Source organism: Bombilactobacillus sp. ESL1202 (genome assembly GCF_058107125.1).
Genome location: NZ_CM176590.1, coordinates 1499461 through 1557131, shown reverse-complemented (window position 1 = coordinate 1557131; position 57671 = coordinate 1499461). Strand labels below are relative to the sequence as shown.

The following is a 57671-nucleotide window of genomic DNA, read 5'->3' as shown; positions in this document are numbered from 1 at the left end:
AAACTTTGTAAATAAGCTGCTAATTGTTGACTGTTATCATATAGCTCTTGATAAGAGTGCTGACCACTTTCATCTTGATAACAAGTGGCTGTATTACCTTGAGCAATTTGATCAATGGTCGTCAAAAGATTAGTTATTGTTTTACTCAAAATACTTCCCCCTAAAATTCATTATAGATAAATTTACTATTATTAATTCCGGAATAACTATACAAGTAAACTAAAGCCATAATGATGAGAAAATACAGTAAAGTCAATAGAATAAATCGCACAGTCGGATGATGCCAAATTTTTTTGAACATAAAATTTCTCCAGACTTAAAAAATTAAACACACATATTATAACGCATTATTTTTAAAAATAAATTTTAAACTAAAAGTTAAAAAAAGAGACTGGGGGACAATTAAGATTAATAAACGTACCGGCAAAAAATCATACGAATATTAATTCATTATTGCTTCTTAAAAGTCGATAATTATTTTTAAAACTTAACGACTTTTATCCCAGCCTCTTTCAATTGGATTATTAAAATTTAAAATTACGAATGCTTAGCAATAATTTGCTTTAATTGATCTTCACTTTGATAACCAACTAAAGTTTCTACTACTTGCCCATCTTTTTTCAAAATCAAAGTTGGAATTGCCCGAATTCCAAATTGTTCTGGCACTTTAGGATTAGCATCTACATCCATTTTAGTAAACTTAACATCATCATATTGGTCAGACAATTTTTCTACAACTGGTGATTGCATCCGACAAGGACCACACCAGGTTGCCCAAAAGTCAGTTAAGACTAAACCGTCTTTAGTTTCGTTCTCAAAGTCTTGATCTGTTAAACTATCAACCATGAGCTCATCTCCTTTAATAATTCCATAAATGATTATAACAATTCTAGCATAATACACAAATTAAGTGCTTAAAGTCAAGCTGCGACAAGAAACGGTTAAAAGTTGAGTACTTAACCTAAACTGACGATTAAGCCCGAATTTGGCTTGATTGTCAGTTGTAGTTAGACGCAAACTTTTGTTTCTTGGAGCGCAATTATTAAGCTGCGAACAAAAGCGGTTAGCGACTGAGTATAACCTAGAATAATCTTTTGAGTTGGTCTTTAACTTGAAAAATTATTCGTAGTTAGACGCAAGTTGCTGCTTTTGTGAGCACAATTTTTAAACTGCTACTAAAGTCCTCAACAAAGTTTTTACCCAAACTTAACAATAGTTGCTCCTTGACCACCTGAACTGGCCGGCGCATAAGCAAATGATTTAACACGCGGATTTTGCCGCAGTTTCTTTTGCACGCCCTTACGAATCACGCCAGTACCAAAACCGTGAACAATTGTTACTTGCCCATAGCCCGCTACTAAAGCAGCATCTAAATATTGCTCTAAATCATGCATCGCTTCTTCATAACGTTCCCCTCGCAAATCTAATTTCAAGGCAACATGACTATGGGCGCGTTTCTGTGAAAAATGAGCTTGGGTCTGTGGCTTCGATGATTTAACTTTCGTTAACTGTTCTGGTTTGAGTGTCATTTTGATAATGCCTAACTGCACTTCAAAGTTGCCTTTTTTATCTTGACCAACAACTACTCCGTCTTGCCCATATTCATCTACATGAACATCATCACCAACTTTAATTTGTTGCTTTCTTTTTTCGCGTTGCAAAACTTTATTTTTCCGCAAGATCGGATCTTGATGTAAATTCTTCAAATCAGTTTTAGCCGAAATAATTTGATCCTCTTTAATTACTTGTGGTGCTTGCTGTTGTAATTGATGTAAATGATGAATGATTTTATCGGCCTGTTGTTGTGAATGTTCGACCAATTGGTTGGCTTTTTGCTTAGCTTGGTTCAAAATCTGGTCTTGTTGTTGCTCTAAGCGTTCTTGGGCTTGTTGCAAGGATTGCTCTTTTGTTTGCACTTCAACAAACTTGGCTTGGTATTGGTCATATTGCTGTTCAAATTTTTTGCGTTGCTGCTCTAAATCCGCAATCATTTCATTTAAATCCTGATCCGCACCACTTTGTAACTGGCGTGCTCGCTGGACAATATTGGTCTGCATACCTAAGCGCTGGGCAATATCAAACGCATTACTGCTTCCTGGAATTCCAATTAGCAAACGGTAGGTGGGTTTTAAAGTCTGAACATCAAATTCCATGGAAGCATTAATTGTTTGCGGATAATTGTAGGCAAATAATTTCAATTCGGGATAATGCGTCGTCACCATTAACGAACAGTGGCTCTGGCTCATCGCTTCCACAAGGGCAATTGCTAAAGCCGCTCCTTGTTTAGGATCCGTCCCTGCCCCTAATTCATCCAATAAAACCAAACTGGATTTTGTTAACTGTGGAATAATTTGAATAATATTATCCATATGTGAGGAAAAAGTACTCAAATTTTGCTCAATAGACTGCTCATCACCAATATCCGCAAAAATTTCTGTCATGACTGCCACTTTACTACCATCATCGGCTGGAATAAACAAGCCTGACTGAGCCATTAATTGTAATAACCCCACGGTTTTCAACGTGATGGTTTTACCACCAGTATTCGGACCAGTAATAATTAAATTGCGATAATCTTGGCCTAAACTAATTGTATTAGCAACCACTTGTTGTGGATCAATTAAAGGATGACGCGCTTGTTTTAAATCAATCACGTAATCAGTTGTTACTTCCGGTTGAGTAGCTTTTAATTGATTGGACAACTGAGCTTTAGCTTGAATTAAATCTAAATTACCAATAATTGCCGCATTGTTTTTAATTTCCGTCAAGTACGGCCGTAATGAATCACTTAATTGACGATAAATTCGCTGAATAATCTGTTTTTCTAAAGCTTGCTGTTCTTGAATTGTGTTATTGAGGCTAATCACGCTTTGCGGCTCAACATAGACGGTTTGGCCACTCGCACTTTGATCATGAATTACCCCACCAAAATGATTGCGCGACTCTTGGCGGACTGGTAAGACTAAACGACCGTCACGGATTGTAATCAACGTTTCACTTAAATATTTTTGATTATTTCCCTGTAAATAATGATCCATTTGCTCCCGAACTTTTTGTTGGGAATGATTAATCGTGCGTCGGATTCGTTTTAACTCAGGATCGGCTTCATCTAATAAATTTCCCTGTTCATCAACCGAGCGTTGCAAACGTTCATTAACACTGGCCAAAGTTAGTAATTGCTCAGCATAAGTGTACAGTTGCTGAAGAGCAACCCCATCCACCCGCAGTTGATCAAAAAAAGACTTTAATTGATTAGTCACTTGTAAAACGGCACTAACTTGATATAATTCACTACCATTTAAAATGGCACCGATCTTTAAGCGTTTCAATTCTGCGTGCAAATCATTAATCGGTTCAATCGGTAAAGCTTGAGCTAAGCGATCTAATTTGACCACATCGGCTGTTTGTTCTAATAAGCGTTGAACTGCTTTCAATGCGGTTTGGGGAACTAGTTGTTGTAATTGAACTTTTCCGGGTTCGGTAATTAAAAAGTTGGACAACATTTTTAAAACTTTATCGTACTCTAAAGTTGTTAAAATTCGGTGATTCATTTATCTCTTCCTTCTTTGAATACATTATCATCAATACCAAATAGCACTGTGCGGTTGAGCAAAGTCAGGAACTTGGAGCACTAACTATAAAATTTTCGTCTAAATTTACGAAAAATTCTTTTTATCCCCGCCTGATTTTTAGAAATTAATTTTAACTACAACAAATGCCGAAAGTATCAATTATACTTCCGGCTTTTATTTTAATCATAGTAAACGTTTGAGACTGCAATTTTATAAAACGCCAATTAATAAATTAGTAAACAAACGTGTTAAACCCGTCGAATAACGAATCATTGTTGCAGCAATAGCCGAATTATTCAAAGAATTCTGTAATCCAGCCACCGGAACTAAGGCCAAAACATATAAAATCATAAAGATTCCTACGTAATTACAAACTAAAGCCAATATTCCACTTAACGGGCGGTTAAATTCACCGCCAAAAGAAATATAGGTTAAATCATTAAAATATGCGCCGACAATTCTGGTTACACACCAACCACCAAAGACAATCACTAAGAAAGCAAATCCTAAATAAAAGGAATTATCTAAACTTAACCGAACCCGTTGACTAAAAAAAGCAAAATAACTTTGGGGAGAAGCTGAAGGATATGGAACAATTAAATCCAATTTAGGTCCTAACCACCGATAAGTGCTAAAAGCCAGCAACATACTAATTAAATAACCAATTGTATAAACACTTTGTAGTGCTAAACCTCTTCTAATTCCAGCATAAATTCCATAAGCTAAAGTTAGAATTATTAATCCACTTAACATTCTGACACCTGATCGTTATAAAATTTATTGTGGCGCGTTATTGTCATCATTAGAAAAAGTATTCAAAACTTCCTGAACCATTTCCCATTCGTCGTCATCATCAATTGGCATCAAATCACCAGAAGTTACATTACCATTTTCATCTGGAATAAAGCTAAACGCTTGAATTTCAATTTCATCGTCATCTTCTTGTGCTGCACGATACATTAGAACATAGGATTTACCATAGTCGTCAGAATCAAAGGTAAATAAAATTTTATAAACTTCTTGGTTGCCTTGATCATCACTTAAAACAAGTTCTTGATCAATATTTTCGGGATTGCCGTTCATTAGTTAACCTCTCTATTGTGGATTAGCCTTTTGGTAGGCCAAGCGATCTAAATAATTTTGTAAAATCATCATTGCTGCAACTTCATCAATAACTTTATGACGCTTATTACGTGAAATATCAGCTTCTTCAATTAGCATGCGTTGGGCTTGTACTGTCGTTAAGCGTTCATCAATATAGTCTACTGGTAAATTAAATTTTGTAGCAATCATTTTACCATACTCTTGAGATTTTTGAACGCGTTCGCCTTCAGAGTTATCCATATTCTTAGGTAAACCAACTACAAATTTTTCAACTTGATACTGCTCAACTAATTGTGCTAAACGCTCTAGGCCAAATTCTTCTTTGTCTTCATCAATTCGAATAATTTCTACGCCTTGAGCCGTCCAGCCTAACAAATCACTTACAGCTACACCAACAGTTTTGGAGCCAACATCTAAGCCCATAATTCTCAAAGCTGATCACCATTTTCTAAATAATAACGAACCAATTCTTCAATAATTTCATCACGCTCATGCTTTAGAATCAAATTACGTGCATCATTATAGCGTGGAATATAAGCTGGATCACCTGATAACAGATAACCAACAATTTGGTTAATTGGATTATATCCTTTATCTTCTAGTGCTTTATAAACTTTCCGTAAAGTATCGCGAACGTCTTGTCTTCGACTTTCATTAAAATCAAAGCTCATTGTATTATCTAAAGAACTCACAAGCTTACACCTCTTTTTATAATCCTTATCATACCCGTGAACTACATCGGAACTAATGTGCCGAGCTTCTGGAAACAGATTTAACTTGCTAAAATCTGACTTATAATTTAGTAGCGGTTTATCCTAATTAACCAAGGCTTGTTCCAAACCCATATTTTTATCATTTTTTAGAACTCTCAGTTTTTGAGCTCTAACTTAAATGTTAACACATTTAAGCTTAGAAGCAATTCATCATGACAGCAAAAGAAAGTGACTCCTTGCTTACTTTCAAAAATAAATCTAATTACAAATCTATTTTTAAATTATTATTATATCATAGTTTGTAACTACATCAGCATCAAAGGTCGAGCTTCTGAAAATAGACTTAACTTGCCTGATTTAAAATCAATGAAGGCTAAGTACATTGGGGGAAGACAAATTCTGGTATTTTCAATCATTCACAATTCATCTATCAATGTTTTAAATATCTAATTAATATCAGAATACTTAATTGGCGGAAATTGCTAACCTTTAAGGGTACAAAAAAAGCTCAACACTATCAGTATTAAGCTTTGAAAAAATAACCTTAACCGCCAATCATAACTCTAACGTCCTCAACTTCAGTAATAAAATCTACACGATTAACTGGAGTAAAAGATATCAATCCAGAAAATGCAATTTTAAGAAGAAGACGATTAATAGCAATTAGTTTTGTGAAATGGTCTTTTTGGCTAACGTTAGTGCTGCTTCTAAGCCCGTTGCATCCTTGCCACCAGCTTGAGCTAATTGATCACGGCCGCCACCGCCACCGTTAATTTTCGGCGCAATTTGTTTAATCAATTGGTTAGCCGTTAAACCTTTCTCAATTGCCGTTTGCTTAGCAGCCACTAGCAAATTGGCTTTTTGACCATTTTTAGTCCCCAAAACTAATAGATCTGATTTAGGATCTTGTTTCCAAGTATCTGCCATTTGGCGTAATTCATTCATTCCGGTATCCGGAACTTGGGCAATAATCGCTGTTAAATCACCTAATTGTTCCACCTGATCCAACAAACTACCTGCTTCTTGTTGAGCCAATTTAGCTTTCAAATCCCGTAATTGTTGCTTAGTTTGTTTTAATTCGGCAGTCAATTGCCCAACTTTTTCTGGCAGTGCCTTTAATTGATTAACCTTTAATTCTTGTTGCATTTGTTGTAAATAACTTTGTTGCTCTTGGCTAGCTTCATAAGCTTCTTGACTAGTAACTGCTGTAATCCGGCGCACACCTGAACCAATGGCCGTTTCGGAAATAATCTTAAACATGCCAATTTCTGCTGTATTTTGCACATGTGTGCCCCCACAGAATTCCATAGAAAAATCAGCCACTTTAACCACACGTACTTGATCGCCATACTTATCTTCAAATAAGGAAATAGCGCCTAATTTTTTAGCTGACTCTAAATCAGTTTCAATCGTCTTAACAGGAATTTCCTGCCAAATTTGTTCATTGACAATCCGTTCAATTTGTTGCAATTGTGCAGTAGTTAAGCGATCTAGACTTGTAAAATCAAACCGCAAATAATCGGGTTCAACCAAAGAACCAGCTTGATGTGTTTTATCACCCAAAACATTGCGCAAAGCTTGATCCAGTAAATGCGTGGCTGTATGGTTACGCCGAACTTTTTTACGGAACGTTTGGTCAATTGCTAAACGATATTTTTGCCCCTTAGTTAAGGGAGCTTTAACGTCAACAAAATGCAAATTTTGTCCATTGGGGGCGTGTTGAACATCAGTTACTTGCGCTACGGTATTCCCGTTAGCATCTTGAATCACACCAATATCGGCTACTTGTCCGCCCATTTCTGCATAAAAAGGCGTACGATCAAAAATTAATTGTGCTTGACCAGAAGCTACTTCATCAACCATTTTGTCCGCTACCACAATTGCTTCCAAGCAACCATCGTCAATACTCATCTGGTCATAACCAACAAATTCACTGGAAACTTTCAAGCTCATTAGTAATTGATCTTGATTGCCCATGGATTGTTGATGACCACGGGCTTTTCGTGCGCGTTCTTTTTGTTGTTCCATTTGTTCATCAAATCCGGCGCGATCGACACTTAGGCCTTGTTCCTGGGCCGATTCAACTGTTAATTCATACGGAAAACCATAGGTATCAAATAATTTAAAAGCAGCTGCCCCACTAATTTGATCACTACCCTGAGATTTAACTTGGGCAATCGTTTCATTTAATAAAGCTAAACCATCATTTAAAGTTTCCGCAAACCGCGTTTCCTCACTCGCAATGATTTTTTGAATATAGTCCAATTGTTCTAAAATTTCTGGATAATAGTCATTCATAATCTGCCCAACAACTGGTACTAATTCACTTAAAAATGAACCTTTAATGCCCAGTTTATGACCATTCAAAACTGCTCGCCGAATTAAGCGCCGTAAAACATAGCCCCGACCTTCATTGGAAGGTAAAGCACCGTCACCAATCGCAAAACTGACAGTTCGCACATGATCAGCAATAATTTTAAAGGAAATATCATCCACTGGATTTTGACCGTATTTTTTAGCGGCCGCTACTTTTTCCGTCGCATGAATAATTGGAAGAAATAAATCTGTTTCAAAATTAGTTGGTGCATCTTGAATGACCGACACAATCCGCTCTAACCCCATGCCAGTATCAATATTTTTATGCGGTTGATCCACATATTCACCATTCGGTAAATGATTTAATTCAGAAAAGACAATGTTCCAAATTTCTAAATACCGGGCATTTTCACCACCAGGATAATTTTCCGGGTCATTTTCTGCAACATCATTATTGGCTTGACCACGATCATAAAAAATCTCGGAATCGGGTCCGCACGGACCCACACCAATATCCCAAAAATTATCTTCTACTTTATAAATATGTTCTGGGCTAACACCTTGTTTAATCCAACAATCATAAGCTGCCTGATCTTTCGGATAAACCGTTACATATAATTTTTCTTTATCAAAATCAAACCATTCGGGACTCGTTAATAACTCCCAAGCCCAAGCCACAGCTTGATCTTTAAAATAGTCACCGACTGAAAAATTACCCAACATCTCAAAAAATGTTTGGTGGCGCGCAGTATGACCAACATTTTCAATATCATTAGTCCGAATACTTTTTTGAGCCGAAACTAAACGGGGATTTTTCGGAATTACTTCACCATCAAAATATTTTTTCATGGTAGCAACACCTGAATTAATCCATAGTAAAGTCGGATCATCCTTTGGTACTAGTGAGGCACTGGGTTCAACTGTGTGGCCTTTTTGTTCAAAAAAGTCCAAAAACATTTGGCGCACTTGCGCACTCGTCATTTGCTTCATAATTTAACTACTCCATTCTTTTTTAAAATAAAAAAACAAAATCATTGCTTCCAAAGGACGCCACAGAGCGCGGTACCACCTTGATTGCAACGATTTTGTCGTTTGCCACTTCATTATTAATATTAAAATTTAAACGTTGGGAGCATTAAACTAGCTTGTCAGGTAAGTTCCACCAACCTTACCCTCGCTGATGACAGTTTTAATTTAACATATCCAATTAAGTTTAATGATAATTTCAAATTAAAAGAAAGTCAATTTTTTATCTAATAATTTCTTTGAAAATTCAATTATTTATTAACATTTTGCTGTCTACGCATTTTTTTACGTTGATTACGCTGTGAACGTTGTTCTAATTTTCGCTTTTGACGCCGATCTTGATCAACTGCTTGTTTAATCTTTTTTCGATAACCAGGTTTTTTCTTTTTCTTTTCTTTTTTAACTAAACCGACCAAAGTCGGATCCAATTGGTGTTGCGAAGCATTTCTTTGTTGGCGCCGATCATGTTGATGAGTGGCCACTAATTGACCATTTTTAATTTCTTTAGCTGCAAATTTAATTCCTAAGGTTTCTAAATGCTCTAGACGTTCTTCTTCATCAGGATCATAAAGTGTGATCGCCGTTCCCGCTAATTGGTTCCGGCCAGTTCGTCCCACACGATGAACAAAGAAATCATCATCAGCGGGGATTTCATAGTTAATTACATGGGAAACTCCAGGAATATCAATGCCACGCGCCGCTAAATCTGAGGCTACAACAAATTGGTACTCCATTTGCTCAATAGCTTTCATCGTACGTTTACGTTCCCGAGGCGTCAAATCGCCATGAATTCGGGTAACATTTAAACCCTTAGCTTTCAAAAAATTAAAAATTGTTTCGACTGTTTTTTTCGTATTTGCAAAAATTAAGGCTAAATATGGCTGCCCCAAAGTTAGAACTTGATACAAAACTTCTTGCCGATTCCGTCCTCTAGTAAAGATTGCTAAATTAGTAATATTGGGCGCAATTACGGTCGGAACTGCTAGTTTAATAAATTCCGGTTCATACAAATATTTTTTCAAAAATGGTTGTAATTTATCCGGAATCGTAGCCGAAAAAACTAATGTTTGTAATTTTTTAGGTAAACTGCTAGCAATTTGATCAACGTCTTTTAAAAAGCCCATATCTAGCGTCATATCAGCTTCATCCAGCACAAAATATTTAGCTTGATAAACTAACAATGCCTGATTACGAATCAAATCCCAAATTCGTCCGGGCGTCCCGATCACAATTTGGGGCTGGTGCTGTTTTAAGTGCTGAACTTGTTTTAATTTATCCGTCCCCCCAACATATAAACCAATATGCAAATCTAGTGGACTATTTGCAATCAATTGTTGGGTATCTTCCCGAATTTGGTAAGCTAATTCTCGGCTAGGCGCAGTGATTAAAAGCTGCACCTGGCGCTCGGAAGTCAATTGATTGATTAATGGTAAAAGATAAGCATGCGTTTTGCCACTGCCAGTTTGGGCTTGAACAATGACATCACGACCCTTTTGTACCACTGGAATTACTGCCTGTTGAACTTTAGTTGGCTGTTGAAAATGAATCTCATCAAGCGCTTGATTAAGAAACTCTGCCAAATGATAATCCGTAAAATTAGCCATAATTTTAACCTCAAATTTTCTTTAATTATTATTGATCCATCTTAGCTTGCAATTGTTGATAAATAGTTTCAACTTCAGCTAAATCCTGCGCATTAGCACCGCTAGCTAAGGGATGACCACCACCATCATGCTGAGCAGCAATATCATTAATAATAACCGCTTTGGAACGCAAATGAATTCGATAAGTTCCATCGGTCTTAGCAACGGCCACTACCCAAGCTTGAACATTTTTTAACCGACCGGGAGTTGTTACTACAACGTGCGCATCAGCTTGTTGTAAACCTAGTTGTTGTAATAACTCGGCTGGTAGAATCACTTTAGCTACACCATTCTTAGAAATCTCCAGATGTTCAAAGACATAGCCCTGTAATTTGGCTTGTTCTAACGTTATTTGCCCCATATTCCGGTTCAAAGCCGCAGCATCAAATTGATAACCAATCAATTGTGCAGCCAACATTAAAGTATGAGAAGTCGTTCCTTGATACATGAAACGACCTGTATCACCAACAATCCCTGCGTATAATGCCCGCGCCGTTTGATCTGTAAAAAGTAAATCAGAACCCGCACTATTGATTAAGTCCCCGATAATTTCCGAACAACTAGAAGCACTCGTATTAACATAACGTAAATCACCGTACGCATCAACATTCGGATGATGATCAATCTTAATCAAACAATTGCCTTGATTAAACCGCTGATCACTAATTCGCGGTTGATTAGCTGTATCAACTACAATCACTAATGCATTTTGATATTGTTGATCACTAACTTGATCCATGGTACTGATCCAATCTAAATCACCGACCGATCCCCCCGCTAGTAAGACCGTTTTATCAGGATAAGCAGCTTGAATACTAGTTGCTAGACCTAATTGTGATCCTAATGCGTCAGGATCAGGATTTTCATGGCGGTGAATAATAATTCGATCATACTGCTTAATTTTGGTAATAATTTCTCCAAATGTATTCATATACTCCTCCTAAATTATAAGCTGTGAACAAGACCGTTTAGAAGCAATAAGCTAACTTAAACTCAGAATTTAAGTCGGTCTTTGCCTTGAATGATGAGTTGTAGTTAGATGCTTGCTTCTGGTCTTGTGAACGCAATTTTCAAGCTGTGAACAAAGTTGCTTAGAAGTTGAGGCTTAACCTAGGTAAAAGGCTTAAGTTTGCACTTTAACTTGAGACTTTGACCGTAGTTAAACACAAACTTCTGACTTTGTGAACGCAATTTTTAAGCTGTGAACAAAGTCGCTTAGAAGTTGAGGCTTAACCTAGGTAAAAGGCTTAAGTTTGCACTTTAACTTGAGACTTTGACCGTAGTTAAACACAAACTTCTGACTTTGTGAACGCAATTTTTAAGCTGTGAACAAAGTCGCTTAGCAACTGAAAATTAAAATAATTCAATTTCTTCAAAGTCTTGCGGCATCAAATTTGTCATGGTAATACCCAGCAACCGCAAAGGTTGATTACGCAAAGCTAAACTCGCCAAAAGTTCTTGACTAGTTTGATAAATCACTTGTTCATCATTAGTTAGACTTGATAATGTTTTGCGGCGTGTATATGTGACAAACTCCATCGTTCTAACCTTTAGCACTACTGTTTGTCCATGTAATTGCCGTTGTTTTAAAAGTTGAGCTACTTGTTCAGCTTGTTTTTCTAACACTTGGGCAATTTCTTGTTCACTAAAGATAGGTCGATCAAATGAACGCTCATTGCCAATGGATTTATGTTGTCGCTGTGAACTAACAAGGCGATCGTCAATTCCATGCAACCTTTGATACAAAATAAAGCCCGTCTTTCCCAATAGCTGCGTCAAAAATTGCAATGATACTTGCTGTAATTGTTTTCCAGTAGTCAAATTAACTTTTTCTAGTTTAGCTTGGGTTGCTTTGCCAATACCGTGAAATTTAGCTAACGGCAATGTCGCCAAAAAATTAGTTGCTTGATCACTACTAATGACCGTTCGCCCAAAAGGCTTAGCATAATCTGAAGCCATCTTCGCCAAAAACTTATTATAAGAAATACCCACTGAACAAGTTAAATGTAACGAATCTTTAATCGTTCGTTGAATAATTGTTGCCACGGCAATAGGGTCCGGATTATGCAAATTATTTTCGGTAATATCAAGATAAGCTTCGTCAAAGGCTACCGGTTCCCACTTAGATGTAATTTTAGCAAAAATTTGATGAATTTGGTCTGAAACATGACGATATAACTGAAAATTAGGATCTGTAAATTGTAACTGCGTTGCCGGAATCAATTCAACAGCCTTAATTGCTGGCATGGCCGAATGAACTCCGTAACGTCTAGCACGATAATTAGCAGTAGTAATCACCCCATGTCCGTTATGTTTGCGCGGATCACGAGCAATAATGAGGGCTTTTTGCTTAAATTCTGGATGTTCTCTTTCTTCAACTGAAGCATAAAAAGCGTCCATATCAACATGAAGAATTTGCCGCTGATCGTTAATAACCAAAGGCAATTCTAAAAAATCAGAACTCAAAACTATCTAAACTCCAGATCCATTCATTGCCATCCTTGGTCAAAAGTTCAACACTCGACTGCGGTCCAAAACTATTACTATAATAATTAGGAAATTTCGGCTTAACTTGATCGAAACGCTGACGAATTCGGTCAATAAAACGCCAAGTATAGTACTGTTCCTGCCAATTAGTAAAGTTTGTTTGGTTGCCTAATAAAATATCAAGTAGCAATTTTTCATAAGCTTCTTGAGAATTAACCATAGTTTCATTAGATTCTTGGAAAGCTAATGTTTTCAAAGAATTGCGTAATCCTTCACCCGGTGTGGTCGCATTTAAGCTTAATTGTAGACCTTGAGTCGGTTCAACTAGGATTGTTAATACCGGACGACAAGGACGAATTTGCTCGGGTAAAACTTTGGCAAAGATGTTATCTGCTTGCGCGTTAAAAACAATATCAATACGCGTCGCTTTTTGCCGTAATCTTTTACCTGAACGAACATAAAAAGGAACACCACGCCAATTATCATTATCAATTTGAACTTTACCAGCAATAAAAGTCTCAATTTCAGAATTATCTGCTACACCATCAGCCGAGCGATATGGGCGATGATAACCTTTTTTATCAGTGTCATATTGACCACGAACAAAGTTTTCATCAACTTCTTGGGCTGAGTACAGCTTTAATTGAGAAAATAATTCACCTTTCTTTTGGTGCACTGCATCAGATGTGAATTCTTGCGGTTTTTCCATTGCCAATAATCCCAAAATTTGTAATGCATGGTTTTGAATCATATCGCGCAAAGCACCGGCCGTTTCATAATAACCGGCCCGATCGCCAACCCCTAAAGTTTCCGATAAAGTAATCTGAAAATTATTAATATACTTTTTATTCCAAACGGCTTCTAACATCGGATTGGTAAAGCGAATAATTGGTAAGGCTTGGATCATTTCTTTGCCCAAATAATGATCAATTCGATAGATCTGATTTTCCTGAAAAGTGGCTGCAATACTATCATTTAATTCCTGGGCACTCTTTAAATCGCGGCCAAAAGGCTTTTCAATTACTAAACGATTAAAACCGTTTGGGGTCAATAGATGTTCAGACTCAATGTGTTTGGCCACCAAACCAAAAAATTTAGGCGCAATTGCCATATAAAAAATTTGATTAGCTTCCGCTTCATATTGATCATTTAGTTTTTGCGCTAATTGTTTTAAAGCAATGTAATGTTCAGCATCGTTAACATCATGCGATTGATAATAGAAGTGCTGCAAAAATTGATCAACTTGATCCCGGTCAACTGTTTCATCAGCAATTGATTGTAAAATAGTTTGCCGAAAATAATCATGACTCCAAGGACGTCTAGCCGTTCCAATAACTGCAAAATGGTTTCGTAAATATCCTTTTAAATAAAGTTTAAACAAAGCAGGATACAATTTACGGTGCGCCAAATCGCCTGAACCACCAAAAATAATAAAAATCACACGTTTTTCCTGCATTATTAATACCTCATTTTTTTATCTTATTTTATTGTACACTAGCTTGAAAGAGAATGATTACTAATCTCGATAATGTCTTGTTCAATCTTAAGCTTGTTTGACACACAAGTAAATCTTTCTAAATTTATTATCCAAAAATAAATGAAACATTCAAGTTAAGTACAAACACTTCTGTAAATTATACGAGATATTGTAAAACAAGTCAGAAGTTGCGCACTAACTTCTGACTTGTTAAGCACCATAAACAAGAGAAATTTCATCTAAATCTACGAAAAAAACTTTTTGTCCTAGCTCCTTTTACACAAATAAGAGGCTGGGACAATAAAATTAACGCTCACCTTCGGTGTAGAATTACTTGAACATTAATCATTTATTGTGTTCCAAAAGCCAACAGTTTGTTGTCCAACAAAATTAAACCTTCAATTTTAAAAATTTAATCTAGTCAGTATGCAACTGCTAAATAACTTTTTTCCCAGCCTCTTATTCTCATTTTATCTCTACTCTTACGCACAACTTTGTCTAATTCAAAACAAAGACTGTCCTAATTTTTCCAGTTAAAAACTTAGTCTTAATCAGCCCAGCTAACAACCTTATTTAGTCACAGTCTCATTTGACAAAATTACTTATCTTGTTCGTCTACTTGCTTGGTTGTTTCATTATCTGAAGCTTCAACTTGTTCAGTCGAAGTCTGGGAAACTTCTTTGGTCGCGTCTGAATTAGTTGTTTGTGTTTTAGCTACTGATTTTGCAGACCCTTGAGTAGTTTTATTAATACTTCTAATTGCTGAACGATTAAACGTTAAATAGATCCCATCACAATCTAAAACAATTGTTTTTTCTGCTTCATTAATGGTATCAATGGTTCCGTACAAACCACCAATTGTAATTACTGGATCACCAACTTTTAATTGACCCAACATTTTTTGACGTTGTTCTTGTTGTTTTTTCTGAGGACGCCACATTGTAAAGTACATCAAAACGATTAAAACTACAAAGAACAATAACAACATCATGTTACCATTACCACTAGCTTTTGCTGCTAATAAATTCAATTACTCCACCTCTGACTTATTTTTAATTATTATTTTAACAAACAATGACCCTTAGTGAACACTAAAGTCTCAAATTTCTACAAAAGAAACCTCTTAAAATTAGCCACTTTTTAATACCGAGCCTAACTTTATCCAAAATTAGCTACTACATACCCACTCTTAACTAAGAATTTAGCACTAGCTGTCCATAATTTTGGCGCTCCCAAGCTCGGCAGTTAGCCACAGATTTAACTAAAAATTCTTTGCATTTTTTTGATTAAAACCATACTGTTCAAAAACTTGTTCTTTCAAATCTAACAAACTATCATCACGAATGGCCTGGCGCACTTGAGCCATCAAATGTACTAAATAATATAAATTATGATAGCTGGTTAAATGAATGCCAAATGTTTCGTCAACTTGCAACAAATGGCGAATATAAGCTCTAGTATAATTTTTGCAAGCATAACAATCACAGTTTGGATCTAATGGTCCAAAATCGTGGGCATATTTAGCGTTTTTCACTACTAAGCGCCCATTGGAAGTCATACAAGTTCCATTCCGAGCAATTCTGGTAGGCAATACACAATCAAACATATCAATGCCGCGAATAACACCATCAATTAAAGAATCAGCAGTTCCTACCCCCATTAAATAACGCGGTTTATTTTCCGGTAATAAAGGCGTCGTGTAATCCAGCACCTGATTCATTTCTTTTTTCGATTCACCAACAGATAAACCACCGATAGAATAACCAGCAAAATCTAAAGACACTAAATCTTTAGCACTCTGCTGGCGCAAATCTTTAAAACCCGCCCCTTGCACAATACCAAAAATCCCTTGACTTTGTGGATTACGATGAGCTTTTAGACCACGTTCAGCCCAACGAGTCGTGCGCGCAATTGATTTAGCTAAATAATCATGCGATTCAAAAAAAGGTGGACATTCATCTAAGCTCATCATAATATCTGGACCTAAATCATTTTCAATGTGAATGGCTTTTTCGGGAGATAAAAACATTTTGCGACCGTCGAGATGACTCTTGAAAGTTATGCCTTCTTCACTAATTCCACGCCGTTTAGCTAAGGAAAAGACTTGAAAGCCACCCGAATCAGTTAAAATTCCCCGATCCCAGTTCATAAATTGGTGTAAACCGCCAGCTTCACGAACCAGCTTAGAACCCGGACGTAACCAAAGATGATACGTATTAGCTAAAATCACGGAAGCGCCAATTGTTTTTAATTCTTCGGGAGCCATTGTCTTAACACTAGCTTGCGTTCCTACAGGCATAAAAATTGGCGTTTCAAAGGTTCCATGCGGTGTGATTAACTCACCTAAGCGCGCACCTGTATGCTTTTCTTTTTTAATTAAACGATACTTAATTGGTTGTTCCATATAAACTCCAAATTTCTTTTAGGATTATTACAAACCTTATTACTAACTAACTTTGTTTTAAACTTGACAACGCTTCTAGTCACCGTCTTATTTGATAAACATGGCATCGCCGAAACTAAAGAAACGATATTTTTCTTCCACAGCATGTTGATAAGCATTTAAAATATTTTCCCGACCAGTAAATGAAGCTACTAACATCACTAAAGTTGATTTTGGTAAATGAAAATTAGTAATAAATTCATCAACAATCCGCCAACGGTAACCTGGCTTAATGAAAATATCGGTCCAACCACTATCAGCTTTGATTTGACCATCAAACTTCGTCCCAATCGTTTCTAGCGTGCGAATCGAAGTCGTTCCGGTGGCGACAATTTTACCGCCCTGAGCTTTAACCTCATTCAAAGTAGCAGCTGCCTCTTTGCTTAAGCGATAAAATTCGCTGTGCATCTGGTGATCATCAATATTTTCTTCGGAAACTGGACGAAATGTTCCAAGTCCTACATGTAAAGTTAGATAAACTAATTTAACACCCTTGGCACTAACTTGATCTAATAACTCTTTAGTCCAATGTAAACCCGCTGTTGGTGCCGCCGCAGAGCCTTCTTCTTTGGCATACACGGTTTGATAGCGGTTAGGATCAGCCAGTTTTTCTTTAATGTAGGGTGGCAGTGGCATTTCACCTAATTGTTCTAAAATTTCCATAAAAATGCCCGCATAGTCAAAATGAACCATCCGACCACCATGCTCTAATTCTTTGGTGACGGTACACTTTAAACGACCATCACCAAATTCCACAACTGTGCCTACCGGTGCTCGCCGAGCGGGCTTCATCAAAACTTCCCAGTCATCACCTTCTGTATTGTTCAACAATAAAACTTCCAAATGAGCCTGTGTATCAGCCTTAATACCATACAAACGTGCTGGTAAAACTTTGGTATTGTTCATTACCAAAGCATCGCCTGGCTTTAGATAATCTAAAATATTATAAAAATGTCGGTCTTGATATTCGCCGGTTTGATGATCTAAAACGAGCATCCGCGATTGATCCCGATTTTTAATTGGTGTTTGCGCTATTAATTCGTGTGGTAAATGATAGTCAAAATCTTCTAGTGTTAACAAATTATTGTTCTCCTTTAGTTAATGGAATTCCTAAGTGTTCGTACGCTTTAGGCGTCACAACCCGCCCCCGCGGTGTCCGCTTTAAAAATCCTTGTTGCAATAAATAAGGTTCATTGACTGTCTCAATCGTTTCCTGTTCTTCACCGAGGTTAACTGCCATCGTCTTAATTCCTAATGGACCACCTTGATATAAATTAATCATCATCAATAAAAGTTTACGATCAGTTTGATCCAAACCCTGATCATCAACTTGCAATTGATCCAGTGCACAAGCCGCTAATTCTTGGTCAATTTGTGGTTTAGCAGCGACTTGCATAAAATCACGCACGCGTTTTAACAAACGATTAGCCACACGCGGAGTACCACGAGAGCGCCGTGCTAATTCATGAGCACCAGCAGTTGTAATTTTGACTGCCAAGACTTGGGCTGAACGCTGCACAATTTGTGTTAATTCTGTTTCATTATAGAAAGCCATATGCTCAACAATTCCAAAGCGACTTCTTAACGGCGATGATAATTGACCCGCTCTTGTCGTAGCACCAATTAAAGTAAACGGTGGCAAAGGATAATGAATAGCGTGAGCCTCAGCTCCTTGACCAACAACAATGTCGATATAGAAATCTTCCATTGCCGAATATAAAATTTCTTCAATATTTTTGGGTAAACGATGAATCTCATCAATAAATAAGACATCCCCCGCTTGCAACTCGCTTAAAATAGCGACTAAGTCACCAGGCTTTTCAATTGATGGTCCTGTCGTCGAACGCAAATTTACTTGTAATTCATGGGCAATCACCAAAGCCAAAGTTGTCTTACCTAAGCCGGGAGGACCATAAAGTAAGACGTGATCTAGTGCTTCTTGCCGCTCTAAGGCTGCTTGGATATAAATACTTAATTCTTGCTTAACTTTCACTTGTCCCAAATACTGTTTTAACGTCTGTGGCCGTAATGATTGTTCAACGACCGCTTCTTGCTCATTTAAAACTTGATCACCAGTTAAATGTTCATCTGCCGTCATTTAGTCACCTCACTTAATGTAATAATTTCAAACCTGCGCGGACGTAATCTCCCGCACTGTCCGCTTCAATTTTTCGTAACTCTGCTTCAATTTTTTGTAGTTCTTTAGTTGAATATCCTAAAGCCAGTAGTGCTGCCCAGCCATCACTAAAAGCAACGTCATCAATCGTGGGCGTTGCATGATCCAATAAATTGGTTACATTGGTCGGAATTAACTCCTGTGGTAATTTATCCTTTAAATCCAAAACAATTTGTTGCGCGGTTTTTTTGCCTACCCCCGGAAATTTGGTTAAAAATTTAACATCATTAGTCCTAATGGCCTCCACTAAACCAGAATGATCATCATCAGCTAAAATTGCTAGCGCGCTTTTAGGACCAATTCCGGAAACTGAAGTTAATTGCAAAAAGAGTTGTTTTTCAGACAAATCATAAAAACCATATAATGACTGATCATTATCGCGCACTACTTGTTGAATATAAAGTGTAATGGTTTCGCCTTGTTGATAACGATAGGGATTAGCCACCAACAGATGGTAGCCAATTTGCTGTACTTCTAATACAACATAGGTGGGATAGATATAAGTTATCGTTCCTTGAAAATACTCAAACACACTAAAACCTCACTTAAAACGTCTTGATTGATGGGGATCTTGAATTCGTTTAAACATCTTTTGAATATCTGCATCACTAAAGTGAATCAAAGTTGGGCGCCCATGTGGACAATTATAAGGATTTTGGGCTTGAGATAATTGATCCAAAATGGCTTGCGCTTGCTTTTGATCTAAATGATGATTTGCTTTAATAGATAGTTTACAGCTCATTGTAATCGCAGTTTGTTCACGAAAATCTGCTATTTTAATTTTACCGTCTTGTAAAATATAATCAATTATTTCCCGAATAGTTTGTTCTTCTTGCTCAACGCCAATCCAAGTGGGATGACTAGTAATTACAAAACTGTTCTGCCCAAAAGGTGCAATTTCAATCCCCACTTCGTGTAATAACTCTAAATGTGCATTAACACTAACGGCATCAGCATTTGAATAGTCCAAAATCAACGGCACCAATAATTTTTGTTGATCGGCACTAACTTGCCCCACTTTTTGTCGAAACTGTTCATATTTAACTCGTTCTTGCGCGGCATGTTGATCAATCAAATAAAAACCATCACTGCTTTGGGCGACTAAATAAGTCTCATGAATTTGCGTTAAAAATTGTAAATTAGGAAACTTTTGCTCCGTTAAAATTAATTGATCAGCTTGCATCGGGGCAGCAGTTGGTTCATTTTGTTTGGGTACACTAATTGTTTGAGTTTGAGCTTGATCTTGTTGGGCAATCTGTCGCATCGTCTGATCCCATTGATGTAAATGGTGAGGATCTTGAAATATTTCTTGTAAATGAATTGCTCCGGGTTTGATAAAATCAGTTTTACTAGTAACTGGTGTTTGCGGTGGTTCTCGTAAAAATGAATTGGTCTGATTAAAATTTTGAAGGGTAGACGGTGCTACTGTTGTTGTTTTTGAAACTGCTTCTGGAATCAGATTTAATTGACCTAACGCCTGAGACACTGTTTGCTCAATTAAATTCGCTAATTGTTGTTCTTTACTAAGCCGGACTTCTCTTTTAGTTGGATGGACATTCACGTCAACTAATAAGGGATCGGTGGTAATTGTCAACACCCCCATGGGATAACGACCAACCATTAACTTGGAGCCATACCCGGCTAACCACGCTTTACTTAATTGAAAGTTATTAACAAAGCGCTGATTAATCAAAATGGACAAATAATTCCGATTAGCTCGGGTTTGTTCTGGTAATGAGATGTACCCTTGAATTTGAAAATCAGCATCACTGCCCTGACATGTGATTAAATCAGCAGCCACTTTTCGGCCATAAATTCCCGCCATTGTTTGCTTGAGATCACCGTTACCAGAAGTCCGTACTAACGTCTTTTTTTCATTAGTCAATGTTAAAGCGACTTGCGGGTGTCCTAAAGCCAGATGATTCACAACGTCAATCACTTGTTTTAATTCGGTATTGAGAGTCTTAATATATTTCAAACGCACTGGTGTATTATAAAACAAATCATTGACGACAATCGTTGTTCCTTGACTAGCAGCCACCACTTGCGGTTCTTGAAAAGTTCCACCTTGAACCTCTAAAAACGTTCCGCTGGCTCCATCAGTACTAGTCGTCATTTGTACCTTAGCTACGGCCGCAATACTGGCGAGTGCTTCGCCGCGAAACCCCAATGTCTGCACATTAAATAAATCATGCGTCGAATTAATTTTGCTGGTGGCATGGGATTGAAAGGCTAATTTAACTTGATTGCGAGCAATTCCGTCACCATTGTCTGCCACTTGAATATGCTTTACGCCAGCATCTTGAATATTGATTTCAATTTGTGTCGCATGCGCATCAAGTGCATTTTCCACTAATTCTTTGACGACCGATGCTGGTCGTTCGACGACTTCACCAGCAGCAATTTGATTACTTAAAATTGCTGATAATTTACGGATCTCAGCCATTTAATTCCCCATCTCCAAATATCTTTAATGTAATTTAGACTGCAATTCATACAAAAATTTCATTGCCTCTAAGGGTGTCATATTTAAAACATTGGCGTGTTTAATTTTTTCAATCACGGCTTGATTTTGTTCATGTGGTGGTGCAAATAAAGATAATTGTTGTTCTGAAGGCGCTTCTTGAACTTGATTAATTGGTGGCTTTTTGGGGGCCACTTCTTTTTTAGGAACAGCTGTTTGAGCTGGTTGTTGTTCCAAATCATTTAAAATAACTTGGGCTCGTTTCAATAAAGTTGTTGGTAAACCCGCCAACTTAGCTACATGGATCCCGTAGGATTTGTCCGCGGGACCTGCTAAAACTTTGTGTAAAAAGACTAATTTACCATGTTCTTGCGTCGCATCAACGTGAACATTTTCAACCGTAGTTAACTTATCAGCTAGTTGCGTTAATTCATGATAATGCGTGGAAAAAAGCGTCTTTGCGTGGACTGTTTGGTCCAAATACTCAATAATCGCTTGCGCTAAAGCCATGCCATCATAAGTCGCCGTTCCCCGACCAATTTCATCAAAGATGATTAACGAATTTTGCGTCGCATGCTGCAAAGCATCGTTTGCTTCCATCATTTCGACCATAAAGGTTGAATTACCAGCAATTAAGTCATCAGCGGCACCAATTCGGGTAAAAATTTGATCAAAAATGGGCAACTGGGCTTCATCTGCTGGTACAAAACAGCCAATTTGTGCCATAATCACAATCAACGCAGTTTGACGCATATAAGTACTTTTTCCCGACATATTGGGCCCGGTAATTAATAAAACGTCAGTTTGTTCGGACATTTGAACATCATTAGGAATATAACTTTTTTTACCCAAAACTTTTTCAACAACGGGATGACGACCATTCACGATTTTAATTTGATGATCTGTAGTAAACTGCGGCCGAATATAATGTTGATTTTCACTAATAACCGCAAAACTTTGTAAAACATCTAAGTGCGCCAAAATCCGAGCTAATGTTTGAATCTGGGCAATTTGGTCTTTAACCTGTTGCCGAATTTCTTTAAACAATTGATGTTCTAAAAGCGTTGACTTTTCCTCAGCTTCCAAAATCAAATGTTCTTTATCTTTTAATTCCGGGGTAATATAGCGTTCGGAATTAGTCAGGGTTTGCTTACGTTGATAACGGTCAGTCGGCACTTGCTCCTTATTAGAATTAGTAACTTCAATATAATAACCAAAAACCCGATTAAAACCAATTTTTAGGTTTTTAATGCCCGTCGCCTGCTGTTCATCAGCTTGCATCTGAGCAATCCAAGCTTTACCATTTTTCATTGCATTGCGGTACTGATCCAACTGCTCATTATAATGATCACGAATTAAGTTGCCTTCAGTTACTGAAATTGGTGGATCATCAACAATAGCTTGATCAATTAAGTCCACCACAGCTTGACAAGCAGGCATTTTAGCCAACAAATCATCAATTAACGGTTCATGTAAATCTAATAATGTTTGTTTAATTAGCGGTACTTGACGCAAAGAAGTCGCCAATTGAATTAAATCGCGACCATTGACATTGCCGAAAGCAACGCGACCAGCCAGCCGTTCCAAATCATAAACCTTGGTTAAGTAGTCTTGCAGATTTCCGCGCTGAAAAAAGTTATCTAACAGAATTTGAACAATATCTTGGCGTTTAGTTAAAGCTTTTCGTTCCAACAACGGTCTTTGTAACCATTGTTTTAACAAACGACTACCCATAGCCGTTTTAGTCGCATCTAATAACCAAGCCAAAGTCCCAGACTTTTCACCAGTTCTTAAAGAACGAAATAATTCCAAATTACTTTGAACATTATGATCCATTTGTAAATATTTACTAGTTTGATAAACTTGCGCAACTTGTAAATGAGCTAATGAACGTTTTTGCGTTTCAATTAAATAAGAAATTAAGTAAGTAATCGCTTGTTGTTGTAATTTCTGTTGCACTGGTTGAATGACAAAAGCCACTTCCGCATAAGACTGCTGGGGTTGTTCTAAAGAAACTAATAACCCAATTTTAGTTAATTTCTGTTGTTGTTCTTCGGTCAAGGAATCAGAAACAACCACTTCTTTACAGCGTAAATTTAGTAACTCGTTTTGTACCTGTAACCAATCAGTAAAAGTTGTAACCCGCACCTCACCTGTGGATAAATCGGTATAAGCAAAACCAAATTGATCTTCTTGATAAATAATTGCTGCCAAATAATTATTCTCACGACTTTGATTAGGTTTATCTTCCAAACTAGTTCCGGGTGTAACTAACTTGATGATCCCTCGTTTAACCATGCCTTGAGCTTCCTTGGGATCTTCCAACTGCTCACAAATGGCCACTTTATAGCCCTTATCCACCAAAACATCAATATAACTTTGAGCAGCATGGTGGGGAACGCCACACATCGGAATCGGATCCGCAGCATTTTTATTTCGGGCTGTTAAAGTTAATTCTAAAATTTGTGCCCCTTTAATTGCATCATCGTAAAACATCTCATAAAAATCACCAATTCGATAAAATAAAAAAGCATCTGGATAATCTTTTTTAATAGCCAAATATTGCTGCATCATTGGTGTATCTTTAGTTTTTTGTGGCATTTATAACTCCTTAGTTAATGTTAGTTATCAAAAGGACGATCGGGATTAATTTGCCCGACCTGAATATGATTTTTGGAGGCCAAATCAATAACGCAATAATTAATTTGTGGTCGCCCATGATCACTTAATTCATAGCGTGTTGGTCTTTGCGTCAAAAAACGTCTTAAGCTGCTATTAGCTTGTACACCAATAATCCCATCATAATCACCAGTCATCCCAACATCACTTAAAAAGGCGGTTCCCTGAGGTAATGTTCGGGCATCATTGGTTTGCACATGTGTATGTGTGCCCACCACCGCATCGACACGCCCATCAACGTAGTAAGCTAACGCTGCTTTTTCACTGGTTGTCTCTGCATGGAAATCAATAAAAACACGTGCCTTGCTCGGAACTTGCTTCAACAGATGATCAACTACTTGAAAAGGATCATCAATGGCATTCATTAAAGCCCGGCCTTGTAAATTAATAATCGCTAATTGCTCTTGATTAATTTGCTTAATTGTCATACCACGTCCTGGCACTTCTGCACCAGGATAATTAGCTGGGCGAATTAAGTTATCATTATTAGTCAATAACTCATTAACCTCTCGCTGATCAAAGGCATGATTTCCTAACGTAATCACATCTGCTCCCGCTTTAAGAATCGCTTTAAATTGTTGATCTTTAATGCCACGACCGTTAGCTGCATTTTCACCATTAACAATTGTCACTTGCGGACGAAAACGGGCTTTGATTTGTGGCAAATATTGTTCTAAAGCCTGCACACCTAAATTGCCCATGACGTCACCCACAAAAATAATTCGCATAATACTTCCCTTAATTTTATTTATATTTTTACTTAAATTTTATCATACCATTAAAAGCTAAACTAAAGCAGTACTACTTTATCGCAAAATAGCAAAAAAGCATTTCTTTCGAAATGCTTTCTTGCTATTAAATTAACTAAAATTACATCATACCGCCCATACCAGCATTTGGATCAGCTGGTGCTGGAGTAGCAGGTTCTGGTTTATCAGCAACAACGGCTTCAGTTGTTAAAATCAAAGCTGAAACACTAGCTGCATTTTGTAGAGCAGAACGTGTTACTTTAGTTGGGTCAATAATTCCGACTTCAATCATATTTTCCCATTTATCAGTATCGGCATTATAACCAATTTCTGTACCTTGGGACTTCATATGTTCAACAATCACGGAGCCTTCTTTACCAGCATTTTCCGCAATTTGACGAACCGGTGCTTCTAAAGCCCGCTTAACAATGTTAATTCCAGTTTTTACATCACCAGTTTCATTTTCAGCTAACTTGGCAACGGCCGGAATAACATCCATCAAAGCCGTACCACCACCAGCGACGTAGCCTTCTTCAACAGCAGCACGGGTAGCGTTCAAAGCATCTTCAATGCGATACTTACGTTCTTTTAATTCAGTTTCGGTAGCGGCACCGACTTTAATCACACCAACGCCACCAGCTAATTTAGCCAAACGTTCTTGTAATTTTTCTCGATCAAAATCAGAAGTTGTTTCACCAATTTGCTTCTTGATTAAGTCAACACGTTCATCAATCGCAGCTTTAGAACCAGAGCCTTGAACAATAGTTGTATTATCTTTGGTAACAGTTACACGACCAGCTTGACCTAATTGATCAATTGTGGTGTCTTTTAATTCTAAACCTAAGTCTTCAGTAATCACAGTACCGCCAGTTAAAATGGCAATATCTTCTAATTGTTCTTTGCGACGATCACCAAAGCCAGGAGCCTTAACAGCAACGACATTGAAAGTACCACGAACTTTATTCAAAACTAAAGTTGGTAAAGCTTCACCATCAACATCATCAGCAATAATCAACAAAGATTTACCTTGTTGCACAATTGATTGTAACAATGGCAAAATATCTTGGATATTAGAAATCTTCTTATCAGTAATTAAGATGTAAGGATTATCTAAATCAGCTTCCATCTTGTCATTATCAGTTACCATATATTGTGATAAGTAACCCCGGTCAAATTGCATACCTTCAACGACGTCAGAAGTTGTTTCAATTCCTTTTGACTCTTCAATTGTAATAACACCATCATGACCAACTTTTTCCATGGCATCAGCGATTAATTCACCGACTTTACTATTAGCAGAAGAAACAGCAGCAACTTGCGCAATTTGGTCGCGACCACTAACTTCGTGGGAAATTTTCCGTAATTCATCAACAGCAGTAGCCGTTGCTTTTTCAATTCCGGTTCGAATGCCAACTGGATTAGCACCAGCAGTTACGTTCTTCATACCTTCTTGAATAATTGCTTGGGCTAACACCGTCGCAGTTGTCGTACCATCACCGGCAATATCATTAGTTTTAGAAGCAACTTCGGAAACTAATTTGGCACCCATATTTTCAAAATGATCTTCTAATTCAATATCTTTAGCAATGGTTACACCATCATTAGTAATGTTAGGTGAACCATAAGATTGTTCCAAAACAACGTTGCGACCCTTAGGGCCGATTGTTGTTTTAACTGTATCAGCTAATTTATTAACACCGTTGAGCATTTTTGCCCGAGCGTCTTCTGAAAATTCAATTTCTTTTGTCATTTTTCAGCCACCTCAATTATTATTTAATCGTACTTTTTCAAAAATCTATTTATTTAAAATTAGTCAACAATTGCCATGACATCTTTTTCATGCATTACGAGATATTTTTGGCCTTCATACTTAACTTCTGAACCAGCATATTTATCAAAAAGAACACGATCGCCTTTTTTAACGCTAAGTTCAATTGTTTGACCGTCTGGGGTACGTTCACCGGCACCAACTGCAATAACTTCACCAACTTGTGGCTTTTCTTTTGCATTATTGGCTAGAACAATTCCACCAACTGTTTGTTCTTTTTCTTCATCAACTTGTACTAGAATCCGGTCACCTAATGGCTTTAACAAAGTAATCCCTCCAAATATAAACATTTTTAGCACTCTTAGCACTCATCTTCATATAGTGCTAATACAATTTCTATAATAACATGTTCTTTTGAAGATGCAAGTATTTATCATCAAAATCCCGTCAAAAACTTACGTTTTTACATTAGCATAACTATTACCGTATTGATATTATTCGGCTCACGAATAATATCAACTGGTTGCAAAGAAAAAAGCCTGAAAAAGTTATCCCGGAGAAAATCAGACTAATTACTGAAAACAACTTTTTAACAGACTTTTCCAAATTTATTTTGTTATCGCGTTACTTGAAACATTCCATACTTCTTAGCATAAGCTTTGCCATAGGTCATATCATATTCTAACAACCGATAATCTTTAAAGACTTGCGATTGATCCCATTTAGCATTTTTAGGTCCATGCACATTCTTAGCAGTTAAAGCATACGTATCAGTAGTGACCTTGGTAGTATTTTGTTGACCCGAACCAGAAATTTGTAAAGGTTTAGTCAACACTGGAACTTCCTGATACAGTTGTGTTAATAATTGATAAAATGGCGTTTGGGGATAATCTAATTGCTGTAATAAATGTAAGGACATATAATTTGGTGAAAAATAGTCATAATGATGAGTTTCTAAGGGAAAATTAGCGACCATCACAAAGGGTGTAGCATGCGAATATAACGTATTTTGATTAAACAGATCATCATAAATACCATCACCAGGATAATGATCACCATACATCACAATTAACGTTTTTTGCTTAGCATGCTGATAGTGCGCTACTAAGTTTTTAAAAGCTTGATCAGAATCATGTACTTCTTGCAAGTAAGCTTCTAATTTCTTAGTTTTGTCAGCGTCTCCGCCTACTTGATGCTTCAATTGATAATTACTCTGGGCACCAGACTGTGTTTGATACGGCATGTGATTTTGCATCGTTAACATCAAACTGAATTGTCGATCCGATTTTTGTTGTTGTGCATAAAAATTCGGATACGCTGAAGCATCTGTATCATATAGGCCATGTGGCGACTTTTTCAGTCCTTGTAACTTAGATTGATCTTGAAATTTGTGAATACCAATCGCCGGATAAGCTTGATTGCGTCGATACATGGTGCCTGCGTACGGATGATAAGCTTGGGAATGATAACCAGCCGTATTTAAATAATGCATCACACTCGGGAAATATTTTTTATTCGGTAAAATATCCTGATATGGCGTATTATTCAAAAAATAGTTTGAAAAACCAGTATTAGCTTCAAATTCAATATTAGCCGTCCCGCCACCAAAACCGGGTGAAACCATATAACCGCCAGCTTGCTTAGCAGTTGGCTGAGTAAGAATTTGCGAAATATAAGGCATCGGATTTTTATTGCCAACGATTGGATATTGCTTTTTAGTTCGTAAAGGATTAGTTAATGATTCATTTAAAATATAAATAATATTAACCTTACCTACCTTTTTGCCTTGATTAGCCTGAGCTAATCCATGTTGGTAACGTTGGGCAATTTTTTTCATCGTTGCTTGATTATAATTAGCCGGCTTAATCATCGGCGTTGATTGCAAATTAAAAACAAAGCCAATTAAAGTACCACGATTACGGTAGTTTGCTAATTGGGAACGATCAACATTCGTGATGTTATATTTAGCTAATTGTTTCGAAGCTAGCGAACGGGTATTACCAGCTTGAGCAAAAATCACTAATACAACAACCCCCACAACTAATGTCAATCCTCTAAAAAACCAAACCCAATGATGATTTTTAAAGCGTAACTTTTTAGTCTGACGATGAATTAAATAAGCAATTAAGAATAACAACACAATACTTACTATTAATAAACATAGTGATTGCCAGCTAACCATCTTGATTAAACCGCCAGCTTGATTAGCCATTCGCAAATCATTAGGCAACAGCGGTTCTGAGCGGGAAACAATCTTATTAAAGTCAACATAAAGGCCAATACTTAATAAGGCTATACTAACCGCCAATCCCCACCAATAATCCCCCAACAGGGCAATTATTAACGTCATAATTACTACCAAAATAAACCAATTAATTCTGGTAACTACGGGATTATTTTTAATTTCCCAAAACATTTCGTGATAACCATGAGTTAATTCTCCAGTTAAAGCTAATTGAAATGCAAAATAAAAAATATAAGCTAATAAACAAACTAGTAACAATTGCAATAAACGATAAATAAACCGCTTGATATTTAGATTGTGCACAGCAAATCCTCTTTCAAAATAAATTTATTACAATTTTAGATTGTAGCACAATTCAGTAAGCGATAATTATATCAATTAGTTATCAATTGCTTCAGAAGCAATTAAAGCTAGTTGCTGTCCTTCAATTTGCCAAGATTTAAATGTTGCCGGGACAATAAAATGATCGCCTAAATTTAATTGATATTTTTGATCAGCAATGACTAATTGTCCGTGACCTTTGATTACCGAATATAAAGTATAAGCCCCTAGTTGATGTTTTAAAGTCAATGGATCACTTTGAATATCTAACCCCCAAACTGCAAAATATGGTGAAACTGGTGGTTTGACATAAGTGGTCAGTGTACTATTACCAAAATGTTGCACTTGAGTATTCAGTTTAGGTGCCACAAATGGTACTGTAATCGTATCTTGGGCTTGTTTTAAATGTAATTGTCTTTTCTGACCGGTCGCTTGATCAATTCGATCATAATCATATAACCGATAAGTCGTATCACTACTTTGTTGTGTTTCTAAAGCTACAATCCCCTTATTTAAGGCGTGAACCGAACCACTAGGAACGTAAATAAAATCACCGGTTTTAACTGGTAACTTTTTCAATAAATGTTCCCAGTCACCAGTCTGCAACATTGTGGCTAATTCTTGTTTTGTTCGAGCATTATGACCATAAATCAAATAAGAATCAGGCTGAGCATTAATAATGTACCAACATTCGGTTTTGCCCAATTCACCTTCATGTTTTTGAGCATAATCATTATCAGGATGAACTTGAACAGATAAACTATCTTCCGCATCCAAAATTTTAGTTAATAACGGAAAAACTGGACTTTTAGAATTACCAAATAGTTCAGGCTGAGTTTGCCACACTGTGGCTAAATCTTGCTGTGCTAAAGATCCATTTAGCACTCGGGAAAGTCCATGGGGATGAGCCGAAATCGCCCAGCATTCACCAATTTTGCCATCAGGAATTTGATAACCAAATTCATCTTGTAAACGCCGACCACCCCAGATTTTTTTTTGAAAAGCTGGTTCTAAAAATAACGGTTCCATTATTATCCTCCTAATTAATAATCAATTTTTGCAATAATTAAAAAAGGCCGGGACAAAAGTCGCTTAACCGTTGACTACTAGCGATCTGAAATCTCAAGACTTACAAGATCTCAGAATACTAGCCCTCAACTGTTGACTTTTGAAACAAATTAATGAATTAATAGTCCGTTAATTCGCAACAGCCTATCTTCATTAACGTTATTGTCCCAGCCTCATTTAACATGATTATGCCAATTTTAGTTTATCAACACGGTTGCAAGTGTTATTAACTTTTGACTTTAACTGTAATTATCTAAAAAATAAATCAAAGTCTGTAATTCATTAGCTAAGTCCACATTATGAACCCGCACTGTTTTGGGTGTAGCTAACCGTAACGGTGTGAAATTCAAAATCCCTTTAACATTGGCAGCTACCAATTCACCAGTAACTTTTTGAGCACTAGCTACAGGAACTGTTAGAATGACCACATCAATTTGTTCCTTAGCCAATTGTTGTGCCAAAGAATCAACATTGTAAACCTGTACACCATTAACTACTTGATCAATTAATTCCGGATCTTTATCAAAAGCAGCCGCGATTTGAATATTATTGGTCTGGGAAAAATTATATTTTAACAGTGCACTGCCTAAATTCCCGACGCCAACTAAAGCCACCTTGGTCGTCTGACTTTGATTTAACAATTTTTTAAAAAATTCCAACATGGGTTCAATTTCGTAACCGTAGCCGCGTTTGCCTAACGAGCCAAAATACGAGAAATCCCGCCGAATCGTAGCACTGTCGACTTGAACGGCTTTGGCAAGTTCTGTTGAAGAAATTTTTTTAGTATTAGAATCATTTAAAAATTGAAAATAGCGATGATATAGTGGCAATCTCTTAATTGTCGCATTTGGTATTCTATATCTTGTCATAGTAAGTATATCCCCTTGTGAATAAAAGTAGTGGTTATAGCAAGTATCCACCTTTTGATATCACAATGTCAAGTAAATAAAATCACAAACTTTTTAAGGCTATTTAAAATTGATAGTCCAACCTTATCACAGCTAGCTTTTTAGATTTCAATGGTTTTAATTAAAGTCTGTATATCATACGGCTGTAATTCTAATTTTTGGTCTTCAATTGGTTGAATTTCTTCTAAAGCATTAACCGGTTGAAACCCTTGGTTTAATAATTCAGTTAAGTTTTGCTTGTGGCCTGATTGATTACTCAATCGCACCACTAGTGCTTGCTTAATAGTATAAGCTGGATAAAGGGCTGTCACAGCTACTGGTAAATCTAAAGTCAAAGCTGTTTTTGTCAATGGTAATTGCGGCAAGGTTTCTGCAAATTCAATATCCCACAATTTATTATCTAAACGATTAACAAATAAGTTCAATTTTTGTAATTGATAGCTAACATTGGGGGCTAACCAATTTTCAGCTGCAATGGCTAATTGATTTTCATCCAACTCACCTACAGGTAAAAAACCAAAATTAAACGTATTTTCACCTAATTCTTCGGCCAATGGTGTTGGTGTCATTTGATGACCAACACTAGTTGTATCCCCCGAAGCGCGGCCCGGGCGCCATAGTAGATTGGGTTTACCTAATTGACCTGTGGTTGCCATTAAAGTTACTGCAAAAGCTTGATCTAATAGTTCATATTCTTTCATGCCACCACTTAACAAAAACAATCCATGATTTGGTTCATACATACCGACTACTTTATCAAAGTTGTAAATGTTAACCGGTTTTTCAACAAATTCCTGCTGCCAATTTTTGGCAATTGGTAAATTCTTCGTTGTCCGAAAACCACCTTGAATTTGGGCCTGTAGTTCTTCACTATGAATGCCCGTTTTAATTTGTAAACGTAAACGATGATCCAAAATTTGGTTATCAACTTTTAATTGACCCGTTAAAACTGCTGAATTAGCAGCCAAAGACAATGTTAGCTCAAACTTAACCGGCTTTAATTTAGGATTTTGAACATTTCGTTGGGTTAGATCTGCTGGTAAATTCCAGGTTCCCGTTAAAATTAATTGTTGCAGATCACCAACTGTTTTAACTTGACAATGGCCAACTAACGGTAATTGAACTTCTGTTTCATCAGCCACTGGCGAATAATCATAGGTATCACCATCATTACCCGAATCTAAAATTGTTACTAAATCTGGATACTCATGGCCTAATGCCTTGGCGGTAAACTTGTTTCCTGTATAATCAACCGTCCAAGTTTGATTGTGAATTTGTGGGCGCGAGCTTTCTTGCCAAGTAGGCAAATCTTGCTTGGCATCTTCGGTATACGAGACCACCTGATAGCCAAGACCAGCATATTGCATTTTTAAACGAACCGTTAATTGATAATATCCCGGCTCATCTTTAAATTCAAACCCATTTTGCGTTTGTTGCATAATATGTTCGCGCTTAGGCACATATTTTTCTTTAACCAAAACGGCTTGGTATTCTTCAGCAAATTTTACTTGCTTAGTTTTTGCTAAAAATTCCACTTCTTGGTAACCAGTAAATGGTCGAGGTGAAGTATTAAACATTAGCAATTGATTAGGCTTTAATTGCAGGCGTTGCGCTAAGCGCTTTTTAAGATAATTTTCAATACCGGCAGCAATCTCAAAGCCTTCTTTAAAGCGATGCTGAACATCAACGGCTACATTGTCAGTAATACTGCCACCTAAAGTATCATGTGGCTGACACTTTAACAATTTGTGCCAAAGTTTCAAAACTAAACCATTGGAAACTGAAATTCCACAATTTTTGGCCAAAACCATTAACGGTTCGACTCGGCGTAAAATTTGTTGCTCTAAACTAAAATTATCACGTTTAATTTGCGAACGGACGGAACCAATGGTGCGATGAACCCTTGAATAAGTGGGATAACGTAATTCACCTTGATAAGTCGGTAATTTTTTGGGGGAGCGTAATTGTTGCATAAAATTAGGATAGCTACTAATAAAAATTTGGTGTTTACTATATTGATTTAATTGTTTAATTACCTGGGAAATATTTTTAACGATATTCATTTGATCAATTCCGGATGGAATTAAAACCGCCTGATTATCCCCATGACTAGCTTCAAAATCAATTCCTGGATCTAAGCGTTGTTTTACAAATTCCGCCAAATGTTGTTTCGAATTCAAGTCAATTTGACCAGTATAATAACCTAAAGGAAAATTAGCCGCAAAAACTTGATTATTACCTAAAGCTTGCCACTTAAAATAAACTGACTTGGTTTGACGCTTAAAATTAGTGCCCCGCCAACAAATAAAATCGTGAATTCCAACTTGATTCAATAACATCGGTAATTGGGCATTAAAACCAAAGGTATCAGGCAAATAACCAATCATCATTGCTTGTCCAAATTTCTGCCGACTATCATTAATTCCAATTACTAAATTACGAATAATGGATTCACTGTCCGGAATTAGTGCATCAGTTTGCGTATACCAAGGGCCAATAAATAATTGCTTACGCGCGACTAAAGCCTGGATCCGTTTTTGATCATCGGGATGTAAAGTTAAATATTCATCAACAATTGAAGTTTGACCATCTAAAGTAAAATTTGCTTCGGGATGTTGTTCTAATTCGGTTAAAACTTCACTGAACAATTGATCACTTAAAACCTGTGCATCCTCCGTTGTAAAATACCATTCACGATCCCAGTGCGTATGATTAACAAAATGCACTTTTACCATAATTAACATTTACTCCCTTATTATTCAAAGTTAAGATCAATATCATCATCTTCAACATCATCAGTTGTTGTTTCGCCTTCATCGGAACCAGTTTGGTTGAAGTTCACTGCTAAAGGTGCTAAAAGTCCAATAATTAAAGCACAAGCAAATAAACCAATCAAATAAGCCCACCAATTAGTAACCGTTACAGCACCATAGATCCCACCAACAGGCGGAATTTTAGCTTGCGCACCTAAAAAGATCGCTAACGCCGGTCCAACTGCTCCAGCTAACATATTAATTGGAATTAATTTTAAGGGACTCACTAAGGTAAACGGAATGGCACCTTCAGTAATGCCAATAAAGCCCATAAACCAATCACTACGCCCAGCATCTAATAATTCAGCTGAGAAACGTTTTTTGTAAAACAGTGTGGCAAAAGCATAGCCTAAAGGAATACCCGCAATGGCAATATTGACAATCATGGCTGGTGTATAAACTTTTTCGGCTAATAAAACATTACCAGCCATCCAAGCGGCTTTATTAATGGGACCACCTAAATCTGAACCAATCATGGCCCCCATAATAGCAGCTAAAGCAACAGCACTCATACCACTATTACTCATGGCTTTAATCCAAGCAACTAATGACGAATTAATCCAGGCTAACGGTTGTTTCAACAAGACGCCCATCAATAAAGCAACCACCATTGTCGACAATAACGGCACTACAACTAATGGCATGATGGATTCATATTTATCGCTAACGTGAATTTTATCGTGGCACCATTTAGCAACATAGCCGGCCGCAAAACCAGCGACCAAGGCACCTAAGAAACCCATATTAGAACTTGAGGCTAATGAACCCCCAATAAACCCAGCGGCTAAAGCTGGTTTATCACCGATAGCATAGGCAATATACCCCGCTAAGACCAAGTTAACTAGACCAACACCAATCCAACCAACTGCTTCAATTTGACCCATGTAAAACCAAAAACCAGCTTTATAATGGTCAAAACTAGTAATGCCAAATGCTAAACCAATTAATTTAGGAACAGCAACAACTAATGAGCCCCCGATCACTACTGGTAACATGTAAGAGATACCTGACATCAAGTAACCCTTCCATTGTGCTAATAATTTTTTCATGGTTTAATCCTCCCTTCACTACTTATTTTGATTTCTTTGTGCAACTGCTTTAGTAACTTTGGTAATCACCGCTTTAGGTTTTTTAATACACATGTTAATATCCACACGGACTGTCGGAATTCCGTGAAAGCGTTCCATCTTTTCGATTTTTTGATCCGAACCAATTAATAAAAACTGTGCACTTTGCGCTTCTTGTGGGGTAATTTCATTTTTTAAACCCATAGCGCCTTGTTGTTCCACTTTCGCTGTTAAATTCATCTCCTGTGCTGCTTTTTCTAAAGCCTTCGCAGCCATTGGCGTATGTGCCAAACCTGCTGGACAGGAAGTAATCGCTACAAAATCCATTATTATTATCTCTTTTCTATATTAATGATTATTCGAATTGCTTAGTCATTACTCAAAACTTGATAAACTTCATCAACACTTTGACTATCAATTAAAGCTTGCCGCTGTTCATCTTCAATCAAAGAGGTTGCTAAATCAGCCAAAAGTTGTAAATGTTCCTTGGCACCATCTTGGGGAGCCAACATCACAATTACCTGTTGAACCGGAGTCTCATCAATTGTTTGCCAACTCGTTAGAGGACTTTTTGTTCGCACAAATAAAATTGCTGATTGCTTAATACTAGAAGAAAGCGTATGGGGAATCGCAATTCCATCCTGCAACCCCGTTGAAGCTTGTTGTTCACGCATTACTAATGATTGATAAATTGCCTGCTCATCAGTCCCAATTCCTAAAGCAACGGCTTGTTTAGCAATAAAACTAAAAACTTCAGTTTGAGAGTTTAACTGCTGATTTAGAAAAATTTGTTTCTTAGTCAAAATACTATTCATACTTATTTCTTCTCCTCAATTTTTGTTGGGTGTTTCAAACAATTCAGCACTTCATCAACAGTTTGTGCCGCTTTCAAACGCAATAATTGCTGATCATTTTTAGTTAATTCATAAAAATAGTCATAAACATCATCTAACTTATCTTTAATTGACTCATTAAAAGCCATGAAAAATACTGCATAGACAGTTTCTGTTCCCCAGGTAATTCCTTTTTTGGAAGTCAAAACTCCAATGACGGGTTTTAAAACTTGTTTAGCGTCACCGTGCGGAATAGCATAAATACCTAAAGCCGTGGAAGCCAATTGCTCACGCTTTAAAGCTGAAGCAAACATTTTTGATGTAACATTATGGTTAACAACTAACGCTTGTGTTAAGGTTTCAATAGCTTGTTTGGCATTAGTAACTGGAGCATCAATGATGATTGTCTGCCGCGAAATTAAATCCATAAACGTTGCTTGCAGATATTTTTCTTGCCAAATTTTTTGACTTAATTTTTTCAGTAATTTAATTTCTTGTTCATTGAGTAACGGACTCACTTGAACAATCACCTGCTCCGTTTGCATTTTCAGAGGAATTGTCGTCAAAATTAAATCAGCCGTAATTGGCTGGCGCAACAATTCGGCAATCGACAAGGTAGCAATCACTTTTAATTGGGGCAACTTATCTTGAACTTTTTGTCGAATTAATTCAGCTGTTCCATAACCGGTACTACAGACAATGACAACACTAACTTCTTGTAATGATTTCTTGCGGCGTTCCATATAAGATTCAAAGTGTAAACATAAATAAGCTACTTCATCTTCAGGAAACTTTAATTGATATTTCTGGTCAATCGCTTCTGCCAAATCTAAGGCTTGATCAAATGCTTGTGGAAAATTAGCTTTAATTTGGTTACAGTAAGGATTTTCAATCTTAATCCCGTTTTGAATGCGCACTAACGCTGGTTTTAGATGTAAACTCAAATTTTGGATCAAGACTTTGTCATAGCTAACTAATATTTGTTTCAACCAATCAATTAAATCATTAGTTGTACTAGCCGTTCGTTGACCATCAACATAGCCATCTTCGATGGCCACAATATGCAAATTTAAATTACTAATTTCAGCCGGTGATAATTGATAAGAAAATTCTTGTTCAACTAGTGCCACTAGTCGGTTAGTATTCTGGGCAACTGGTGGTAATTTAATATCCTGTTGCCAGCAAATATTCTTAAGAGGAGGTTTTGGCATCTTTTGAATTGCTAACGCTAAATGAATTAATAACGATTCGTATTGATACTCATTAATTCTGGCCGGCAAATATTTTAAAAATTGCGTCAAGATTTTTTGCGTTCGATTAAGAATATCCTTATTAACGAATTGTTCTAGCGACGGTGGCACTTGAAAGGTTCGTGTTAATTGACCAGTATTTTGATTTTGACTAATCTCTTCACCCCAGTACAATTGAATTAATTGCGTCATAAAATGTCGAATTTCATCTTCCGAATTGTTCAAAATAATGCCCTTGTTAGACGTTACAAACCGCAAATGATAAGTTTGCTTTAAGCGCACTAAATCACGTTCCACAGTGCTACGACTAACATAAAAATGTTCTGCCAAGTCATCCAGTAAAATGGGCTGCTCCTGATTAATTAAATACAAAACTAAATTAACCTGTCGATCCATCGTACTATGCTGCTTGATCGTGGTTGGAAAAAGATTTAGTAAGTCTTTCGTAGAGCCAGAAAAATAAATGCCATAGCCTTTTTTACGCACTAATTCAACACCATATTGGGGAACCATTTGTTCCACTTGTGTTAAATATTTGGCAATCGTCTTTCTGGATAATCCTGTGTAATCCATTAAATCCTGGTAGTGAACTACAGAGCGTGACAAAATCAATTGAATAATTGTACTTGTAATAGTTTTTGGTGAATTCTTTGGCGCCAAACGGATCACTCCTTAACTTTTACAATTTTTATGATAATGTAATCGAATTCAAAAATTAACTTCAAAAAAGTACACTTGTGCTAAGTGTACTCATGGTTTGCTAACCTTAACTGGCTAGTTTTTCCTCAAAGGCGTGTTAAAATAGTAAGTGTTAAGTCGCGAGAAGAAGTGAAAAACTGATTAAGTTCAATTTAAATTAAAAATTGCCTGATCAATATTTCATTTTTTAAAGCACAATTGAATAGAAAAAATTTCACGTAAAATATTATAGTTTAATTTCTAGGAGTTTACTTTGCTAATTGTACAAGGACAAGATATTGAACGTCGTTTTGGGAGCGATGTTTTATTTAATCATTTAAATTTTCAAATTGCTGATCAAGCACGTGTGGGTTTAGTCGGACCTAACGGTGCCGGTAAATCAACTTTATTAAAAATCATCAATCAAGAAAAAGCGCCAGACGCCGGGAAAGTAATTTATCAAAATCAGCTAAGTATGGGCTATTTGGCTCAGAATCCCACTTTTCAATCAGGTAATACTATTTATGAAGAAATGGAACGAATTTTCGAAAGTGTTAAACAAGATGAACAGCAATTACGTCATTTAGAACAACAAATTGCTGATCAAAGTGACCAGGCCAATACCCCAGGTTATCAGAAGTTGCTACAGCGTTATGATCAATTACAGATCAAATTTAAAGATGAAAACGGCTATGGTTTTCGCTCCGAAATTCGTTCTGTCTTGACTGGCTTTGGCTTTAGTGCTGAACGTTTCGATGAACCAGCTCTCCACTTATCAGGCGGTGAACAATCGCGCTTAGCCTTTGCCAAAATGTTATTAGAGCAACATGACTTACTAATCCTAGACGAACCCACCAATCACTTAGATATTGATACTTTAAACTGGCTGGAAAAGTACTTACAAAGTTATCGTGGCGCTTTATTAATCGTATCGCATGACCAATATTTTTTGGATCAGACTGTTAAAGAAATCTACGCTTTGGAAAATGGGACGCTTAATCACTACAACGGTAATTATTCCCGTTACTTAAGACAACGGGCTGATAATTTAGACTTAGCTTGGAAAGCTTACAATAAACAACAAGAAGAAATTAAAAAAACTGAAGATTTCATTCAAAAAAATATTGTTCGAGCTTCCACCACCAAACGTGCTCAAAGTCGCCGCAAACAATTAGAAAAATTAGTACGTTTGCAAAAACCGCAAGGTTCTACCAGCAACGTTCATTTTCAATTTACTATTAATAAAGCCAGTGGCAATGACGTGTTGCAAGTTACCGATTTACAAACTGGTTATCCAGATAAACAGTTAGAACAAAAAATTTCTTTTACTTTAAACAAAGGTGAACGCTTAGGAATTATTGGCCCTAACGGCGTCGGCAAATCAACCTTAATCAAAACTTTAATTAACCAATTGAAACCCTTGAGCGGCGAGATTGATTGGGGTACTAACGTGCAAATCGGTTATTATGACCAGACTTTAAATCAACTCAACTCAAAAAAAGACGTGTTGCATGAAATTTGGGACGCTAATCCTACAATGGATGAAAAAGATGTTCGTACTGTTTTGGGCTCCTTTTTATTCCAAGCCGATAGTGTTTTTAGTACGGTTCAAGATTTATCTGGAGGCGAAAAAGCGCGTCTAACTCTATGTAAATTGTCACTAGAACATAATAACTTATTAATTATGGACGAACCAACTAACCATTTAGACATCCAAAGCAAGGAAATTCTGGAAGAGGCGCTCAAAGAATTTGCTGGTAGCGTCCTTTTCGTTTCACACGATCGTTATTTATTAAATGAAGTTTCTACTAAATTACTAGAATTACAACCCCAAACCAGTCAAATTTATCTCGGTAATTATGATTATTATCTTGCTAAAAAAGCCGAAAACCAAGCTCTTCATGAACAACAGAATAGTCTTGATGAAAATTCAAAAACTACTAATCAGGGTCAACAAAATTATCAACAAGCCAAAGCACAACAACGGGCACAACGTAAAAAAGAGCGGGAAATGACCGCTCTGGAAGAAGAAATTGATACTTTAGATGAAAAAATTAGCCAAATTAATCAGGCTATGTTAGCACCAGAAAATTTGACTAGTTATTCCAAACTACAGGATCTACAAGCCCAATTAACTGAGCTCACAACAAAAAAAGAACAGGTGGAAAACCAGTGGGAAGCCTTGTTAGATTAAAGACCACTTAATTTTCGCCCAACAATTGGTTACCAACCAACATGATAATCAGTTTTTGGAGTCGGAATTTGTTGCAGTTGCAAATCTTGAAAAGCTTGATCAATTAATATGAAGGCACGTTGCAATTGTTTTTCAGTAATAACTAACGGTGGCTGAAAGCGCAAAATACTTCCTTTTAAACTAATCATTATGGCTCCTAGATCAAAAATTCTTGTAATTAATTTGGTGGCTAATAAAGCATCCGGTTGCTGAGACTGCGGGTTAATGATATCAATTCCGCCGTTTAAACCGTACATGCGTATATCACCAATAAAATCATATTTTTCTTGCTCTTGCTGAAAAAATTCGGCCGCTAATTGCCCTAACTGAATTGAACGTTGTAGTAATTGTTCATTTTCAATGACATCTAAAGTCGCATTAGCCGCTGCCGCAGCTACTGGATTACCGGCAGTTGTATAAACATTAGCTGGTGCTGACAAGGATTCCATGATAGCTTTCCTACCTAAAACGGCACTCAAAGGCAAGCCTGAAGCCAATGACTTTCCAACTGACATTAAGTCAGGTTCAATGCCAAAATTTTCAATTGACCACCACTTGCCAGTTCTCCCCATTCCTTGATTAACTTCATCAACAGCTAATAAGATCCCATTTTGCTGGGCAAATTCAGCCACCAACTCCAAATAGCGTTGGGGAGCTTTAATAATCCCACCGTCACCTTGAATCGGTTCAATTAAAATAGCTGCCACTTCTTCAGCCGGTAAATAGGTTTCAAATGGTAATTTAAAAGCTGCAAACATCCGCTGAACAAAACTAGCTGCACTTTCTTGGGCTAATCTTTGATGCAAATCAGGATAAGGTACGCGAATAATATTGGGCAATAAAGGTCCCATCTTCCGCGTCATATTTAAACTAACCCCCGACAAACTCATTGAACCATAAGTTGATCCATGATAAGCGCCAGTAAAACAAACAATATATGTTCTTTTCGTATAAGCTCGGGCAAATTTAATAATTGCATCATTAGCGTCCGAACCGGAATTGCCCCAAGCAACTTCCACTGCACCTGTCATGGGTGCTAACTTGACTAAGCGACTTGCTAACTGAGCTGTTGTCGAATTAGCAAAATAAGCCGGTGTGTATTCAATCAAGTTTTGAGCTTGTTCCATAAGCGCTTGAACAACATGAGGATGACAATGGCCCACATTGGTAGCTGAAGCACTTGATAATAAATCCAAATATTGGCGTTCATTTTCATCAATTAAGATAGCGCCATAAGCTTTTTTGATAACTAAATTAAAATATTTAATTCTGGAGGCTGAAGCCACTACATTATTTTCCAAATGAAGAATTTGTTCGTTGCGATCAAGCATCTTAAACGACCTTCTTAAATTAAATTTTAATTAGTTTAACATTAGAAAAGTTTTTAATCAATAACTATTAATAACATTCTGATTAATTAGTTAAACCAAAAAATCCAATTAACTCTCAACATTAATTAATGTTTGGAAAACAACCACACATTAATCAATTATTGCAGATAATTGGATTTTTATTTAATAATTCAATACTTATTCACCAACATAATCAAAGTCTAAACTCGGATCAGCATTCAAAGTTAACGGACTAAAATCTTTTTGTCGGTATTTTACATCAGCAAAAGCGCCAATCATCGCGGCATTGTCGCCACATAAGCGTAGTGGAGGAAAAATTAATTCAATTTGTGAACTAATTTCTGCCTGTAATTTTTCTCGTAGACCATTATTGGCGGCAACTCCTCCCGCCACAATTAATTGCTTGGTAGGATATTGTTTCAGAGCATGCTGCGTTTTCGTTACCAAAATTTCTAAAACATCGGCTTGAAAACTGGCAGCAATATCTTTTTTATTAATAGTTTCATGCACTTGTTCAGCATGATGAATCGTATTAATGACTGCACTTTTAATTCCACTGAAACTAAAATCCAAATTATCTTCTGTTAACATGGCTCGAGGAAATTGATAAGTCTCCTGGCCTTCATGAGCCCATTGATCTAACGTTTTTCCGGCTGGATAGTTTACACCTAACATCCGTCCAACTTTATCATAGGCTTCTCCAACGGCATCGTCACGCGTATCACCCAAGATTTTAAAATCTCCTGGTGCTTGTAAATAGACCAACTCCGTATGACCGCCAGAAACCACTAATGCCAAGGCTGGATATTTAATTTTGCTAACCAAATTAGCAGCATAAATATGTCCCGCCAAATGATTAACGCCAATTAAGGGAAGTTGATGGGCCCAACTAATCGTTTTTGCCGCCATCAACCCAACTAATAAAGAACCAACTAAACCTGGCCCATAAGTCACAGCCACTGCAGATAAGTCCTGATAATTAACCCTTGCTTGTTTTAAAGCTAAATCAGTACAGTGAATAATTTGTTCCACATGATGGCGACTGGCGACTTCAGGTACTACCCCACCAAAACGTTGATGACTTTTAATTTGTGTGGCAATTACGTTAGCTAAAATATCATGACCATTTTTGATAACTGCTACACTGGTTTCATCACAACTACTTTCAAAAGCTAAAATTAAAACATCTTGACTCATTTTTAACTCCTTCATTTCAGTCAAATATCTTTTGGACAATGATAAATTTGCTCTAAACCATCATCTTAAACATCTTGAACATAATTTTGCTTTTGCACAGCTAATTGCGGATGGTCTTTCATCCACACTAATTCAGCTTGTGTTTTGCGTAAATAATTAGGCAAAAAACCATCTAAATCCTGAACTGGTTGCCGGCGGTATCCTAAATCGACCAATGACTGAGCTAACGGCATTCCATCATTTCTAATTTGAGCTTGTGGTAGTTGTTCTTGAATCAAAGTTTGCATTTCGGAGGACAACTGGCCACTAATGATTATCGGCTGTTCTAAAACTTGGAGATTTTGAATTAATTTTTCAAGTGCAATATGACTTTCTTGAACTAATGGCCGCAATTGATTTTGTTGCATCTGATAAATCCCAGCAAAAACATTCAGATTACGGGCGTCCATAACAGAAACCACTACTCCGTCAAAGTTTTGCACATTACGTGCTAAAACTTCCAAACTAGAAACACCTACTAATTCTTTTTCTAAAGTCCACGCCAACATTTTGGCGGTTGTAACTGCAATGCGCAAGCCCGTAAATGAACCTGGCCCTTGAGCTACTACAATTCGGTCTAAATCTTCAGCTTGCCAGCCAGCTTGTTGAACAACCTGATCAATCGCGGGTAATAGCTCAATACTATGCGATTTCAAATTAGTTTCACTCACTTGTGCAATTACATCGTGATCTTCGGCACTAGCTACACTTAAAGGCTGATTAGAAGTATCAATTGCTAAAATTTTCATTAAATATAACTCCTATTAACACTAATATTAAGACTGTGACAAGAAACGCTTAAAAGCTGAGTATAACCTAGCTTAATTTTTTAAGTTAAGGTTTTTAACTTGAAAGATTAAGCGTAGTTAGACGCAAGCTTTTGTTTCTTGGAACGCTATTTCACACACTATGACAAGAAACGCTTAAAGGCTGAGTATAACCTAGCTTAATTTTTTAAGTTAGGGTTTTTAACTTGAAAGATTAAGCGTAGTTAGACGCAAGCTTTTGTTTCTTGGAACGCTATTTCACACACTGTGACAAGAAACGCTTAAAGGCTGAGTATAACCTAGCTTAATTTTTTAAGTTAGGGTTTTTAACTTGAAAGATTAAGCGTAGTTAGACGCAAGCTTTTGTTTCTTGGAACGCTATTTCACACACTGTGACAAGAAACAGGCATTAATCTTTAAATCAACTATACTTCATTTTTGCGCTTAATGAACAGTAAAATCATGATGTTTTAACCATTTAAATAATAAAACTAAAATAATTGTTTGGATCGGGATAAAAATAATTTCTTTAATTCCTCTAAGCCAAAGCATTTGCCAAAAATTCAAATGGCCCAAAATGCAGACCCAAATCGTATTCAATAATAAATTAACAATTAAAGTTACTGTCGTAGTAACCATTAATAAGACTTTAGTTGTTGGTTGCTTTTGGTATAAAAACACTCCGTACAACCAGCCAGTGACCAAAGCAGATAAAGTAAAGCCCCAGAAAAAACCACCCTGTGGCGGAAATAAAGTATTAGCAATAACGTCTGCAATTAAAGCTGATAAAGTAGATTTAGTAGGACCAAAATAATAGCCAATTAAAGCACTTACTGCAAAGCCAAAGCCTACTTTTAAAAAACTCGGTCCTAGATGAAATCGCCCTACAATCACTTGTAAAGCGGTTAACATCGCCAACCAAGTTAAATTAAATGTTCGATTACGCAATTGTAAATTATTCATTTTAAGCATCTCCTTAAGGAGCTGCCACTGAAATCGTGGCGAATGCGAAAATAAAACCGCAAGCTTTCGCTTTTCGTCTGACGTTCACATCCCGTTCCATCAGCACTTAACGCTTTATTTCCTACTCCAAGATTTAATTAACCCTTTAACCATAACATAGATAGTCGTAAACATGTTAAAATTAAAAATAATAATTACAAAAAGAGGCTTTTGATCTTGAATAAAAAAATTTTAGTATTGCACACTGGTGGCACAATCTCGATGTCTGAAGATGAACAAGGGAATATTAAACCCAATGCCCAAAATCCATTAGCTAATTTAGAATTACCGCGTTCGGACCAATTACAAATTATTACCGAGGAAATATTTAACTTACCATCACCACATATGACGCCTAAGCAAATGTTAATCTTAACTAAACGTTTACGTCAAGCTGAGCAAGACGGATTTTTTGGTGCAGTTGTGACTCATGGTACTGATACTTTAGAAGAAACAGCCTTTTTCTTAGATTTAACCTTACAAGGAAAAATGCCCGTCGTAGTTACTGGCGCTATGCGTTCCTCTAACGAAATTGGTAGTGATGGTTTATATAACTTCCGTTCTGCCATTCAAGTTGCTAGTTCACAGGCATCATTCGGCCAAGGAGTCGTGGTCGTCATGAATGATGAAATTCACTCCGCCCGTTATGTTACCAAAACGCATACCACTAACGTGGCCACTTTTCGAACACCAACTTTTGGCCCAATCGGTATCATTTCAGACGGTCACGTCAGTTATGTGCAAGAAATTGTTCCCCAACAGCACTTGCCCATCACTCAAATTATAGAGCATATTTATCTCATCAAAGCTTATGCTGGTATGACTAATGAACTCTTTGATGTTTTAGATCAACCAACGACTAACGGCATTGTTATCGAGGCTTTAGGTGCTGGTAATTTACCACCTGCAACTTTACCCGCAGTTCAAAAACTATTAGATCATCATATTCCCCTTATTTTGGTTTCCCGATGTTTTAATGGAATTGCTGAACCTGTTTATGACTATCAAGGTGGCGGTGTTAATTTAGAAAAAATGGGAATTACTTTTTGTCGTGGTTTAAACGGGCAAAAAGCGCGGATTAAATTATTAGTCGGCGTTAGTGCTGGACTAAATAAGCAAGAACTTCATCATTATATTAACAATTAATACGCGGCCAAAATTCAAAATAAAAAACGAGCTTGAAGTCTTAATTAAATAAGATTTCAAGTTCGTTTTTAGTTAGACGAGTTTAAGCCTTACCTGGACGTTTAGCTTTAGCCATTTTTTGACCCATGACCATTTCATCGTTATAGCCCCAGAACCAAGTTATGACAAAGGCCACCACAATCGTCACCGCGCTAGCTAACAAGAAAGCATAAAAGCTATTCAAATCACCCGGATTTTTAGGATTGAAGAAGCTAGAAAAGCCAATCAAACCACCCGTAAAACCATACATCGTTCCGTGCATTAAGCCAGTAACTAAACCACCAAAAGCGGCACCAATACAACCTGAGATAAATACTCGCTTATACCGTAAATTAATTCCATAAATTGCCGGTTCAGTAACGCCACAAAAAGCACTGATCATGGCCGCAAAACCCAATTCTTTAATATCTGATTTTTTAGATTTAATGGCAACTGCCAAGACAGCGGCACCTTGAGCAATCATCGTTGAACAAACAATCGCATTGATGGCACTTTGACCAGTACTGGCAATTTGTTGCGTAATGAGTGGCACAACACCCCAGTGGAAACCAAAAATCACTAAGACTTGATATAATCCACCAATAATGAAACCACCAAACCAACCAGAAACGGAAACTAACCAATTAATTAAAACAGCTAAACCATTGGCAATCGTTTGAATAATTGGTCCCGTAATTACTAAAGTAATTGTGGCTACTACTAAAATAGTAATTAACGGTACAAAAATCATTTGTAAATAAGTCGGTAAAACTTTTTTCAGCCATTTTTCGCACTTCATGGCTAACCAAGCAGCTAAAATCATGGGAAAGATTGAATAAGTATAATTGAGAAATTCAAACTTCAATCCCCCGAGTTCAAACATCATTTTACCAGCTTTTCCCCAAGTAATTAATTGTGGATAAGCTAGTACGCCGCCAATGACGGCTGCAATAATGGGATCACTACCTAAACGTTTAGCGGCGCTAAATCCCACTAGCACTGGTAAAAAGAAGAACGCCGAATCAGCCATGGCACTTACTGTCAGATAAATCATACTTTTAGTATTCAGTAAAGCACCCAGTTGGGGCAAAGTTAACAGTGCCAAAATCCCCTTAATAATACCAGAAGCCGCAACGACACCAATGACTGGACTCATGGATCCAGTAATAAAACCGATCAAATTACCAATTGCCCGCGAAACAGGATTACCGCCCTCATTGCTAACAGTTGGTTCAACTTTTTGGTCGTTGTCTTCTAACTCGGGATACTGCTGCAAAATGGCATCAAACGCATTCGCTACGCCATCACCAATCACTACTTGATATTGACCAGAAGCGTGTAAAACATCTAAAATTCCGCGTTGATTTTTTAAAACTTCATCATTAGCTTTGGCTTCATCTTTTAAATAAAAACGCAAGCGGGTAATACAATGAATCACATTGTTAATATTTTCTACGCCGCCAACATTTTTAATTATGAAAGTTGCTAATTCAGTGTACGATAATTTTTTGTCCGTAGCTGCAGCCACAGTTTTTAAATAAGCCGTGGCAACGACTTGCGCAGCTTTAATCTGACCTTCAGTAATATCTAAACCTTCCAAGATAGTTTTGGAATTAGTAATCACTACCATTAACGTTGTTTCCAAATTATGTTCTTTAATCAAGGATAAATCCATTTTAGCCAGTGGTGTTCCTGCTTGAATTTCTTGACCAACTGCAACCAAAGTTTGAAAGCCTTTACCTTTTAAATTGACGGTATCAATCCCCATATGGATTAAAACTTCTAAACCCGTCTTAGTGGTAAGACCAATGGCATGCTTGGTTTCAGCAATCATTGTTATTTTGCCACTAACTGGCGCAACAACTTGTCCATCTGTCGGTATTAAGCCAAAGCCTTGACCCATAGTTTCTTGACTAAAAATGGGATCGCTAGTTTTGCTTAAAGCAATAACTTGTCCATTTGCTGGAGCCAAGATATTTTCTTGGTTAGTCGTCATTATAATCCCTCCTCTGAAACGTTTACAAAAGATATTTTAAACTTGTATATACAAGTTGTCAATCTTTATCTTGTTGATTATTTCTTATGAATCAAACTTCTTTTGCTTACCAACTTTACTTGTACAGACAAAAATAGCTATAATGTAATTAACTTAACGAAAGGATTGATCAATGAACCAATGACTGAATCTAAAACGGCCCTCATTGCCAAAGATCTAGCATCCAAAATTCATCATGAACAATTTAAGTCTGGGACCTTCTTACCGACTGAAAACCAATTGGCCACCTTATATGGAACCTCACGGGAAACAATTAGAAAAGCTTTGGCCCAATTAAATGAATTGGGCTTAATTCAAAAAATTCGTGGTAAAGGATCTATGGTTTTAAACTTGGAAAAATTTTCCTTTCCAATTTCTGGAATTTCTAGCTTTGCTGAATTAAATAATTCTCTCCAAATGAATGCCCAAACTGAGGTTTTAACACTCGAAAAAAGACCTTCTTTTCCCCCAATTTTTCAAAAAAAATTTCCTAAAGATGTCAATAAACCCGGAATTTACTTAGAACGCTTGCGGATCATCGAAGATGAGCCTGAAGTTTTGGATTGTGATTTTTTATTCACACCACCAATTAATGACTTACCAATGCAGGCAGCTCAAACTTCCATTTATCAATATATTGAAACTGAATTAAATTTAGAAATTTCTTACGCTACTAAAACTATTACAGTCGAAAGAGTCGCTGATCAGTTTAGAGAAAAGTTAAAATTGCACAATGATCTCGTGGTTTTAGTGGCTAGTCAAAATTTTTTAAGTGATACCACGGCTTTTCAATTAACTTTATCGTTTCATAACCCACGTAAGTTTAAATTTGTCGATTTTGCTAGACGAAAAAAAATTAAATTTTAGGAGGAACACATGGTTAATTTAGGTCAAAAAGTAATTTATCAGATTTACCCCAAATCATTTTATGATTCGAACAATGATGGAATTGGTGATATTCAAGGCATTATTCAAAAGCTGGATTATATTAAAAAACTGAATGTTGATATGATTTGGTTCAATCCCTTTTTTGTCTCACCCCAAAATGACAATGGTTATGATATTGCTAATTATTATCAAATTGACCCCGTTTTTGGAACAATGGCTGACTTCGAGGAACTAGTGGGCCAACTCAAAAAAATTCATGTTGATATCATGCTTGATATGGTCTTTAATCACTGCTCGACTGAAAATGAATGGTTTCAAAAAGCTTTAGCTGGGCAAAAAAAATATCAAAAATTCTTTTATTTGCGCAAAGCTAAAGCTAACGGTGACTTACCCACTAATTGGCAAAGTAAATTTGGCGGGCCAGCTTGGTCTAAATTTGGTGACACTGATTATTATTACTTACACTTATATGATCAGACTCAAGCTGATTTAGATTGGCATAATCCCCAAGTCCGCCAAGAAGTTATTAACGTTATTAATTTTTGGCGCGCTAAAGGAGTCAAAGGTTTTAGATTTGATGTGATTAATGTTACCGGTAAAAGCCAAACCCTTTTAGATTCTACAGATCCTATTCAAGAAAAAAGTTTATATACTGATACGCCAGTTGTGCACCAGTATTTAAATGAAATCAATCAAAACAGCTTCGGTCAAGATTTAAACGATATTACAGTCGGTGAAATGTCTTCCACGACAATCAAAAATTCCATTGCCTATTCTAACCCACAAAATCATGAATTATCCATGGTTTTTAATTTTCATCACTTAAAAGTCGATTATGCCAACGGTGAAAAATGGACCCAAGAACCTTTCAATTTTATGCAGTTAAAATCAATTTTTACACAATGGCAAGAACAAATGGATCAAGGTGGCGGCTGGAATGCTCTGTTTTGGAATAATCATGATCAACCGATGGCGCTCAATCGTTTTGGCAATCCCCAAAAATATCGAATTAAATCTGCCCAAATGTTAGCGACCGTCATTCATTTAATGCGGGGCACACCTTATATTTACATGGGCGAGGAATTGGGCATGGTCAATCCGCAGTATAATGGAATTGATGATTATGTCGATATCGAAAGTCAAAATGCTTACGCCCAACTAAAACAAAAAGGATTGAGTAACCAAGAAGCTTTAGCCATCATTCAAACTAAATCGCGGGATAATTCACGGACTCCGATGCACTGGGATAATAGCCAGTACGCTGGTTTCAGTCAAGCCAAGCCTTGGTTACTACCAACCAATCAGGATCAGATTAACGTTGCTGCCGAATTAGCGCATGGCCAAATTTTTAATTACTATCAAAAGTTAATTCATTTACGAAAAATTGAACCTTTAATCTCTGATGGTCATATTAAAATGTTTCTCCAAGATGATCCTCAAGTTTTTGCTTATCGGCGGTATTTTGATGACCAGCCACAACAGTTATTGGTTTGGACCAATTTTTATGACACGGCAACTGAAGTGAGTTTGCCATTGGAATTTCAGAATCAGCCTTGTCAGCTTGTCATCAGTAACTATCATTCCCAATTAAATAAACTAACTAAAACACTAAGGCTACAACCTTATGAAGCCTTGGCAGTTAAAATCAATTTGTAATTTAAGCAATTCAATAAACAAAAACAGAATCAACAGCAAAGTAACGGCAGCAATACCAATATCAATAATATCAGTATTCCTAACTCTACTCTCAAGGTTAAGATAGCCACAGTCCTGGTGGCCAAGGTGGAAGTGGTGATAGCCAGAATAGTAATATTCCTACTAATCCCGGTTCAGAATCTGATGGTCAAAGTTCAGCAGGCAATTCTGCTACACGACAAACAGGAACACCTATTGATCAAACATCAGTCGGCCAAGGATCTGGGGCAGAATATGCTCAAACTGGCGGAAGTTCTAAATTGAGTAAATATGGACTTTATAACTTTTTCTACCATCTTTTAGATAAGATTAAACATTTATTAAATTGAAAAAGGATCAGTGCGTTATGGCATAGTTCTTTTTTAAATGATATAGACAAACACAGCAACTCACCCCGAAAAAGGGGGACTATCATGATTCAAACTATCTTCTTAAACGTTATTATTCCCTTAATTGTAAATTTAATAACGCAAGCGTTTATTTATTGGTTGCAAAATAAGCGCAAAATAAAATGAGTTGCTTATCGTGACTGAACACAAAAAAAGCCATTCCTATCGCAAGTAGGAGTGGCTTTTGTGCTATCATGTTAAAATTATCTTCTTCGTTACAGATTTATTATAGCACGATTATTTAAAGAATAGCATATTACTAGTTTTTGCAAAATCCAAAGAAGTCTGATTTACAATCCAAGTGCAAAAAATACTCAATTATCTTTCAGCAGTAGAATATTTTAAACAACAATTCAAAGCCCTAAGTTAGATTTCCCGGATTGTTGCACTTGATTTGACAATTAAGGGGTAAAAAGCACTAAAATCGTTGATCCATAAGGATTTATAAGAATTTTTTATGGTATAATAGAAACAGTAAAGTAAATGCTAAGGCGGTGGCTATTCCTGGAAAGGGAGTGGTGCTTATGGTGTAAAAACTGTAATCCCAGATCCTAAAGAAAGGAGTAGCAAAGTGTCTCTGTTTGAGATTCTTGAACTGATCATTACTGTTATCAAAACGATTTTTGATTCTGTAATGCGAGTTCTTGAATATATCAAAAAGGGTCAAAAATAAAAATAATCGCCTTAGCCGTGCAAGGCTAGCGATTATCTTGCTTAAATAAAAAATTAAATGAAATAGTTACTGTCTTAGCAACTTTACTTAAGGATTAGTGTTCGTAGCACTGATCCTTTTTCAATATTATAATAACACATTACATATAATTTAGGTAATAAGAAGTTATATTTTTTAAATTAAAAGCCACCAAAAGCGTTGATACACAAGGATTTATAAGACCTTTTTATAGTATAATAGAAACAGTAAAGTGAATGCTAAGGCGGTGGTTATTCCTGGAAAGGGAGTGGTGCTTATGGTGTAAAAACCGTGAACCCAGATCCTAAAGAAAGGAGTAGCAAGGTGTCTCTGTTTGAGATTCTTGAACTGATCATTACTGTTGTCAAAACGATTTTTGATGCTGTGATGCGGGTTTTTGAATATATCAAAAAGGGTCAAAAGTGAAAATAATCGCCTTAGCCATGCAGGGCTAGCGATTATTAAAACTTTAATTTAAAAGTGAAATAGTCGTCGTCTTAGCAACTTTACTAAAGGATCGGTGTTTCCAGCACTGATCCTTTTTCAATATTATAATAACACATTACACGCGTGGTGCTAGTTAAAAAATAGTTAAAATAAAAAGCCTGACTAGGCTACACTTTAAATTACCTCTAACAAGAAAGTGATAGCCATGTCAGACCTCCTTAAGTTTAACCAAGATTCTTCTAGCTTGCAATCTTCAATTCAAGTTTGGATTAATATTTTAACCCCACTCTATAAAGAGTTTGTGCCCATTACTATTCAAAAACGCCGCAATGTTCATTTAGCTAAACTATCTGACGTACAATTACTGGCTTTAATGTGTTTTCAGGTCCAAATTGGGATGTCTAATCAACGTAGTTTTTATCGTTTATTAAGCTTGTTAAATTTGTTTGATTTACCAGAAAGATCCCGGTTTAATCGTCTAACCCAAAGGTGTGGTGATTTATTTCAATACATTAGAACTGGAATCGTGAAACAGAAAGTTAAACCACAATATACGATTATTGATAGTTTACCAATGCCTGTTTGTCAGCCAGTTCGCAACTTTCGTGCCAAAATTTTTGAGAACCTGGCAGCTAAAGGCTACAATGCCACCAAGAAATTACATTATTATGGTTTCAAAGGTAGTTTTGAAATTACGGATCAAGGTATTGTCGTTGCTTATACCATTACTGCGGCCAACTTGCATGATATCAAAATGGCGCCTGAATTATTAAATCAATATCCTTGTCCGAACGTTTTAGCTGATCTGGGTTATTTAAGTCAAAAACTGAAACAAACACTAGCTCAAGAAGGCATTAATTTTTGGACACCAGTCAGAAAAAATATGAAACAAAAATCTAATAAAGTTAGTCAGCGATTACTGAATAAACGGCGGAGAAAAATTGAGACAGTCTTTTCTCAATGGAACCAAATGTTTGATATTGAACGTAATCGTGCCCGTTGTTTAGCGGGATTCAAAAGTAGATTAGAATAATGTTTATTTGTAGATACTTGGAGAAAAATTAACTAGCACCACGCGTATATTTAAGACTATGGTCAAATGTTTACGGGATGTTTTATGTTTTATTTCATTGTGCAGTGGATGATAATCAGCTAAAATAGCCTTTAACAAATTATCATCTATAACATTTTGTTTTCGACCCAAAAGTGTTACAATTTATGTAGTCGAAGTTGGCGCTATCAACACCAACTTCTCATAAGGCTGCTAAGAGTGGCATATAATAAATTATAGTCCCTGCTAAGCTTTAAAGCTAAGTAGGGACTTTGCGTTTAAGATCTTATTTCCGAAGATCTTTAATGATTTTAGCAATTACTCTTGCTGCTTGCGCAACAAAATAAATTGTTTTAAAAATCAAACAAAGATGTCCGAGAACGATCCAGAACAAAGCTTTACTCCTTTCTTCAGAATGTGATTTGTTACAGTTTTTACACCATAAGCCTCACGCTCCTTCATAAAGAAGCCACTAGCTTAGCTTTTAAGCCTTATGTACATAGTTAGTATAACATTTTTGAGATACACTTTTTAAGATAATTTTAATTATAAAAAAAGAAAGTCTTCTTTTTAAGGAAAACTTTCTTTTATTTTTTTTTAAATACTTTAACATCTTTAATTTAATTCAATTTAACATCTACATCTCTGACCCAATCATTGTCACCTACTTGATAATAACGATGACCGTTAACCGTTAGGACTTGATCAAAGTTCCAAGTAGCTTGACGAGTTAAGTGTTTATCCGTGGAACGACTTAAGAAACCAATTTGTGGTTGGTAATGATAAATTGGTGCCGCTTGTTCTTTCAAGCTTAAGGTTCCGGTTTGGGGTTTCGTGACAATTGCGGTTGTCATGACCGCAACATCAAGGGCTCGCACATATTGATGTGGAGCGACTTGATAATAAACTTGTCCGTCAGCTAATGTTTCTTGCGCATTGACTAACCACCGTGTGCCTGTTGGCAATTGTTGCTTCAGTGCGGCCCCTTGATCACTATACACAGTGATGAAGTCTTGACCCGCAGTTGGTTGCACGGTAATTACTCCATCAATGATTTGGCGTTTGCCAATCTTGGTGTAGTTGACATCATCAGCTTTGACATATTCATTGGCCCCTACGCGGTAATACGTGGTGCCATCATTTTGCGTATAAATATAATCAACTTTCCAATCGGTATTGGCGGCTAAGACTTGCTCCAACTGGTTACCTTGTTGATCATACAAATGAATGAAACCACCCGGGACATCGGGTTTAACAATGGCAATTCCTGGATTGCGCACCGTATGACTTTGACTCAAGCCACCAGCCAAGGAGTCAGTTAAGTTGACACTACCCGTGCCCACTAAACTATTGATGCGTTGAATGCAATCATTTTCGGCTTGGTTAACGGCTGCCACACTCGTTGCTTGTTGCACTTGGTCAATGCCCGCACTTTCAGCATGCCGCACCGCAAAGATCCGATCTTGACGTTTATCAGCGTCTAAACTGGTATTGTTCTCTAAGTTCTTAACCGCTTGATCAGCTGCTTGATGAATGGCATTAATGGCAACCGCACTAGCTTGCGCCACTTGGGCTTTAACCACTTCATTGGTAATTTGGTTCTCACCGTAGGCTTCCGCAGCATTAGCGGCAGCACTTGTTTGACTTTGATCAATTTGATCTTTGGCCGCTTGATAAGCCGCATCAACCTTTTGTTGAGTATCGTCTTTTTGTTCGGGTGTTAAGTCAGTTAAATCGTTCAAATGATCTTTAGTATCTTGATAATGTTGCTCTAAGTTCGTTAAGCTATCATCTTTAGCTTTCGTCACTTGAACCACTTGTTGCATATTTTCAATTCCAGTTTGTTTGTGCGGATCAACTTCTGACAAGGCAGCTTCAGTAATACTGCCTTGCGCTGCTTGATAAGCGGTCTCCAACAAACCATTCAAACTGCCAATTTGATCCTTATAATGCGTCAAGCCGTTAATCTTAGCTTGTTCTTCTTGGTAGGTTTGTTTTAAGGCTTGCATCGCTTGGTTCTTATGGTTAATCAAAGTCTTAGTGTCATTTAATTGCATAGTTCCGGTTTGTTGAATCTGATCCACACCACTTTGATCTGTTGCCGCTAAGATTTGATCAATGGCTGCTGTTGCTTGTTGACTAATCTGACTCTGTAAAGCCGTTTGTTGCTCCTCATTCAAAGCGGATGCTTGATCATAAACTTGTTGAGCCTGTTTTTGCGTTTGCTTAATCTGTTGCACTGCCTGGGCTTTTTGTTGCGCCAAAGTGACTTGTTGTTTCATTTGCTCAATGGTTTGTTGTTGTTCAACAGCAACGTTGGCAGCGGTCGTTTCTTGTTTAATTTGGTTTAAACCAGACTCATAAGCAGTTGTAACTTGTTGTTGTAATTGGTTAACTTGGTCACTACTTAAGTTACCACCATTGGTCAAACCATTAAGTTCTTGTTGTTCACGATTTAACTCATCAGCTAAAGCATTCCAAGCGGCATTTTGTTGTTGCTTTAAGTCCGTTACTTGCTTAATACTGTCCACACCATCTTTAGCGACTTGTTGAATAGCAGTGGCCGAAGTAGCTTGATTGATAGCGGCAATCGCCTGTGTTTTTTTGGTTTGGACATCTTGTTTCAAACTATCCTGGTCAGACTCATAATGATTTAAGCCCGCAATTACCTCATTGGCGGCCGTTGCGGCTTGATCAACTTGTTGCATGGCTGCATTGATCGTATTAGCTAAGTTTAACGTTGGCTGTAACTTCTGTTTTTCTTGATTGAGCCAACTTTCAGTAACCTCGGTGGTTTCATTTAAATCATTTAACATCGCTGTTTGTTCGGTTGTGACTTGCTCTAACAAGTTGTTAACTTGATCGGCGGTTAAGTGTCCGTCTTTGTCGGGTTTACCTAAATCTTTAATTTGTTGCTTGGCGTCATTGACTGCTTGATTAATACTTGCTTGCAACTTTTGCTTCTGTTTAGCAGTCGCTACTAATTGATTTAAATCAGTATTTTCTTGACCAGCGGCAGTGGTGACATCTTGCGCCGTCTTACTGGAATCTTGTTGTGCCGTTTCAATGGCAGCCACACCATTAGTTGCTGTTTGGTCAGCTTGGTGTTGTAATTGATTGATTTGGTCTTGGTCTAACTTATTGTCGCCTTGACCTAAATCATTAATCTTTTGCTTATTAGCAGCTAATTGTTGAGCTAAAGCCACAATTGCATTAATGGCGGCGACCCCTTTATTAAAGGCCGTAGTTTCCTTAGTGTCATCTTTCATACCAGTTAAAGCCGTGTTAGCAGCGGTATTGACTTGATTTAAGAAATCAGTTTGTTGCTCAGCACTAATATTCGCTAAACCAGTTAAATCGTTGTTGGCTTGCCCTAAAGTTGTAGCTAAATTAGTTAAGTCTGTGATAACTTGCGTCTTGACTTTAGTCGCCTCAACGCTCGTTGCTGCCTTGATTTGAGTAGTTAATGAACTTTGCGCTTGGGTAATTTGATCTTTAAATTGTGTCTTTTGCGCAGCCGTTAAACCAGCTGTGGTCTCAAGCTGATTCGTAGCGGTGGTAATTTGCGTCTGCAAGGCTGTTAAGGCATCATTTTGAGCCTGCGGTAACTTTAATAATTTATTAATAGCTGTGGCACCGTCACTCGATACTTTATTAAGATTAGTCGTTGCATCAGCTTTAGTAATTTGGTTGACAATCTTAGCTTGTTGCTCACTAACTTGTTGCTTCAAGCCAGCTTGTTGGTCAGCTAATTGATCCAACTTACCAATAGCAGTATTAGCGGCAGTAACAGCTGTGTTAACCACACCCATGGCCGTATTCATATTATCAGCTAAATCCGTTACCGACTTAAAGTTTGTTGTTTCTTGACTAGTTAACCAATTTTCTGGTACATCAGTAGCATTCTGTAAGTTAGTTTCAATTGTTGTCTTCGCTGCCGCTAATTGAGCTAATAACTTACCAACTTGTTGAGCTTCATCAGTTGGCGTCGTACCACCCGTTAAGTTATGACCAGTGGTACCGTCACCTAATTCTTTGATGTGATTGACTGCAGTATTGTAGTCAGTTTGTAACTGCTGCATGATTGTAGCTTTTTGGGTGATTGTTTCTTTAATCTTATTTAAAGCAGTAACCCCTGCTTTCCCTTTAGTTTGAGCAATAGTTGAATTTGTAGTACCCAAGACATCATTGACAGCCTGATTATAAGTGGTTGTAATTTCATCAGTGAAATTAGTCTGTTGATCATGGCTTAAATCGGTAGCATTACTTAAAGCTGTTTCCACATCTTGCTTAGCAGTAGCTAACGCCCCTAATTGCGTATTTTGTTCTTTTAAAGCGGCCAACAAGTCGCTGACATTAGATTGCGCTAAGGAACTAACAGATTCTAAAGTTTTTTTGCTTGCAGCTTTAATATTACCAACTTCAGTATTGTACTGGTCTTTTAACTTCTTCAAAGCCGCAGTTAAGTTATCACCAAAGTTATTACCAGCAGCACCATTTAAATCAGTCACACCATTGTTATAAATGATTTCCAGAGCGTCCCAAGCCGTTGCTTGGTCTTGTACTAACGCAATTACACCCTCAATGTTTGTCTTTTCAGCAGTAGTTTGCGCTGACATGTTGGCAGTAGTTGCATCTCTTAAATCATCTTGGGCGGTTTGATAAGCTTGCTCTAAAGCCGTTGTTAATTGATTACCAGCAATTAAATCATCATGATGGTGTAAATTACTCAAAGCATCCTTGGCGGTTTGATAAGCGGCTTCTACTGTTTGCATAGCCGTATTCATAGCCGTTGCTTTATCAGTTACTTCCGTGATCTTTTGCTTCTCTATTTCTTCATTAAATTCGGATCCTAGATTTTCTAGATCACTTAAGACTTCATTGTAAGCTGTCTCTAAATCAGCTAATAACTTACCAACTT

The 57671-nt window shown here is 37.0% G+C and carries 42 protein-coding genes and 1 riboswitch (2 of these 43 only partly in view); of the genes, 5 read left to right on the top strand and 37 right to left on the bottom strand.

Translation table 11 applies throughout. The features are described from left to right. From dltA to AC3B7A_RS06750, 31 genes are all read right to left on the bottom strand, one after another. Positions 1 to 149: the 5' end (the start) of a D-alanine--poly(phosphoribitol) ligase subunit DltA gene (dltA, locus tag AC3B7A_RS06900; protein WP_489755390.1), read on the bottom strand. It extends 1363 nt beyond the left edge of the window; only the first 149 of its 1512 coding nucleotides appear in the window; the start codon lies at positions 147 to 149; its stop codon lies beyond the left edge, outside the window. Positions 150 to 160: 11 nt separating this feature from the next. After that, the gene (locus AC3B7A_RS06895; RefSeq protein ID WP_489755389.1) at positions 161 to 301 is read right to left on the bottom strand and encodes a teichoic acid D-Ala incorporation-associated protein DltX; all 141 of its coding nucleotides are present in this window, start codon (positions 299 to 301) and stop codon (positions 161 to 163) included. A 236-nt stretch (positions 302 to 537) separates the two neighbouring features. Continuing rightward, positions 538 to 846 carry a thioredoxin gene (trxA, locus tag AC3B7A_RS06890; RefSeq protein WP_489755388.1) on the bottom strand — a complete coding sequence of 103 codons (309 nt, stop codon included), beginning with the start codon at positions 844 to 846 and terminating at the stop codon, positions 538 to 540. A gap of 350 nt (positions 847 to 1196) precedes the next feature. After that, entirely contained in the window at positions 1197 to 3551 is a 2355-nt protein-coding gene (locus AC3B7A_RS06885) for an endonuclease MutS2 (protein WP_489755387.1), read from the bottom strand. 231 nt (positions 3552 to 3782) lie between these two features. Continuing rightward, positions 3783 to 4325 carry a CvpA family protein gene (locus AC3B7A_RS06880; RefSeq protein ID WP_489755386.1) on the bottom strand — a complete coding sequence of 181 codons (543 nt, stop codon included), beginning with the start codon at positions 4323 to 4325 and terminating at the stop codon, positions 3783 to 3785. A 24-nt stretch (positions 4326 to 4349) separates the two neighbouring features. Further along, positions 4350 to 4655, bottom strand: coding sequence for a DUF1292 domain-containing protein (locus tag AC3B7A_RS06875; RefSeq protein WP_489755385.1), 306 nt, complete (start codon positions 4653 to 4655; stop codon positions 4350 to 4352). Positions 4656 to 4667: 12 nt separating this feature from the next. Continuing rightward, positions 4668 to 5108 (bottom strand): Holliday junction resolvase RuvX, encoded by a 441-nt coding sequence (gene ruvX, locus AC3B7A_RS06870; RefSeq protein WP_489755384.1) that lies wholly within the window; start codon positions 5106 to 5108, stop codon positions 4668 to 4670. After that, the gene (locus tag AC3B7A_RS06865; RefSeq protein ID WP_489755383.1) at positions 5105 to 5368 is read right to left on the bottom strand and encodes an IreB family regulatory phosphoprotein; all 264 of its coding nucleotides are present in this window, start codon (positions 5366 to 5368) and stop codon (positions 5105 to 5107) included. Before AC3B7A_RS06865 ends, ruvX begins: the two co-directional genes overlap by 4 nt. A 684-nt stretch (positions 5369 to 6052) precedes the next feature. Next, positions 6053 to 8695: an alanine--tRNA ligase gene (alaS, locus tag AC3B7A_RS06860; protein WP_489755382.1), complete on the bottom strand. Its 2643-nt coding sequence runs from the start codon at positions 8693 to 8695 to the stop codon at positions 6053 to 6055. Positions 8696 to 8982: 287 nt separating this feature from the next. After that, the gene (locus AC3B7A_RS06855; RefSeq protein WP_489755381.1) at positions 8983 to 10335 is read right to left on the bottom strand and encodes a DEAD/DEAH box helicase; all 1353 of its coding nucleotides are present in this window, start codon (positions 10333 to 10335) and stop codon (positions 8983 to 8985) included. A gap of 28 nt (positions 10336 to 10363) precedes the next feature. Further along, on the bottom strand, positions 10364 to 11305 hold the full coding sequence (locus AC3B7A_RS06850) for a DHH family phosphoesterase (protein WP_489755380.1): 942 nt from the start codon (positions 11303 to 11305) through the stop codon (positions 10364 to 10366). Between the two features lie 422 nt (positions 11306 to 11727). Next, positions 11728 to 12840 carry a DNA polymerase IV gene (dinB, locus tag AC3B7A_RS06845; RefSeq protein ID WP_489755379.1) on the bottom strand — a complete coding sequence of 371 codons (1113 nt, stop codon included), beginning with the start codon at positions 12838 to 12840 and terminating at the stop codon, positions 11728 to 11730. After that, positions 12830 to 14317, bottom strand: a complete 1488-nt coding sequence (gene zwf, locus AC3B7A_RS06840; RefSeq protein WP_489755378.1) for a glucose-6-phosphate dehydrogenase — start codon at positions 14315 to 14317, stop codon at positions 12830 to 12832. Before zwf ends, dinB begins: the two co-directional genes overlap by 11 nt. A gap of 619 nt (positions 14318 to 14936) precedes the next feature. Beyond that, positions 14937 to 15368: a preprotein translocase subunit YajC gene (gene yajC, locus AC3B7A_RS06835; RefSeq protein WP_489755377.1), complete on the bottom strand. Its 432-nt coding sequence runs from the start codon at positions 15366 to 15368 to the stop codon at positions 14937 to 14939. Positions 15369 to 15599: 231 nt separating this feature from the next. Next, positions 15600 to 16742: a tRNA guanosine(34) transglycosylase Tgt gene (gene tgt / locus AC3B7A_RS06830; RefSeq protein ID WP_489755376.1), complete on the bottom strand. Its 1143-nt coding sequence runs from the start codon at positions 16740 to 16742 to the stop codon at positions 15600 to 15602. Positions 16743 to 16829: 87 nt separating this feature from the next. Next, positions 16830 to 17861 carry a tRNA preQ1(34) S-adenosylmethionine ribosyltransferase-isomerase QueA gene (gene queA, locus AC3B7A_RS06825; RefSeq protein WP_489755375.1) on the bottom strand — a complete coding sequence of 344 codons (1032 nt, stop codon included), beginning with the start codon at positions 17859 to 17861 and terminating at the stop codon, positions 16830 to 16832. A gap of 1 nt (position 17862) precedes the next feature. Next, positions 17863 to 18879 carry a Holliday junction branch migration DNA helicase RuvB gene (gene ruvB / locus AC3B7A_RS06820; RefSeq protein ID WP_489755374.1) on the bottom strand — a complete coding sequence of 339 codons (1017 nt, stop codon included), beginning with the start codon at positions 18877 to 18879 and terminating at the stop codon, positions 17863 to 17865. A gap of 13 nt (positions 18880 to 18892) precedes the next feature. Continuing rightward, complete coding sequence (gene ruvA / locus AC3B7A_RS06815) at positions 18893 to 19489, bottom strand: Holliday junction branch migration protein RuvA (protein ID WP_489755373.1); 597 nt, start codon at positions 19487 to 19489, stop codon at positions 18893 to 18895. Between the two features lie 9 nt (positions 19490 to 19498). Beyond that, the gene (mutL, locus tag AC3B7A_RS06810; protein ID WP_489755372.1) at positions 19499 to 21403 is read right to left on the bottom strand and encodes a DNA mismatch repair endonuclease MutL; all 1905 of its coding nucleotides are present in this window, start codon (positions 21401 to 21403) and stop codon (positions 19499 to 19501) included. Between the two features lie 24 nt (positions 21404 to 21427). Beyond that, the gene (mutS, locus tag AC3B7A_RS06805; protein ID WP_489755371.1) at positions 21428 to 24022 is read right to left on the bottom strand and encodes a DNA mismatch repair protein MutS; all 2595 of its coding nucleotides are present in this window, start codon (positions 24020 to 24022) and stop codon (positions 21428 to 21430) included. Positions 24023 to 24042: 20 nt separating this feature from the next. Continuing rightward, a complete protein-coding gene (locus AC3B7A_RS06800; RefSeq protein ID WP_489755370.1) occupies positions 24043 to 24828 on the bottom strand; it encodes a TIGR00282 family metallophosphoesterase in 786 nt (261 codons plus the stop codon). A gap of 142 nt (positions 24829 to 24970) precedes the next feature. Continuing rightward, entirely contained in the window at positions 24971 to 26599 is a 1629-nt protein-coding gene (gene groL / locus AC3B7A_RS06795; protein ID WP_489755369.1) for a chaperonin GroEL, read from the bottom strand. A 59-nt stretch (positions 26600 to 26658) separates the two neighbouring features. Continuing rightward, positions 26659 to 26943 (bottom strand): co-chaperone GroES, encoded by a 285-nt coding sequence (gene groES, locus AC3B7A_RS06790; RefSeq protein ID WP_489756563.1) that lies wholly within the window; start codon positions 26941 to 26943, stop codon positions 26659 to 26661. A 290-nt stretch (positions 26944 to 27233) separates the two neighbouring features. After that, positions 27234 to 29165, bottom strand: a complete 1932-nt coding sequence (locus AC3B7A_RS06785) for an LTA synthase family protein (RefSeq protein ID WP_489755368.1) — start codon at positions 29163 to 29165, stop codon at positions 27234 to 27236. 75 nt (positions 29166 to 29240) lie between these two features. Further along, positions 29241 to 30215, bottom strand: coding sequence for a mannose-6-phosphate isomerase, class I (gene manA / locus AC3B7A_RS06780; RefSeq protein ID WP_489756562.1), 975 nt, complete (start codon positions 30213 to 30215; stop codon positions 29241 to 29243). Positions 30216 to 30490: 275 nt separating this feature from the next. Then, complete coding sequence (locus AC3B7A_RS06775) at positions 30491 to 31120, bottom strand: redox-sensing transcriptional repressor Rex (protein ID WP_489755367.1); 630 nt, start codon at positions 31118 to 31120, stop codon at positions 30491 to 30493. A gap of 140 nt (positions 31121 to 31260) precedes the next feature. After that, on the bottom strand, positions 31261 to 33894 hold the full coding sequence (locus tag AC3B7A_RS06770; RefSeq protein ID WP_489755366.1) for an alpha-mannosidase: 2634 nt from the start codon (positions 33892 to 33894) through the stop codon (positions 31261 to 31263). A gap of 20 nt (positions 33895 to 33914) precedes the next feature. Beyond that, the gene (locus AC3B7A_RS06765; RefSeq protein WP_489755365.1) at positions 33915 to 35021 is read right to left on the bottom strand and encodes a PTS fructose transporter subunit IIC; all 1107 of its coding nucleotides are present in this window, start codon (positions 35019 to 35021) and stop codon (positions 33915 to 33917) included. An 18-nt stretch (positions 35022 to 35039) separates the two neighbouring features. Then, positions 35040 to 35366, bottom strand: coding sequence for a PTS fructose transporter subunit IIB (locus AC3B7A_RS06760; protein ID WP_489755364.1), 327 nt, complete (start codon positions 35364 to 35366; stop codon positions 35040 to 35042). Between the two features lie 41 nt (positions 35367 to 35407). Beyond that, the gene (locus AC3B7A_RS06755; protein ID WP_489755363.1) at positions 35408 to 35854 is read right to left on the bottom strand and encodes a PTS sugar transporter subunit IIA; all 447 of its coding nucleotides are present in this window, start codon (positions 35852 to 35854) and stop codon (positions 35408 to 35410) included. A gap of 2 nt (positions 35855 to 35856) precedes the next feature. Continuing rightward, complete coding sequence (locus tag AC3B7A_RS06750; protein WP_489755362.1) at positions 35857 to 37791, bottom strand: BglG family transcription antiterminator; 1935 nt, start codon at positions 37789 to 37791, stop codon at positions 35857 to 35859. Positions 37792 to 38074: 283 nt separating this feature from the next. Between AC3B7A_RS06750 and AC3B7A_RS06745 the strand changes: the two genes are divergently transcribed. Further along, positions 38075 to 39994 carry an ABC-F family ATP-binding cassette domain-containing protein gene (locus AC3B7A_RS06745; RefSeq protein WP_489755361.1) on the top strand — a complete coding sequence of 640 codons (1920 nt, stop codon included), beginning with the start codon at positions 38075 to 38077 and terminating at the stop codon, positions 39992 to 39994. A 29-nt stretch (positions 39995 to 40023) separates the two neighbouring features. Here AC3B7A_RS06745 and AC3B7A_RS06740 read toward each other — a convergent pair whose 3' ends face one another. The 4 genes from AC3B7A_RS06740 to AC3B7A_RS06725 all read right to left on the bottom strand — a co-directional run bounded on the left by AC3B7A_RS06740 (position 40024) and on the right by AC3B7A_RS06725 (position 44351). Then, entirely contained in the window at positions 40024 to 41364 is a 1341-nt protein-coding gene (locus AC3B7A_RS06740) for an aspartate aminotransferase family protein (protein WP_489755360.1), read from the bottom strand. A gap of 198 nt (positions 41365 to 41562) precedes the next feature. Further along, the gene (gene tsaD / locus AC3B7A_RS06735) at positions 41563 to 42582 is read right to left on the bottom strand and encodes a tRNA (adenosine(37)-N6)-threonylcarbamoyltransferase complex transferase subunit TsaD (protein WP_489755359.1); all 1020 of its coding nucleotides are present in this window, start codon (positions 42580 to 42582) and stop codon (positions 41563 to 41565) included. A 65-nt stretch (positions 42583 to 42647) separates the two neighbouring features. Then, positions 42648 to 43370, bottom strand: a complete 723-nt coding sequence (tsaB, locus tag AC3B7A_RS06730; RefSeq protein ID WP_489755358.1) for a tRNA (adenosine(37)-N6)-threonylcarbamoyltransferase complex dimerization subunit type 1 TsaB — start codon at positions 43368 to 43370, stop codon at positions 42648 to 42650. A 462-nt stretch (positions 43371 to 43832) separates the two neighbouring features. Beyond that, positions 43833 to 44351 (bottom strand): folate family ECF transporter S component, encoded by a 519-nt coding sequence (locus AC3B7A_RS06725; protein WP_489755357.1) that lies wholly within the window; start codon positions 44349 to 44351, stop codon positions 43833 to 43835. A gap of 34 nt (positions 44352 to 44385) precedes the next feature. Continuing rightward, a riboswitch (THF riboswitch) is annotated at positions 44386 to 44482 on the bottom strand. A gap of 79 nt (positions 44483 to 44561) precedes the next feature. Here AC3B7A_RS06725 and AC3B7A_RS06720 point away from each other — a divergent pair. After that, entirely contained in the window at positions 44562 to 45536 is a 975-nt protein-coding gene (locus tag AC3B7A_RS06720) for an asparaginase (protein ID WP_489755356.1), read from the top strand. Positions 45537 to 45618: 82 nt separating this feature from the next. On the opposite strand, the gene AC3B7A_RS06715 is transcribed toward AC3B7A_RS06720, so the two are convergent. Next, positions 45619 to 47550 carry a PTS sugar transporter subunit IIABC gene (locus AC3B7A_RS06715; RefSeq protein WP_489755355.1) on the bottom strand — a complete coding sequence of 644 codons (1932 nt, stop codon included), beginning with the start codon at positions 47548 to 47550 and terminating at the stop codon, positions 45619 to 45621. A gap of 180 nt (positions 47551 to 47730) precedes the next feature. Here AC3B7A_RS06715 and treR point away from each other — a divergent pair, with 180 nt between their 5' ends. The 3 genes from treR to AC3B7A_RS06700 all read left to right on the top strand — a co-directional run bounded on the left by treR (position 47731) and on the right by AC3B7A_RS06700 (position 52732). Beyond that, complete coding sequence (gene treR / locus AC3B7A_RS06710) at positions 47731 to 48456, top strand: trehalose operon repressor (protein WP_489755354.1); 726 nt, start codon at positions 47731 to 47733, stop codon at positions 48454 to 48456. Between the two features lie 9 nt (positions 48457 to 48465). After that, positions 48466 to 50133, top strand: coding sequence for an alpha,alpha-phosphotrehalase (gene treC / locus AC3B7A_RS06705; protein WP_489755353.1), 1668 nt, complete (start codon positions 48466 to 48468; stop codon positions 50131 to 50133). 1771 nt (positions 50134 to 51904) lie between these two features. After that, positions 51905 to 52732: an IS982 family transposase gene (locus tag AC3B7A_RS06700; protein ID WP_489755352.1), complete on the top strand. Its 828-nt coding sequence runs from the start codon at positions 51905 to 51907 to the stop codon at positions 52730 to 52732. A 638-nt stretch (positions 52733 to 53370) separates the two neighbouring features. On the opposite strand, the gene AC3B7A_RS06695 is transcribed toward AC3B7A_RS06700, so the two are convergent. Next, positions 53371 to 57671, bottom strand: partial view of an SLAP domain-containing protein gene (locus AC3B7A_RS06695; RefSeq protein WP_489755351.1) — the end only. It continues 6064 nt past the right edge of the window; 4301 of the gene's 10365 nt are visible here — the last part of the coding sequence; the start codon falls outside the window, past its right edge; the stop codon is at positions 53371 to 53373.

Coding starts and splice junctions, on each gene's coding strand:
- AC3B7A_RS06800 (WP_489755370.1), bottom strand. CDS start 24,828: ATGCGAATTATTTTTGTGGGTGACGTCATGGGCAATTTAGGTGTGCAG.
- AC3B7A_RS06755 (WP_489755363.1), bottom strand. CDS start 35,854: ATGAATAGTATTTTGACTAAGAAACAAATTTTTCTAAATCAGCAGTTA.
- AC3B7A_RS06880 (WP_489755386.1), bottom strand. CDS start 4,325: ATGTTAAGTGGATTAATAATTCTAACTTTAGCTTATGGAATTTATGCT.
- AC3B7A_RS06760 (WP_489755364.1), bottom strand. CDS start 35,366: ATGGATTTTGTAGCGATTACTTCCTGTCCAGCAGGTTTGGCACATACG.
- AC3B7A_RS06725 (WP_489755357.1), bottom strand. CDS start 44,351: ATGAATAATTTACAATTGCGTAATCGAACATTTAATTTAACTTGGTTG.
- zwf (WP_489755378.1), bottom strand. CDS start 14,317: ATGCAGGAAAAACGTGTGATTTTTATTATTTTTGGTGGTTCAGGCGAT.
- AC3B7A_RS06770 (WP_489755366.1), bottom strand. CDS start 33,894: ATGGTAAAAGTGCATTTTGTTAATCATACGCACTGGGATCGTGAATGG.
- treC (WP_489755353.1), top strand. CDS start 48,466: ATGGTTAATTTAGGTCAAAAAGTAATTTATCAGATTTACCCCAAATCA.
- AC3B7A_RS06765 (WP_489755365.1), bottom strand. CDS start 35,021: ATGAAAAAATTATTAGCACAATGGAAGGGTTACTTGATGTCAGGTATC.
- AC3B7A_RS06855 (WP_489755381.1), bottom strand. CDS start 10,335: ATGGCTAATTTTACGGATTATCATTTGGCAGAGTTTCTTAATCAAGCG.
- tsaB (WP_489755358.1), bottom strand. CDS start 43,370: ATGAAAATTTTAGCAATTGATACTTCTAATCAGCCTTTAAGTGTAGCT.
- AC3B7A_RS06885 (WP_489755387.1), bottom strand. CDS start 3,551: ATGAATCACCGAATTTTAACAACTTTAGAGTACGATAAAGTTTTAAAA.
- AC3B7A_RS06740 (WP_489755360.1), bottom strand. CDS start 41,364: ATGCTTGATCGCAACGAACAAATTCTTCATTTGGAAAATAATGTAGTG.
- AC3B7A_RS06715 (WP_489755355.1), bottom strand. CDS start 47,550: ATGACGACTAACCAAGAAAATATCTTGGCTCCAGCAAATGGACAAGTT.
- AC3B7A_RS06895 (WP_489755389.1), bottom strand. CDS start 301: ATGTTCAAAAAAATTTGGCATCATCCGACTGTGCGATTTATTCTATTG.
- ruvB (WP_489755374.1), bottom strand. CDS start 18,879: ATGACGGCAGATGAACATTTAACTGGTGATCAAGTTTTAAATGAGCAA.
- treR (WP_489755354.1), top strand. CDS start 47,731: ATGACTGAATCTAAAACGGCCCTCATTGCCAAAGATCTAGCATCCAAA.
- AC3B7A_RS06700 (WP_489755352.1), top strand. CDS start 51,905: ATGTCAGACCTCCTTAAGTTTAACCAAGATTCTTCTAGCTTGCAATCT.
- AC3B7A_RS06875 (WP_489755385.1), bottom strand. CDS start 4,655: ATGAACGGCAATCCCGAAAATATTGATCAAGAACTTGTTTTAAGTGAT.
- tgt (WP_489755376.1), bottom strand. CDS start 16,742: ATGGAACAACCAATTAAGTATCGTTTAATTAAAAAAGAAAAGCATACA.
- AC3B7A_RS06850 (WP_489755380.1), bottom strand. CDS start 11,305: ATGAATACATTTGGAGAAATTATTACCAAAATTAAGCAGTATGATCGA.
- groL (WP_489755369.1), bottom strand. CDS start 26,599: ATGACAAAAGAAATTGAATTTTCAGAAGACGCTCGGGCAAAAATGCTC.
- AC3B7A_RS06775 (WP_489755367.1), bottom strand. CDS start 31,120: ATGACAAGATATAGAATACCAAATGCGACAATTAAGAGATTGCCACTA.
- alaS (WP_489755382.1), bottom strand. CDS start 8,695: ATGAAGCAAATGACGAGTGCGCAAGTGCGCCAAATGTTTTTGGACTTT.
- mutL (WP_489755372.1), bottom strand. CDS start 21,403: ATGGCTGAGATCCGTAAATTATCAGCAATTTTAAGTAATCAAATTGCT.
- tsaD (WP_489755359.1), bottom strand. CDS start 42,582: ATGAGTCAAGATGTTTTAATTTTAGCTTTTGAAAGTAGTTGTGATGAA.
- trxA (WP_489755388.1), bottom strand. CDS start 846: ATGGTTGATAGTTTAACAGATCAAGACTTTGAGAACGAAACTAAAGAC.
- mutS (WP_489755371.1), bottom strand. CDS start 24,022: ATGCCACAAAAAACTAAAGATACACCAATGATGCAGCAATATTTGGCT.